The organism is Streptomyces sp. NPDC018693, assembly GCF_044391385.1.
Classification (GTDB): domain Bacteria; phylum Actinomycetota; class Actinomycetes; order Streptomycetales; family Streptomycetaceae; genus Streptomyces.
This window is the reverse complement of record NZ_JBIRZZ010000014.1, coordinates 113,372-169,199: the sequence shown is the minus strand read 5'-3', so window position 1 is coordinate 169,199 and position 55,828 is coordinate 113,372. Positions and strand designations below refer to the sequence as shown.

At 70.5% G+C, this 55,828-nt stretch carries 56 protein-coding genes and 4 tRNA genes (2 of these 60 cut by a window edge); 26 read left to right on the top strand and 34 right to left on the bottom strand.

The features are described from left to right. From ACH5AC_RS30275 to ACH5AC_RS30210, 14 genes are all read left to right on the top strand, one after another. Positions 1–352: the end of a tape-measure protein gene (locus ACH5AC_RS30275; protein ID WP_398865392.1), read on the top strand. The gene continues 911 nt to the left of window position 1, outside the view; 352 of the gene's 1,263 nt are visible here — the last part of the coding sequence; its start codon lies beyond the left edge, outside the window; the stop codon is at positions 350–352. A gap of 45 nt (positions 353–397) precedes the next feature. Next, the gene (locus ACH5AC_RS30270; protein ID WP_398865391.1) at positions 398–1,318 is read left to right on the top strand and encodes a phage distal tail protein; all 921 of its coding nucleotides are present in this window, start codon (positions 398–400) and stop codon (positions 1,316–1,318) included. A 43-nt stretch (positions 1,319–1,361) separates the two neighbouring features. Beyond that, positions 1,362–2,558, top strand: a complete 1,197-nt coding sequence (locus ACH5AC_RS30265) for a hypothetical protein (RefSeq protein WP_398865390.1) — start codon at positions 1,362–1,364, stop codon at positions 2,556–2,558. Positions 2,559–2,636: 78 nt separating this feature from the next. Beyond that, positions 2,637–3,854, top strand: a complete 1,218-nt coding sequence (locus ACH5AC_RS30260) for a hypothetical protein (protein ID WP_398865389.1) — start codon at positions 2,637–2,639, stop codon at positions 3,852–3,854. Between the two features lie 22 nt (positions 3,855–3,876). After that, the gene (locus tag ACH5AC_RS30255) at positions 3,877–5,061 is read left to right on the top strand and encodes a hypothetical protein (RefSeq protein WP_398865388.1); all 1,185 of its coding nucleotides are present in this window, start codon (positions 3,877–3,879) and stop codon (positions 5,059–5,061) included. A 33-nt stretch (positions 5,062–5,094) separates the two neighbouring features. Further along, entirely contained in the window at positions 5,095–6,198 is a 1,104-nt protein-coding gene (locus tag ACH5AC_RS30250; protein ID WP_398865387.1) for a hypothetical protein, read from the top strand. Continuing rightward, on the top strand, positions 6,195–7,328 hold the full coding sequence (locus ACH5AC_RS30245; protein WP_398865386.1) for a hypothetical protein: 1,134 nt from the start codon (positions 6,195–6,197) through the stop codon (positions 7,326–7,328). Before ACH5AC_RS30250 ends, ACH5AC_RS30245 begins: the two co-directional genes overlap by 4 nt. Next, the gene (locus tag ACH5AC_RS30240; protein ID WP_398865385.1) at positions 7,328–8,044 is read left to right on the top strand and encodes a hypothetical protein; all 717 of its coding nucleotides are present in this window, start codon (positions 7,328–7,330) and stop codon (positions 8,042–8,044) included. Before ACH5AC_RS30245 ends, ACH5AC_RS30240 begins: the two co-directional genes overlap by 1 nt. Positions 8,045–8,072: 28 nt before the next feature. Further along, positions 8,073–8,495 carry an ATP-binding protein gene (locus tag ACH5AC_RS30235; protein ID WP_398865384.1) on the top strand — a complete coding sequence of 141 codons (423 nt, stop codon included), beginning with the start codon at positions 8,073–8,075 and terminating at the stop codon, positions 8,493–8,495. 238 nt (positions 8,496–8,733) lie between these two features. Next, positions 8,734–9,621 (top strand): peptidoglycan-binding protein, encoded by an 888-nt coding sequence (locus ACH5AC_RS30230; RefSeq protein ID WP_398865383.1) that lies wholly within the window; start codon positions 8,734–8,736, stop codon positions 9,619–9,621. A 27-nt stretch (positions 9,622–9,648) separates the two neighbouring features. Continuing rightward, positions 9,649–9,930 carry a hypothetical protein gene (locus ACH5AC_RS30225; RefSeq protein ID WP_398865382.1) on the top strand — a complete coding sequence of 94 codons (282 nt, stop codon included), beginning with the start codon at positions 9,649–9,651 and terminating at the stop codon, positions 9,928–9,930. Beyond that, the gene (locus ACH5AC_RS30220; protein WP_398865381.1) at positions 9,927–10,193 is read left to right on the top strand and encodes a hypothetical protein; all 267 of its coding nucleotides are present in this window, start codon (positions 9,927–9,929) and stop codon (positions 10,191–10,193) included. Before ACH5AC_RS30225 ends, ACH5AC_RS30220 begins: the two co-directional genes overlap by 4 nt. A 154-nt stretch (positions 10,194–10,347) precedes the next feature. After that, on the top strand, positions 10,348–10,614 hold the full coding sequence (locus ACH5AC_RS30215) for a hypothetical protein (protein WP_398865380.1): 267 nt from the start codon (positions 10,348–10,350) through the stop codon (positions 10,612–10,614). Positions 10,615–10,681: 67 nt separating this feature from the next. After that, positions 10,682–11,668 (top strand): hypothetical protein, encoded by a 987-nt coding sequence (locus ACH5AC_RS30210; RefSeq protein ID WP_398865379.1) that lies wholly within the window; start codon positions 10,682–10,684, stop codon positions 11,666–11,668. A gap of 84 nt (positions 11,669–11,752) precedes the next feature. On the opposite strand, the gene ACH5AC_RS30205 is transcribed toward ACH5AC_RS30210, so the two are convergent. From ACH5AC_RS30205 to ACH5AC_RS30155, 11 genes are all read right to left on the bottom strand, one after another. Further along, positions 11,753–15,652, bottom strand: a complete 3,900-nt coding sequence (locus ACH5AC_RS30205) for a DNA-directed RNA polymerase subunit beta' (RefSeq protein WP_398865378.1) — start codon at positions 15,650–15,652, stop codon at positions 11,753–11,755. 94 nt (positions 15,653–15,746) lie between these two features. Then, a complete protein-coding gene (gene rpoB / locus ACH5AC_RS30200) occupies positions 15,747–19,235 on the bottom strand; it encodes a DNA-directed RNA polymerase subunit beta (RefSeq protein ID WP_398865377.1) in 3,489 nt (1,162 codons plus the stop codon). A 560-nt stretch (positions 19,236–19,795) separates the two neighbouring features. Next, entirely contained in the window at positions 19,796–20,179 is a 384-nt protein-coding gene (gene rplL, locus ACH5AC_RS30195; protein ID WP_398865376.1) for a 50S ribosomal protein L7/L12, read from the bottom strand. Between the two features lie 110 nt (positions 20,180–20,289). Beyond that, entirely contained in the window at positions 20,290–20,820 is a 531-nt protein-coding gene (rplJ, locus tag ACH5AC_RS30190) for a 50S ribosomal protein L10 (protein WP_086734025.1), read from the bottom strand. A 246-nt stretch (positions 20,821–21,066) separates the two neighbouring features. Further along, a complete protein-coding gene (locus ACH5AC_RS30185; RefSeq protein ID WP_398865374.1) occupies positions 21,067–22,026 on the bottom strand; it encodes a hypothetical protein in 960 nt (319 codons plus the stop codon). A gap of 41 nt (positions 22,027–22,067) precedes the next feature. Then, the gene (locus ACH5AC_RS30180) at positions 22,068–22,904 is read right to left on the bottom strand and encodes a hypothetical protein (RefSeq protein ID WP_398865373.1); all 837 of its coding nucleotides are present in this window, start codon (positions 22,902–22,904) and stop codon (positions 22,068–22,070) included. Between the two features lie 120 nt (positions 22,905–23,024). Beyond that, entirely contained in the window at positions 23,025–23,750 is a 726-nt protein-coding gene (gene rplA / locus ACH5AC_RS30175; RefSeq protein WP_398865372.1) for a 50S ribosomal protein L1, read from the bottom strand. A gap of 76 nt (positions 23,751–23,826) precedes the next feature. After that, positions 23,827–24,261 carry a 50S ribosomal protein L11 gene (rplK, locus tag ACH5AC_RS30170; protein ID WP_028805116.1) on the bottom strand — a complete coding sequence of 145 codons (435 nt, stop codon included), beginning with the start codon at positions 24,259–24,261 and terminating at the stop codon, positions 23,827–23,829. Between the two features lie 151 nt (positions 24,262–24,412). Further along, entirely contained in the window at positions 24,413–25,258 is an 846-nt protein-coding gene (nusG, locus tag ACH5AC_RS30165) for a transcription termination/antitermination protein NusG (protein WP_398865371.1), read from the bottom strand. 80 nt (positions 25,259–25,338) lie between these two features. Next, the gene (secE, locus tag ACH5AC_RS30160) at positions 25,339–25,623 is read right to left on the bottom strand and encodes a preprotein translocase subunit SecE (protein WP_398865370.1); all 285 of its coding nucleotides are present in this window, start codon (positions 25,621–25,623) and stop codon (positions 25,339–25,341) included. 109 nt (positions 25,624–25,732) lie between these two features. After that, positions 25,733–25,805 (bottom strand) — tRNA-Trp (locus tag ACH5AC_RS30155). Between the two features lie 240 nt (positions 25,806–26,045). Between ACH5AC_RS30155 and ACH5AC_RS30150 the strand changes: the two genes are divergently transcribed. Next, positions 26,046–27,272, top strand: coding sequence for a pyridoxal phosphate-dependent aminotransferase (locus tag ACH5AC_RS30150; RefSeq protein WP_398865369.1), 1,227 nt, complete (start codon positions 26,046–26,048; stop codon positions 27,270–27,272). 120 nt (positions 27,273–27,392) lie between these two features. Next, complete coding sequence (locus tag ACH5AC_RS30145; RefSeq protein ID WP_398865368.1) at positions 27,393–28,424, top strand: adenosine deaminase; 1,032 nt, start codon at positions 27,393–27,395, stop codon at positions 28,422–28,424. Between the two features lie 4 nt (positions 28,425–28,428). On the opposite strand, the gene ACH5AC_RS30140 is transcribed toward ACH5AC_RS30145, so the two are convergent. The 6 genes from ACH5AC_RS30140 to ACH5AC_RS30115 form a co-directional block, all read right to left on the bottom strand. Beyond that, a complete protein-coding gene (locus tag ACH5AC_RS30140; RefSeq protein WP_398865367.1) occupies positions 28,429–29,484 on the bottom strand; it encodes a UDP-N-acetylmuramate dehydrogenase in 1,056 nt (351 codons plus the stop codon). A gap of 44 nt (positions 29,485–29,528) precedes the next feature. Next, positions 29,529–29,957, bottom strand: coding sequence for a MaoC family dehydratase (locus ACH5AC_RS30135; RefSeq protein WP_398865366.1), 429 nt, complete (start codon positions 29,955–29,957; stop codon positions 29,529–29,531). A 5-nt stretch (positions 29,958–29,962) separates the two neighbouring features. After that, entirely contained in the window at positions 29,963–30,415 is a 453-nt protein-coding gene (locus tag ACH5AC_RS30130; RefSeq protein ID WP_398865365.1) for a MaoC family dehydratase N-terminal domain-containing protein, read from the bottom strand. 119 nt (positions 30,416–30,534) lie between these two features. Further along, complete coding sequence (gene rpmG, locus ACH5AC_RS30125; RefSeq protein WP_003948671.1) at positions 30,535–30,699, bottom strand: 50S ribosomal protein L33; 165 nt, start codon at positions 30,697–30,699, stop codon at positions 30,535–30,537. 94 nt (positions 30,700–30,793) lie between these two features. Beyond that, positions 30,794–30,866: transfer RNA gene (locus ACH5AC_RS30120), tRNA-Met, on the bottom strand. A 46-nt stretch (positions 30,867–30,912) separates the two neighbouring features. Then, positions 30,913–30,985, bottom strand: a tRNA-Thr gene (locus ACH5AC_RS30115). A 269-nt stretch (positions 30,986–31,254) separates the two neighbouring features. On the opposite strand from ACH5AC_RS30115, the gene ACH5AC_RS30110 reads away from it, so the two are divergent. Next, on the top strand, positions 31,255–32,514 hold the full coding sequence (locus ACH5AC_RS30110) for an amidohydrolase family protein (protein ID WP_398865364.1): 1,260 nt from the start codon (positions 31,255–31,257) through the stop codon (positions 32,512–32,514). A 76-nt stretch (positions 32,515–32,590) separates the two neighbouring features. Then, entirely contained in the window at positions 32,591–33,247 is a 657-nt protein-coding gene (locus tag ACH5AC_RS30105; protein WP_398865363.1) for an NAD(P)H-binding protein, read from the top strand. A 13-nt stretch (positions 33,248–33,260) separates the two neighbouring features. On the opposite strand, the gene ACH5AC_RS30100 is transcribed toward ACH5AC_RS30105, so the two are convergent. Together ACH5AC_RS30100 and ACH5AC_RS30095 are read right to left on the bottom strand one after the other, a co-directional pair. After that, the gene (locus ACH5AC_RS30100; RefSeq protein ID WP_398865361.1) at positions 33,261–33,473 is read right to left on the bottom strand and encodes a hypothetical protein; all 213 of its coding nucleotides are present in this window, start codon (positions 33,471–33,473) and stop codon (positions 33,261–33,263) included. Between the two features lie 72 nt (positions 33,474–33,545). Further along, positions 33,546–33,627 (bottom strand) — tRNA-Tyr (locus ACH5AC_RS30095). A gap of 225 nt (positions 33,628–33,852) precedes the next feature. Here ACH5AC_RS30095 and ACH5AC_RS30090 point away from each other — a divergent pair. Then, on the top strand, positions 33,853–34,341 hold the full coding sequence (locus tag ACH5AC_RS30090; protein WP_398865360.1) for a YajQ family cyclic di-GMP-binding protein: 489 nt from the start codon (positions 33,853–33,855) through the stop codon (positions 34,339–34,341). A 62-nt stretch (positions 34,342–34,403) separates the two neighbouring features. On the opposite strand, the gene ACH5AC_RS30085 is transcribed toward ACH5AC_RS30090, so the two are convergent. Beyond that, positions 34,404–34,670: a GlsB/YeaQ/YmgE family stress response membrane protein gene (locus ACH5AC_RS30085; protein ID WP_398865358.1), complete on the bottom strand. Its 267-nt coding sequence runs from the start codon at positions 34,668–34,670 to the stop codon at positions 34,404–34,406. Between the two features lie 154 nt (positions 34,671–34,824). Here ACH5AC_RS30085 and ACH5AC_RS30080 point away from each other — a divergent pair, with 154 nt between their 5' ends. Then, positions 34,825–36,078 carry an APC family permease gene (locus tag ACH5AC_RS30080; protein WP_398865357.1) on the top strand — a complete coding sequence of 418 codons (1,254 nt, stop codon included), beginning with the start codon at positions 34,825–34,827 and terminating at the stop codon, positions 36,076–36,078. A 27-nt stretch (positions 36,079–36,105) separates the two neighbouring features. Here the strand turns inward: ACH5AC_RS30080 and ACH5AC_RS30075 are convergent, their stop codons facing one another. The 13 genes from ACH5AC_RS30075 to ACH5AC_RS30015 all read right to left on the bottom strand — a co-directional run bounded on the left by ACH5AC_RS30075 (position 36,106) and on the right by ACH5AC_RS30015 (position 48,366). Beyond that, positions 36,106–36,663: an SMI1/KNR4 family protein gene (locus ACH5AC_RS30075; protein WP_398865355.1), complete on the bottom strand. Its 558-nt coding sequence runs from the start codon at positions 36,661–36,663 to the stop codon at positions 36,106–36,108. Positions 36,664–36,751: 88 nt separating this feature from the next. Continuing rightward, entirely contained in the window at positions 36,752–37,144 is a 393-nt protein-coding gene (locus ACH5AC_RS30070; protein ID WP_398865354.1) for a YccF domain-containing protein, read from the bottom strand. Next, a complete protein-coding gene (htpX, locus tag ACH5AC_RS30065) occupies positions 37,141–38,004 on the bottom strand; it encodes a zinc metalloprotease HtpX (protein ID WP_398865353.1) in 864 nt (287 codons plus the stop codon). The genes ACH5AC_RS30070 and htpX overlap by 4 nt, the downstream gene beginning before the upstream one ends. Positions 38,005–38,189: 185 nt before the next feature. Next, complete coding sequence (locus tag ACH5AC_RS30060; RefSeq protein ID WP_398865352.1) at positions 38,190–39,713, bottom strand: NADH-quinone oxidoreductase subunit N; 1,524 nt, start codon at positions 39,711–39,713, stop codon at positions 38,190–38,192. Continuing rightward, positions 39,710–41,284 (bottom strand): NADH-quinone oxidoreductase subunit M, encoded by a 1,575-nt coding sequence (locus ACH5AC_RS30055; protein WP_398865351.1) that lies wholly within the window; start codon positions 41,282–41,284, stop codon positions 39,710–39,712. The genes ACH5AC_RS30060 and ACH5AC_RS30055 overlap by 4 nt, the downstream gene beginning before the upstream one ends. A 6-nt stretch (positions 41,285–41,290) precedes the next feature. Continuing rightward, positions 41,291–43,285 carry an NADH-quinone oxidoreductase subunit L gene (locus ACH5AC_RS30050; protein WP_398865349.1) on the bottom strand — a complete coding sequence of 665 codons (1,995 nt, stop codon included), beginning with the start codon at positions 43,283–43,285 and terminating at the stop codon, positions 41,291–41,293. After that, positions 43,282–43,659, bottom strand: a complete 378-nt coding sequence (nuoK, locus tag ACH5AC_RS30045; RefSeq protein ID WP_398865348.1) for an NADH-quinone oxidoreductase subunit NuoK — start codon at positions 43,657–43,659, stop codon at positions 43,282–43,284. Before nuoK ends, ACH5AC_RS30050 begins: the two co-directional genes overlap by 4 nt. After that, the gene (locus tag ACH5AC_RS30040) at positions 43,659–44,243 is read right to left on the bottom strand and encodes an NADH-quinone oxidoreductase subunit J (RefSeq protein ID WP_398865347.1); all 585 of its coding nucleotides are present in this window, start codon (positions 44,241–44,243) and stop codon (positions 43,659–43,661) included. Before ACH5AC_RS30040 ends, nuoK begins: the two co-directional genes overlap by 1 nt. After that, positions 44,240–44,785, bottom strand: coding sequence for a NuoI/complex I 23 kDa subunit family protein (locus ACH5AC_RS30035; protein WP_398865346.1), 546 nt, complete (start codon positions 44,783–44,785; stop codon positions 44,240–44,242). Before ACH5AC_RS30035 ends, ACH5AC_RS30040 begins: the two co-directional genes overlap by 4 nt. 2 nt (positions 44,786–44,787) lie before the next feature. After that, positions 44,788–45,756 carry an NADH-quinone oxidoreductase subunit H gene (locus tag ACH5AC_RS30030; protein ID WP_398865345.1) on the bottom strand — a complete coding sequence of 323 codons (969 nt, stop codon included), beginning with the start codon at positions 45,754–45,756 and terminating at the stop codon, positions 44,788–44,790. Then, positions 45,753–47,363 (bottom strand): NADH-quinone oxidoreductase subunit C, encoded by a 1,611-nt coding sequence (locus ACH5AC_RS30025; RefSeq protein ID WP_398865344.1) that lies wholly within the window; start codon positions 47,361–47,363, stop codon positions 45,753–45,755. The genes ACH5AC_RS30030 and ACH5AC_RS30025 overlap by 4 nt, the downstream gene beginning before the upstream one ends. Beyond that, a complete protein-coding gene (locus tag ACH5AC_RS30020; RefSeq protein WP_398865343.1) occupies positions 47,360–47,971 on the bottom strand; it encodes an NADH-quinone oxidoreductase subunit B in 612 nt (203 codons plus the stop codon). The genes ACH5AC_RS30025 and ACH5AC_RS30020 overlap by 4 nt, the downstream gene beginning before the upstream one ends. Next, positions 47,962–48,366, bottom strand: a complete 405-nt coding sequence (locus ACH5AC_RS30015; protein ID WP_398865341.1) for an NADH-quinone oxidoreductase subunit A — start codon at positions 48,364–48,366, stop codon at positions 47,962–47,964. The genes ACH5AC_RS30020 and ACH5AC_RS30015 overlap by 10 nt, the downstream gene beginning before the upstream one ends. 230 nt (positions 48,367–48,596) lie before the next feature. Between ACH5AC_RS30015 and ACH5AC_RS30010 the strand changes: the two genes are divergently transcribed. The 5 genes from ACH5AC_RS30010 to ACH5AC_RS29990 all read left to right on the top strand — a co-directional run bounded on the left by ACH5AC_RS30010 (position 48,597) and on the right by ACH5AC_RS29990 (position 55,275). Next, positions 48,597–49,799 carry a sensor histidine kinase gene (locus ACH5AC_RS30010; protein ID WP_398865340.1) on the top strand — a complete coding sequence of 401 codons (1,203 nt, stop codon included), beginning with the start codon at positions 48,597–48,599 and terminating at the stop codon, positions 49,797–49,799. Positions 49,800–49,941: 142 nt separating this feature from the next. Further along, on the top strand, positions 49,942–51,285 hold the full coding sequence (locus tag ACH5AC_RS30005) for a sensor histidine kinase (RefSeq protein WP_398865339.1): 1,344 nt from the start codon (positions 49,942–49,944) through the stop codon (positions 51,283–51,285). A gap of 210 nt (positions 51,286–51,495) precedes the next feature. Continuing rightward, complete coding sequence (locus ACH5AC_RS30000; protein ID WP_398865411.1) at positions 51,496–52,155, top strand: LuxR C-terminal-related transcriptional regulator; 660 nt, start codon at positions 51,496–51,498, stop codon at positions 52,153–52,155. A gap of 149 nt (positions 52,156–52,304) precedes the next feature. Then, a complete protein-coding gene (locus ACH5AC_RS29995) occupies positions 52,305–54,233 on the top strand; it encodes a 2-oxoacid:acceptor oxidoreductase subunit alpha (protein WP_398865338.1) in 1,929 nt (642 codons plus the stop codon). Continuing rightward, entirely contained in the window at positions 54,226–55,275 is a 1,050-nt protein-coding gene (locus ACH5AC_RS29990; protein WP_398865337.1) for a 2-oxoacid:ferredoxin oxidoreductase subunit beta, read from the top strand. The genes ACH5AC_RS29995 and ACH5AC_RS29990 overlap by 8 nt, the downstream gene beginning before the upstream one ends. Before the next feature lie 27 nt (positions 55,276–55,302). On the opposite strand, the gene ACH5AC_RS29985 is transcribed toward ACH5AC_RS29990, so the two are convergent. Continuing rightward, on the bottom strand, positions 55,303–55,707 hold the full coding sequence (locus ACH5AC_RS29985) for a winged helix-turn-helix transcriptional regulator (protein ID WP_398865336.1): 405 nt from the start codon (positions 55,705–55,707) through the stop codon (positions 55,303–55,305). An 89-nt stretch (positions 55,708–55,796) separates the two neighbouring features. On the opposite strand from ACH5AC_RS29985, the gene ACH5AC_RS29980 reads away from it, so the two are divergent. Continuing rightward, on the top strand, positions 55,797–55,828 hold the beginning of the coding sequence (locus ACH5AC_RS29980) for an SDR family oxidoreductase (RefSeq protein WP_398865335.1). The gene runs 823 nt beyond the window's last position; the window shows 32 of its 855 coding nt (coding positions 1–32); it begins with the start codon at positions 55,797–55,799; the stop codon falls past the right edge of the window.

The window sequence follows — 55,828 nt, the reverse complement described above, 5'->3', positions numbered from 1 at the left end:
GGGCGTCATCAAGGGCCCCATCAACGGCCTGATCGCGTTCGCCAACTGGGTCATCGACGGGCTCAACAGCCTCAGCGTCAACATCCTCGGCAAGAAGTTCGGCGTGGACCTCGACAAGATCCCGATGCTCGCCGAGGGCGGCGTCGTGGTCCCCGGCGCGTCCCCCCGGGCCGGCCGGGTACTGCCGCTGACCGCCCTGCACCGGCGGCAGCGGGCGCTCGACCGCCGGCACCGGGCGACGGCGGCCCGGCGCCCGCACCACATCAAGGAGTTCCACGAGAGCCGGACCGCCGGCGTCCACGGCAACGCCGAAGACCTCCTCTTCCTGGCAGCCGCCCACGCCTGCCCATGACCGACCTGACAGCCATGACAGCCATGACAGTGAGGTGACGGCCCGATGGCCGAGATGACCACAACCGCATACACCGACGACGTACCCCCCGGCTCACTCATCACCCGCGACGGGCAGATGCAGTGGGCCGGACTGCTGCTGGGCCCCGGCACCCCCTACGAGATCGACCGCGGCGGCCTCACCGGCTGGGAGGACCTGCCCGAGTACGACTCCTCCGACGCCGACCACCCCACCGCGCACGGCGCCTGGCCCGGCGCCCGCTACGCCCGCCCCCGCCGGATCGGCGGCACGGTGTGGACCGTACCGGCGCAGGACGACTCCGCCACCTCCCTGGAGGCGATGCGCGCACTGCGCCAGGCGCTGCTGCTCGGCGACAGCGAGCGCTGGCTGGCGGTGCGGCTGCACGGCGAGACGCTGGCCGTACGGGCCCGGGTCAGCCAGCGCGTACTGGCCGCCGACCGGACGTACACCACGCAGGGCGTGTCCCGGGCGACCGTGCAGTGGCACGCCACCGACCCGCGCCGCTACGCCGTCACCGAGCAGACCGCCGTCACCGGAGCCCCGCAGCCGGAGAGCGGCCTGACCTGGCCGCTGACCTGGCCGCTGTACTGGGGGCAGGCGACCTCGACCGGTGACGTCACCGTCGACAACGGCGGCTCCGCGCCCACCCACCCGGTGCTCACCTTCACCGGTCCGTGCGTCAACCCGACCGTCATGGACCGCACTTCGGGCCGCCGGCTGCGCTACACGATCGGCCTGGCCGCCGGCGACGAGCTCGTCGTCGACACCGCGGCCGGCACGGTCACCCTCAACGGCACCGCCTCCCGCCGCCACACGGCGGCCGCCGACAGCAGCCCCGAGGAACTGTTCGCCTTCGAACCGGGCCGCGCCCAGCTGGCGTTCCGCCCGGACACCTACGACTCCGGCGCCCGTATGTCGGTCCGCTGGCGCTCCGCGGAGTGGTGACCCGCATGACCTGTCGCATGTCCCCACGAGGAGTGGCGATCACATGACCGTACGATCCGCCTGGCTCACCGAGTTCGGCCAGACCCGCGAGGACACCCGCGTCACCCTCTCCGGCCTGCTCACCCCGAACGCCTTCGCCCCGGAGAACATCCCGCTGAAGGCCCGCGGCGGCCTCGTCCCCGGCGGGTTCGCACTCACCGGCACCGCCGGCAGCATGACCTTCACCGTCGGCCCGGGCCGCGCCTTCATCCAGGGCGGCCGGACCGCCCAGGGCACCTACCCGGTGGCGGTGACCGAGCCGGAGTCCCTCACCGTCGCCGACGGCGACGCCCAGTACGACCGCGTCGACCTGGTCGAACTGGTCGTCCAGGACAGCGTCTACGACGGCACCGCCGAGACCCGGGCCTTCGTCCGCCTGGTCCGGGGCACCCCGGCCGCCACGCCCGTCGTCCCGAACACGCCCGACGGCAGCGCCCTGCCGCTGTACCGGATCCTGGTGCCCGCCCGCGTGTCGGCCGGGACCGGCGGACTGAACTGGTCCGAAGTGGTCACCAACCTGCGCTATCCGACCGTCGCCCTCGGCGGCATCGTCCCCGCCTCCGGCTTCACCGGCGCGTACGCCGGCCAGTACCGGGACACTCCGGGCGTCCTGGAGCGCTGGGACGGCACCGCCTGGGTCGCCTACCCGAAGGCGGTCGGCGGCATCGCCCCGGCCGGCGCGCTGACCACCGGCTCCTACGTCGGCCAGCACCGGGAGGACGGCGCCGGCCGGCTGCAGCGCTGGGACGGCTCCGCCTGGCAGTTCGTCCAGGGCCGGGCGTCGATCCTGCTCAGCGTCTCGCAGGGCACCCGGCAGTCGGTGCCGCACAACACCTGGACGCAGATGACCATGGGGACCGTCGACGTGGACGACGCCTCCGGCTGGGACGGCTCCGGCACCTACGCCGTGCCGCGGGCCGGCTGGTGGCGGGTCGACGGCAACATCACCTGGTTCACCGAGGCCGTCTCGGACGGTTCGCGCGGCGCCCGGATCCTGGTCAACGGCAACGGTGTCCCGCGCGGGACCTGGCTGGTCGGCGCAGGCCCGGCCTCCACCAGCGTCGGCGGCAGCTGCCTGGTGCGCCTCGCGGCCGGCGACCGGCTCACCCTGCACGGCCTGCAGAACTCGGGCGTCACCGTCAGCACCCTCGGCGGCTCCGGCTACGCCACCTGCCTCAGCGCCGAGTGGATCAAGTCCTGACGCACCATCAACACCCTTTGCCACCACACCTTTGCCACCACACCTTTGCCACCACCGTAGACCACAGGAGACCAGCAGATGAACCTGCGCAGCTCATGGGTGGCCGAGACCGGCCAGACCCGCGAGGACACCCGGCTGACCCAGCTCGGCGCGACCACCCCGACCGACCCGCTCCAGGTCCGCTCCGGCATCCTGCCCGGCTCCTACGACGGCCTGTACCGCCTGTCCGGCTTCTGGATGGAGGGCGGCGCGGGCACCATGACCGCCACCGTCCACGAGGGCCGGGCCGTCGTCCAGGCCGAGCCCGGCCAGGGCGCCTATCCGGTCACCCTGCCCGAGCAGACCACCCTCACCTTCGCCGACGGCGACGCCCAGTTCGACCGCGTCGACCTGGTCGTCCTGCGGATCTACGACAACGTCTACGACGCCTCCGGCCGCACCGAGGCCGTCCTGGAGATCGTGCGCGGCGAGCCGAACGCCGTTCCGCAGCCGCCCGCGGTGCCGCCCATCGCGCTGCCGATCTACCGGGTCACCGTCCGCTCCGGGGCCGGCGCGGGCAACGGCGGCGTCAACTGGGCCGCCGACGCCGTGGATCTGCGCACCCCGACCGTCGCGATCGGCGGCATCCTGCCGGTCGTCGGCGACACCGGCGACGGCGCCTACCCCGGCCAGTACCGCGATTCCGGCGGCGCGCTGCAGCGCTGGGACGGCTCGGCCTGGGTGTCGTACCCGAGCGCGCTGGGCGGCATCGCCCCGGCCGGCACGGTGGGCACGGCCAGCTACACCGGCCAGTACCGCGACAGTTCCTCCGGCGTGCTCCAGCGCTGGAACGGCTCCTCCTGGGTGTCGTACCAGCCGGTGCCGACCTGGACCGACTACACCCCGGTGTGGGGCGCCGAGAACGGCACCGCCCCCAGCATCGGCAACGGCGTCCTCGCGGGGTCGTACGCCAAGCTGGGCACGGTCGTGCACGTCCGGATCTATCTGAGGATCGGCTCCACGACCAACCTCGCCGCGCAGGCCGCCAACGGCAACTGGACGTTCAAGCTGCCGGTGCCGCCGGTGTCGACGACATGGAAGCTGGACGGCCGGGTGCTGACCGCCCTCGCCTTCGACTCCTCCGAGACGCTGATGTGGCAGGGCAGCGGACTGCTCTCCACCAACAGCGGCGGCATCGTCCGCTCGCTCCGCGACGGCCTGCACAACTCCGTCGCCATCTGGGACAAGAGCTACCCCCTCACCTGGGCCGTCGGCGACGTCCTGTCGATCTACGGCACCTACGAGTCCGCCTCCTGACCCGCCCGCGAAAGGACCCACCATGAACGCCCGTTCCGCATGGCTGTCGCCGAACGGCCAGACCCGCGAGGACAGCCGGGTCGCCCCGCTCGGCGCCCACACCCCCGTCTCCCCCGTCGGCACCCGCTCGGGCGTCCTGCCGGGCTCCTACAGCGGCGAGCACCGCGTCTCCGGCTTCTGGCTGGCCGGCACCGCCGGGTCGATGACCGCCGAGGTCAGCACCGGCCGGGCGGTGATCCAGGCCGAGGAGACACGCGGCGCCTACCCGGTGGCCGTCACCGAGGGCATCCTGCTCACGTTCGCCGACGGCGACGCCCAGTACGACCGCGTCGACCTGGTCGTCCTGCGGATCTACGACGACGCCTACGACGCCTCCGGGCGCACCGAGGCCGCCGTCGAGGTCGTCCCGGGCACCCCGGCCGCCGTCCCGGCCGCGCCCGCCGCGCCGGGCCTGTCGCTGCCGTTGTTCGAGGTCACCGTGAAGACCGGCCGCAGCACCGGCAACGGCGGCATCGACTGGAGCACGTCCCTGAAGGACCTGCGTCCCACCACCGTCGCCATCGGCGGCATCCTGCCGACCGCCGCCGGCGATGGCGTGAACGGCGCCTACCCGGGCCAGTACCGGGACGTCAACAGCGCGCTCCAGCGCTGGAACGGCACCGCCTGGCTGCCGTACCCGCGCGACATCGGCGGCATCGTCCCGGCCGGCACGCTGACCACCGGCGGCTACCCGGGCCAGTACCGCGACTCCTCGCTGGGCCAGTTGCAGCGCTGGAACGGCACGGCCTGGCTGCCGGCCGTGCCGGGGCCGGTGTTCGCGTCGAGCCTGGACGGCGGATACACCGCCTCGACCACGTACACGGCCGCCCTCGACGAGACCGCCGTCTCCGCGCTGACCCTCACCTTCACCGCCCCGCCCTCGGGAGCGGTGATCATCAGCCTGGGCTGCCGCATGCGGTCCAGCGACACCACGTCCGCCTACATGTGCCCGAAGGTCACCCGGGGCGGCACCGTGGTCTGGGACGTGAACGACGAGCGCGCCGCCATCTGCTCGGGCGCCCGGACCACCTCCGTCTCCGCGCAGCTGCGACTCGGCTCGCTGACCCCCGGCGAGAGCCACACGGTCACCGCCATGCACCGGTCCAGCGACGCCACCGTCCGATGCTGGTTCGACAGCATGTACCTGCGCGTCGACCCCCTCGCCTGACCTCACCCCCGTCTTCACCCCAAGGAGTCGACCATGCCCGTACGCTCCGGCTGGCTGTCCCCCGACGGACAGTCCCGTGAGGACACCCGGCTCGGCGCGCTCGGCGCGCTCACCCCGACCTCGCCCGTCACCACCCGCTCCGGTGTCCTGCCGGGCTCCGCCGACGGCCAGTGGCGGATCTCCGGCTTCACCGTGACCGGCGTCGACGGCACCATGACCGCCGACGTCCACCCGGGCCGCGCCCTCGTCCAGGGCACCGACGCCCAGGGCGCCTACCCGGTCGCGCTGACCGAGCCCCTCCCGCTCACCTTCGCCGACGGCGACCCGCAGTACGACCGGATCGACCTGGTCGTCCTGCGGGTGTACGACGACGTCTACGACGGCTCCGGCCGCCACGAGGCCGCCGTCGAGGTCGTCCCGGGCACCCCGGCCGCCGTGCCGGCCGCACCGGACACACCCCCGCTGTCCCTCCCGCTCTACCGGGTCACCGTCGCCAAGGGTTCGAGCACGGGCGGCGGAGGGCTCGCCTGGGACTCGGCGCTCACCGGTGTCCGTACCGCCACGGTCGCGGTCGGCGGCATCCTGCCGGTCACCAGCGACACCTCGATCGGCGCCTACCCCGGCCAGTACCGCGACGCGGGCGGCCGCCTCCAGCGCTGGACCGGCTCGGCCTGGACCGACTACCCGGTGCTGCCGACCTGGCAGAGCTGGACCCCGGCCTGGACGACCGGCTCCGGCAGCGCCACCCCGTCGTACGGCAACGCCACGCTGAACTGCCGGTACGTCAAGTCCGGTACGACCGTGCACCTCAACTTCTCGATCCAGTTCGGCACCACCACCAACTTCGGCGCCAACCCCGCCACCGGGGACAACTGGCGGTTCTCGCTGCCGGTGCCGGCGTCCGCCGCCCACCCCGTGATCGGCTTCGCCGAGCTGTCCGCCAGCAACAGCGCCCGCGCCATGGGCCGGATCTACCTCGCCACCACCAGCACCTTCGAACTGAACATCGGCACGGGCCGGGTCGACGCCACCGCGATCACCTCTCCCACGTACGGCACCGTGGACTCCCTGTCGCCCTGGACCTGGTCCTCCCCGCACGCCATCCGTGGCTCCGCCACCTACGAGGCCGCCTCATGACGACCACCACCCCGTACCGCGCGATCTTCTGCGACCTGCGCGACGACACCACCATCGACATCCTGCCGCTGCGGGACGTCACCGTCGACGACTACATCGGCAAGGCCGGCTCGCTCTCCGGCACCGTCCCCGTGCCCGACGCGGAGATGGCCGCCCGGGTCCGCCGCATCGAGGAGGGCCGCACCGCGGTCTACCTCCAGCGCGGCAACGACCTGTGGTGGGGCGGCATCATCTGGACGGCCACCCTGCAGAGCGACGACCGGGGCGTGCTCACCCTCGGCATCCAGGCGGCCACCTTCGAGTCGTACGCCGGGCGCCGCCGTATCCGCGCCGACCTCTCCTTCACCGACGAGGACCAGCTGGTCGTGGCCCGCAAGCTGTGGGAGCACCTCCAGCTCGGCCGGTTCGCCGACGAGGCGGACAGGCCCACGCGGATCGGCGGGAACATCGGCGTCTCCTACGGCTACGAGACCTCCGGCCAGCGGCGCACCGCCCTGTACCGGGACGGCGACGAGACCGTCTACCTGGAGGCGATCGACGCGCTCGCGGCCCAGGACAACGGCTTCGAGCACCACATCTCCGTCTACCGCGACCCGGGCACCGGCACGCGGGTACGACGGCTGCGGCTCGGCAGCCCGAAGATCCGCACCGGCACCACCGACCTGGTGATGGACCGCCCGGGCACCATCCTGTCGTACTCCTTCCCGCGCGACGCCACCCGCGGCGGCACCACCGCCCGGGCCCGTGGCGGCAGCGACAACACCAACCAGGCCGCCGAGTCCCGCCCGGTGTTCGCCGACGCCGACGAGGCGAGCGAACTGATCGCGGCCGGCTATCCGCGCATCGACCTGTCCTCGGACCACAACGAGACGACCAGCAAGGCCGTCCTGAAGTCCCTGGCCACCGCCGAACTCGCCCAGGCCACCGGCGCGGTGGTGATCCCCGCGATCAGCATCCGCCTCGACGACCTGGTGCCGCCCGCGCTGCTCGGGCGGACCGTGCGGATCCGGATCACCGACGAGTGGTGGACCGAGGGCCTCGACGCGCGCTTCCGGATCATCGGCGTCAAGGTCAGCCCGGCGCAGCGCGGCCGCCCCGACACCGCCGAGCTCTACCTGGAGGAGGTCTGATGCCCCAGCTGCCCGAAGACATCATCGACCGGCTGACCCAGATGGAACGCCGCATCCAGCAGCTGTCCACCGCCGTCAACAGCCGGCCGGCGCTCAACCGGATCTCCGGCGGCGCGGTCGAGATCACCGACGGCGGCTCCCTGCTGGTGCGCACGCCCTCCAACACGCCGATGTTCCGGGTCGGCAAGTGGAGCGGCGACGAGTACGGCATGGAGATCCACCGGCAGAGCGGCAGCCTCGCCCTCAGCCTCTACAACGGCGACGCGTCCAGCACCTCGCTGCAGCCGCTGCGGATCTACGACTCCGCCAACCGGGAGATCATCTCCGACGACATCGTCACCGGGGGTCTCGCCCGGCCGTGGCTGGCGCTGCTGCCGCCGCAGGACACGTCGACCGCGCGCTGGCCGCAGACCACCACCACCTCCTGGACGACGGTCGCGATGTCCTACAACGTCGTCTGGCAGCCGGTGCTGCGCCTCCTGGTGAACACCAGGGTCAGCTCGGGCGCCTCCGGCCAGGTCCGGGTCCTCGTCAACGGCGCGCAGTGGGGCAGTACCACCAGCGCGCCGGCCGACTTCGACAACACCGGCCAGATCGCGGCCGACTTCGGCGCGGTCTTCGGCAAGCAGGTCAAGGTCGAGATCCAGGCCATGGTCACGAGCGCCTCCGGCACGGTCTACGCGAACCCGGTCCTGATGCACACCCGCCAGACGTGACACCAGACGCGACAAGGGAGCTTTCCTCATGGACATAGACCCCACCCAGCCCTGGGGCCTGGCCATCGACTACGCCGGCCGCGCCACCCTCGTCGAGGCCGGCCACACCATCCACATCAACGTCTCCGACTCCGGCTTCAGCAGCGTCATCGGCCCCGACTCGATCACCGGCACCTACCTCCCGGTCAACATCAGCGCCGAGTTCACGGAAACAGGCCCCCGAGGCGTGACCCTCCGCGGCTACGGCCGCGTCACGGTCCACCCGGTCGGCACCGCCCCGGTCGTCCCCGACCAGTCCGCCATCCAACGCGCCGTAACCGAAGCCCTGACCGACTTCAACTCCAACACCGCGGCCTACCTGACCCTCTGCACCACCTGGACCCCGAACCCGGGCGACGACGAACCCCCGACCGACCCGAGCCCCAACGAACCGGACCCCGAAGGCCCATAGCCACATCCTCGCCGTAGCTGCGGGCAGTCGTGCCTCCCCCAGTGCCTTAAGGGCCTGGGAGGTGCCCCCAGGCGGCACGGGTGGGCTGGGGGTCCCCCCTCTGGGGGAGGCACCTCGCCAGCGCCGAGCCGCGCACCCCACCCCCACCCGCCACAGCGCAGCCGCACCAACACACCCCGAGCCGCTCCAACACCGGCCGGGGTTTTCTCGTACCCGCTCAACACTCAGGGAGGCACCCATGGCCACCCCCCTCTCCGCCGACGCCCTCACATCCGCTCTGCGCGCCGAGGGCGTCACCGTCGTCGAACACCCCGGCTGGCGCACGCACAACCGCAACCACAGAGGCACCTGGGGCCCAGTCAACGGCGTGATCATCCACCACACAGTCACCTCAGGCACCACCCCCAGCGTCGAACTCTGCTTCAACGGCCACTCCACCCTCCCCGGCCCCCTCTGCCACGGCGTGATCGCCAAGGACGGCACCGTCCACCTGGTCGGCCACGGCCGCACCAACCACGCCGGCACCGGCGACGCCGACGTCCTCAACGCGGTCATCACCGAGCGCACCCCCCTCCCCCCACCGAACCAGAACAACACGGACGGCAACGCCCGCTTCTACGGCTTCGAGTGCGTCAACCTCGGCGACGGCAAGGACCCCTGGCCCGAGCCCCAACTGGACGCGATAGTGCGGACCTCCGCCGCCATCTGCCGAGCCCACGGCTGGAGCGCCCGCTCTGTCATCGGCCACAAGGAGTGGACCAACACCAAGATCGACCCGCGCGGCTTCGCGATGACGGACCTGCGCGACCGCATCGCCGCCCGTCTGACCAAGCGTCCCGCCACAGGGCCGAGTCCACAGCCCACCCCGGCCGCGAAGTACCAGCCCTACCCCGGCGCCGCCTGGTTCAAGAAGAACCCGCGCTCCCCCATCGTCACCGCGATGGGCAAGCGCCTGGTCGCCGTCGGCTGCTCGGCCTACACCAAAGGCCCCGGCCCCCAGTGGACCGACGCCGACCGCCGCTCGTACGCCAAGTGGCAACGCAAGCTCGGCTACACCGGCCTCGACGCCGACGGCTGGCCCGGCGCCAGGTCCTGGGCGGCCCTGAAAGTCCCGTACAGCTCCTGAAGAAGCGAGTGAAGAAGCGAGGTCCCCGTGTCCGAGGCCGCCAAGCGAACCCTCCGCACCGTAGTCCAGACCGCTGTCGGCCTGTGCGTCCTGCTGCCGACGGTCGTCGACGCCGCCGGCATCCCCGAGACGCTCCCCTGGGCGGCCGCCGCCCTGGCCGCCGCCGCGGCCGTCACCCGGGTGATGGCCGTCCCCGGCGTCCAGGCGCTGCTCCCTTCCTGGCTGCGCACCGAGAACACCGAGAGCACCGAAATCCCCACAAGCACCCGCAGCACCGATACGACACCCCCGGAACGGAGGGCCGCGTGAACGAACCCCACCCGCTCTCCGACCCCACCGCCGTCGCCGTGGAACTGGAGCGTCTGCGCGGCACGGTGGAGGCCGGCTTCGCCCGCGTCGACGGCTCCCTCGCCCTGCTGGTGCAGCGCAGCGACCAGACCGACAAACAGCTCGCCGACCACGAGCAGCGCCTGGACGCCCTGGAACGCTCCCGCTGGCCCCTCGCCAGCATCGCCGCCCTGGCCGCGGTGTCCACGGCGGCGGTCGCCGTCTGGGAACTGGCGGTCCGCTGACTCAAAAACTGCCGGACCCCGGCAAGTTCCACCCCCGGGAAACAGCCGACAGCAGCCCCTGTCCGCCCACCCCCCGGTCCCGCACCATGGCTCCTGACGGCCGGTCACCGGCCGTACGTACGGGGATTCAAGGACGAGGACCGGGGGGCCCGCCATGTCACACGACCCGAACACACTGACCGGACGCCTGGACCCGCTCGGCGTCGACGTCCGCCTGGCCGTCATCGAGTACGACGACTGCCTCACCGAGTACGGCCCGCGCGCCGACGACCCGGACGTCCCGCGCCACGCCCTCGACGACTACGCGCTCGCCCTCGACATCCTGGCCCTGGCCCGCCGGGCCCCCGTCGAGGACGTGCCCGCGCTGCTCACCGTGGGCACCAAGGCCCTGCTCCGCTTCCACGGCGCCGCGCGCGGCTGACCGGCTCCGGCACGATCATGCTGCCGGAACCCGGCAGCGAACCGCACCACCGAACGGGGGTGGCTCCATGCGGCACACACTCACACCACGCCGACCGAAGGCCCTGCTGCACGGCTGGCTCATCGGCAACATCGGCTTCCTCGCCCTGATCGCCGTCGTCGGCGGCCTCTCCCTCGACGGCGGCGCCGTCGGCCTCGCCCTCTACACGGCCCTGGTCCTGCCGCCGATGGCGGCCGGCCTCCGCCTCACCAGAGCGCCACGCGCCGCGGCAGACCCCGCACCGGAACCCCCGCCCGACACCGAGACCGAGCGGGCCATCACCCACTACGGCGAACGGCTGCGCACCCACCCCTACGTCCCCGGCCCCACCGCCGCCCCGGAGGAGCTCGCGGACTACCGCACCGCACTCGACGCCTACGAGCAGGCCAAGCACAGCTCCCCCACCGAGGTGCCGGCGCTGCTGGCCCGCGGCGGCGCGGCAATGCGACGGCTGGGCGGCGACGACCACCCCACCGCCGGCATCACCTGGAACCACGGCCAGGGCTCGATGAAGATACGCCTGCCCCGCCCCGCCGCGGGCAGCGCCGCCGTGCTGGCGTTCGAGACGGACGAGGCACAACACTTCTTCGTGCACACCCGCACCGGCCACCCCTCCCGCCGCCAGCTGCTGCTCAACGGCGGCCCGGACCCCACCAGCGCCTACGTCACCGTGCCCCCGCAGGACGCCGACACACTGATCGTCGAGGTCACCGCCCAGGGCTCCTGGCGGCTGGCGCTGCGCCCGATCGACCAGGTACGACGGCTGCCGAACGGCGGACGCATCCGCGGCCGCGGCACGGAGACCGTACTGAAGAGCAGCGGCCCGCGCGCACTGGAGTTCGAGCACCACGACGACTCACCGTTCACCGTGCGCCGGCTCACCCGCTCCCTGCGCCCCGCCGAAGTGCTCGCCGAGGGCCGCGGCACGGCCCGGCTGACCGTCGCCGTGACGGACCGCTGCGCCGTCCGCGTCGACAGCGGCGGCACCTGGACCCTGCGGGCGCCGAGGACCTGAGCACCGGACTGAACACCGTTGAACGCCGAAGGGCGGTCACCCCGTGTCGCACGGGGTGACCGCCCTTCAACTCAGTTCAACCACTCACTGGTTGTACGGACCGTAGTCGTAGTCCTCCAGCGGAACGGCCTGGCCGGAGCCGGTGCCGAACGGCGAGTAGTCGATGTCGTCGTAGCCGACGGCCGAGTACATCGCGGCCTTCGCCTCCTCGGTCGGCTCGACCCGGATGTTGCGGTAGCGGGACAGACCCGTACCGGCCGGGATGAGCTTACCGATGATGACGTTCTCCTTGAGGCCGATCAGGGAATCGGACTTGGCGTTGATCGCCGCGTCCGTGAGGACCCTGGTCGTCTCCTGGAAGGAGGCCGCCGACAGCCAGGACTCGGTGGCCAGCGACGCCTTGGTGATACCCATGAGCTGCGGACGACCGGAGGCCGGGTGACCGCCCTCCTGGACCACACGACGGTTCTCCTGCTCGAAGCGGGAGCGCTCGACCAGCTCACCGGGCAGCAGCTCGGCGTCACCGGACTCGATGATCGTCACACGGCGCAGCATCTGCCGGATGATGATCTCGATGTGCTTGTCGTGGATCGACACACCCTGCGAGTTGTACACCTTCTGGACCTCGCCGACCAGGTGGACCTGGACGGCACGCTGACCCAGGATGCGCAGCACGTCGTGCGGGTTGGTGGCACCCACGGTGAGCTTCTGGCCCACCTCGACGTGCTCGCCCTCGCTGACTAGGAGACGGGCGCGCTTCGAGATCGGGTACGCGCTCTCGTCGCTGCCGTCGTCCGGCGTGATGACGATCTTCTTGGTCTTCTCGGTCTCCTCGATGCGAACACGGCCGCTCGCCTCGGAGATCGGTGCGACACCCTTCGGGGTACGGGCCTCGAAGAGCTCGACGACACGCGGCAGACCCTGGGTGATGTCGTCACCGGCCACACCACCGGTGTGGAAGGTACGCATCGTCAGCTGGGTACCGGGCTCACCGATGGACTGGGCGGCGATGATGCCGACCGCCTCACCGATGTCGACCAGCTTGCCGGTGGCCAGCGAACGGCCGTAGCACATGGCGCAGGTGCCGACGGCGGACTCACAGGTCAGGACCGAGCGGGTCTTGACCTCCGAGACGCCGTGCTTGACCAGCTCGTCGATGAGCACGTCACCGAGGTCGGTACCGGCCGGGGCCAGCACCCTGCCGTCGACGACGATGTCCTCGGCGAGGCAGCGCGCGTACACGGACGTCTCCACGTCGTCCGCCTTGCGCAGGACGCCGTCGGCGCCGCGCTCGGCGATGACCAGACGCAGACCGCGGTCGGTGCCGCAGTCCTCCTCGCGGATGATGACGTCCTGGGAGACGTCGACCAGACGACGGGTGAGGTAACCCGAGTCGGCGGTACGCAGAGCGGTGTCCGCCAGACCCTTACGGGCACCGTGCGTGGAGATGAAGTACTCCAGCACGGACAGACCCTCACGGAACGACGCCTTGATCGGACGCGGGATCGTCTCGTTCTTCGCGTTCGACACCAGACCACGCATACCGGCGATCTGACGCATCTGCATCATGTTGCCTCGTGCACCCGAGTTCACCATCATGAAGATCGGGTTGGTCTTCGGGAAGTTGTCGTTCATCGCCTCGGCGACCTCGTTGGTCGCCTTGGTCCAGATCGCGATGAGCTCCTGCGTGCGCTCGTCCTTGGTGATCAGACCGCGCTCGTACTGCTTCTGGACCTTCTCGTCCTGCGCCTCGTAGCCGCGGACGATCTCCTTCTTCGCCTCGGGGACGACGACGTCGGAGATGGCGACGGTCACGCCGGAACGGGTGGCCCAGTAGAAGCCGGCCGCCTTCAGGTTGTCGAGCGTCGCCGCCACGATGACCTTCGGGTAGCGCTCGGCGAGGTCGTTGACGATCTCGGAGAGCTGCTTCTTGCCGACCTCGTAGTCGACGAACGGGTAGTCCTCGGGCAGCAGCTCGTTGAAGAGCGCACGGCCCAGGGTCGTCCGCAGCCGGAACGAGTCACCCTGCTGCCACTCCGGCTCGCCCTCCTCCTGCACAGGCGGCGTCCACCCACGCGGCGGGATGGTGCCCACCGGGAAGCGGATGTCGACCGGCGACTGCAGGGAGAGCTCACCCGCGTCGAACGCCATGATCGCCTCGGCGACGGACGCGAAGGAGCGCTCCGCACCCTTGACGTCCCGCATCTCACCGTCGGTGGTGAGGAAGAACAGACCGAGGACCATGTCCTGGGTCGGCATCGTCACCGGACGGCCGTCGGCGGGCTTGAGGATGTTGTTCGAGGACAGCATCAGGATGCGGGCCTCGGCCTGCGCCTCCGCGGACAGCGGCAGGTGCACGGCCATCTGGTCACCGTCGAAGTCCGCGTTGAACGCGGTGCAGACGAGCGGGTGGATCTGGATGGCCTTGCCCTCGACCAGCTGCGGCTCGAACGCCTGGATACCGAGGCGGTGCAGGGTGGGCGCGCGGTTCAGCAGCACCGGGTGCTCGGCGATGACCTCTTCGAGGACGTCGTACACGACCGTACGGCCGCGCTCGACCATCCTCTTCGCGCTCTTGATGTTCTGGGCGTGGTTGAGGTCGACGAGCCGCTTCATCACGAACGGCTTGAACAGCTCCAGCGCCATGGCCTTCGGCAGACCGCACTGGTGCAGCTTCAGCTGCGGACCGACGACGATCACGGAACGCGCGGAGTAGTCCACACGCTTGCCGAGCAGGTTCTGACGGAAGCGACCCTGCTTGCCCTTCAGCATGTCGCTGAGGGACTTCAGCGGGCGGTTGCCCGGACCGGTCACCGGACGGCCACGGCGGCCGTTGTCGAACAGCGCGTCGACGGCCTCCTGGAGCATGCGCTTCTCGTTGTTCACGATGATCTCGGGCGCGCCGAGGTCGAGAAGCCGCTTCAGACGGTTGTTGCGGTTGATGACACGGCGGTACAGGTCGTTCAGGTCGGAGGTCGCGAAGCGGCCACCGTCCAGCTGCACCATGGGACGCAGGTCCGGCGGGATGACCGGCACGCAGTCCAGCACCATGCCCTTGGGGCTGTTGCTGGTCTGCAGGAACGCGGAGACGACCTTCAGGCGCTTGAGCGCACGGGTCTTCTTCTGGCCCTTGCCGGTGCGGATGATCTCGCGGAGCTTCTCGGCCTCCTCGTCGAGGTCGAAGGACTCCAGGCGCTTCTGCAGCGCCGCGGCACCCATCGAACCGTCGAAGTACGTGCCGAAGCGGTCCCGCAGCTCGCGGTAGAGGAGCTCGTCGCCCTCCAGGTCCTGGACCTTGAGGTTCTTGAAGCGGGTCCACACCTCGTCGAGACGGTCGATCTCGCGCTGCGCACGGTCACGCAGCTGCTTCATCTCACGCTCGGCACCCTCGCGGACCTTGCGGCGCACGTCGGCCTTGGCGCCCTCGGCCTCCAGCTCGGCCAGGTCGGTCTCGAGCTTCTTGGCGCGGGCCTCCAGGTCGGCGTCCCGGCGGTTCTCGATCTGCTGCCGCTCGACGGAGACATGCGCCTCCAGGGAGGGCAGGTCGCGGGTGCGGCGCTCCTCGTCGACGTACGTGATCATGTACGCCGCGAAGTAGATGACCTTCTCCAGGTCCTTCGGGGCGAGGTCGAGCAGATAGCCCAGACGGCTCGGGACGCCCTTGAAGTACCAGATGTGCGTGACGGGCGCGGCCAGCTCGATGTGGCCCATCCGCTCACGGCGCACCTTGGCGCGGGTGACCTCGACGCCACAGCGCTCACAGATGATGCCCTTGAAGCGGACGCGCTTGTACTTGCCGCAGTAGCACTCCCAGTCCCGGGTCGGACCGAAGATCTTCTCGCAGAAGAGTCCGTCCTTCTCGGGCTTGAGGGTGCGGTAGTTGATGGTCTCGGGCTTCTTGACCTCACCGTGGCTCCACTGACGGATGTCGTCAGCGGTGGCCAGGCCGATCCGGAGCTCGTCGAAGAAGTTGACGTCGAGCACTATGCGTCAATCCCTCTCAGGGTCGTAAGTCTTGGGGTCTGAAACGGGGGTCCTGGGGCCGGCGGCCTTCTGGATGAAGGCCGCCGGACTCCCGTCAGACCTCTTCGACGCTGCTCGGCTCACGCCGGGACAGGTCGATGCCGAGCTCCTCCGCAGCGCGGAAGACGTCCTCGTCGGTGTCACGCATCTCGATGGACATACCGTCGCTGGACAGCACCTCCACATTCAGGCAGAGCGACTGCATCTCCTTGATGAGCACCTTGAAGGACTCGGGGATGCCGGGCTCGGGGATGTTCTCGCCCTTGACGATGGCCTCGTAGACCTTCACGCGGCCGGTGACGTCGTCGGACTTGATGGTCAGCAGCTCCTGGAGGGCGTACGCGGCGCCGTACGCCTCCAGCGCCCACACCTCCATCTCACCGAAGCGCTGGCCACCGAACTGGGCCTTACCACCCAGCGGCTGCTGGGTGATCATCGAGTACGGGCCGGTCGAACGGGCGTGCAGCTTGTCGTCGACCAGGTGGTGCAGCTTCAGGATGTACATGTAGCCGACCGAGATCGGGTCCGGGAACGGCTCACCGCTACGGCCGTCGAACAGCCGCGCCTTGCCGGACGGGAGCACCATGCGCTCGCCGTCGCGGTTCGGGATGGTGTGCTGCAGCAGACCCGCGAGCTCGTCCTCACGCGCACCGTCGAAGACCGGGGTGGCGACGTTGGTGCCCGGCTGGACCGAGTCGGCGCCGATGGCCTGCAGGCGCTGCGCCCAGTCGTCCGCGAGGCCGGAGACGTCCCAGCCGCGGCTGGCGAGCCAGCCGAGGTGGATCTCCAGGACCTGTCCCGGGTTCATTCGGGACGGCACACCCAGCGGGTTGAGGATGATGTCGACCGGGGTCCCGTCCTCGAGGAACGGCATGTCCTCGATGGGCAGGATCTTGGAGATGACACCCTTGTTGCCGTGACGGCCGGCGAGCTTGTCACCGTCGGTGATCTTGCGCTTCTGCGCGACGTAGACGCGCACCAGCTGGTTGACACCGGGGGGAAGCTCGTCGCCCTCCTCGCGGTCGAAGACGCGGACGCCGATGACCTTGCCGGTCTCACCGTGCGGCACCTTCAGCGAGGTGTCACGGACCTCACGGGCCTTCTCACCGAAGATCGCGCGGAGCAGGCGCTCCTCGGGGGTCAGCTCGGTCTCACCCTTCGGGGTGACCTTGCCGACGAGGATGTCACCGGCGATGACCTCGGCACCGATGCGGATGATGCCGCGCTCGTCGAGGTCGGCGAGGACCTCCTCGGAGACGTTCGGGATGTCCCGGGTGATCTCCTCGGGGCCGAGCTTGGTGTCACGGGCGTCGACCTCGTGCTCCTCGATGTGGATCGAGGAGAGGACGTCGTCCTGCACGAGGCGCTGCGACAGGATGATCGCGTCCTCGTAGTTGTGACCCTCCCACGGCATGAACGCCACGAGCAGGTTCTTGCCGAGGGCCATCTCGCCGTTCTGGGTGGCCGGACCGTCGGCGAGGACCTGGCCCTCGATGATCCGGTCGCCCTCGTTGACGATGACCTTCTGGTTGACCGAGGTGCCCTGGTTGGAGCGGGCGAACTTGGCCAGGCGGTACGTGATGTACGTGCCGTCGTCGTTGGCGGTGGTGATGTAGTCCGCGGAGACCTCCTGGACCACACCGGCCTTCTCGGCCTTGACGACGTCGCCGGCGTCGACGGCGGAGCGGTACTCCATGCCGGTGCCGACGAGCGGGGACTCGGACTTGATCAGGGGCACGGCCTGACGCATCATGTTCGCGCCCATGAGGGCACGGTTGGCGTCGTCGTGCTCCAGGAAGGGGATCATGGCGGTCGCGACCGACACCATCTGGCGCGGCGAGACGTCCATGTAGTCCACGTCCTCGGGGGCGACGTAGTCGACCTCGCCGCCACGGCGGCGGACCAGGACGCGGGCCTCCTCGAAGCGGAGGTCGTCCGTCAGCGGCGCGTTGGCCTGCGCGATGACGAAGCGGTCCTCTTCGTCGGCGGTCAGGTAGTGCACCTCTTCGGTGACGACACCGTTCTCGTCGACCTTGCGGTACGGGGTCTCGACGAAACCGAACGCGTTGACCCGGCCGTAGGTGGCGAGCGAGCCGATCAGACCGATGTTCGGGCCTTCGGGGGTCTCGATCGGGCACATGCGGCCGTAGTGCGAGGGGTGCACGTCACGGACCTCGAAGCCGGCCCGCTCACGGGACAGACCACCCGGGCCGAGCGCGGACAGACGACGCTTGTGCGTCAGCCCGGACAGCGGGTTGTTCTGGTCCATGAACTGGGACAGCTGGCTGGTGCCGAAGAACTCCTTGATGGAGGCGACGACCGGCCGGATGTTGATCAGGGTCTGCGGCGTGATCGCCTCGACGTCCTGGGTCGTCATCCGCTCGCGGACGACACGCTCCATACGCGCCAGACCCGTACGGACCTGGTTCTGGATGAGCTCGCCGACGCTGCGCAGACGACGGTTGCCGAAGTGGTCGATGTCGTCGGTCTCGACCACGATCGAGGTGCCGTTGTCGCCGACCGTCTCGGTCTCGCCCGCGTGCAGCTTCACCAGGTACTTGATCGTCGAGATGATGTCCTCGACGGTCAGGATGCCGGCGTCCAGCGGCGCGTCCGCGCCCAGCTTCTTGTTGACCTTGTAGCGGCCGACCTTGGCGAGGTCGTAGCGCTTGGGGTTGAAGTACAGGTTCTCCAGCAGCGTCTGCGCGGCCTCACGCGTGGGGGGCTCGCCCGGACGCAGCTTGCGGTAGATGTCGAGCAGCGCGTCGTCCTGGCCCTGGGTGTGGTCCTTCTCCAGGGTGGCGCGCATGGACTCGTACTCGCCGAACTCCTCGAGGATCTGCTCGGTCGTCCAGCCGAGCGCCTTCAGCAGGACGGTGACGGACTGCTTGCGCTTGCGGTCGATACGGACACCGACCATGTCGCGCTTGTCGATCTCCATCTCCAGCCAGGCACCCCGGGACGGGATGATCTTGGCGGAGAAGATGTCCTTGTCCGACGTCTTGTCGATGCTGGAGTCGAAGTAGACACCGGGCGAGCGGACCAGCTGCGACACCACGACACGCTCGGTGCCGTTGATGACGAAGGTGCCCTTGTTGGTCATGAGCGGGAAGTCGCCCATGAAGACCGTCTGGGACTTGATCTCGCCGGTCTCGTTGTTGGTGAACTCGGCCGTGACGAAGAGCGGCGCGGCGTACGTGAAGTCGCGCTCCTTGCACTCGTCGATCGAGTTCTTCGGGGGCTCGAAGCGGTGGTCGCGGAATGTCAGCGACATCGACCCGGAGAAGTCCTCGATCGGGGAGATCTCCTCGAAGATCTCCTCGAGGCCGGACTTGGTGGGGACGTCCTGACCGGACTCCAGAGCCGCCTCGACCCGACTCTGCCAGGCGGTGTTGCCGAGCAGCCAGTCGAAGCTCTCGGTCTGCAGCGCGAGCAGGTTCGGAACCTCAAGGGGCTCCTTGATCTTTGCAAAGGAGATGCGCAGCGGGGCGGTGCTGGCGCCGTTGTTCATATTCGCGTTCGAGGCAGTGCGCGAGGCGGCCAAGAGGGGGTCCTTCCGAGGGCTCGGACTCACTACGCGCTCCCCGGCCCCTCACCCACCAATAGCGACAGAAATCCCAGGTCAGGATTGTTTCCATCGTCGATGCTGAGGCGAGGGCAGACCCCTGGTGACGGGCAGGGGACAGCTAACAGGCAGCGCAAAGGGTCAGTGTAGCCACTTGGCACACTGATGTCCAGTGCGGGTTTTCGAGACCCTCATCGGCCCTCGTGTTCTCAACATCTGCGACAAGGCACTGCCCTCAACGCACGTTGATACTGCCCTCTTCGCCGTCGATCCATGCCTCGGATTCGGACCGTTGTGACGACGCGTCCTGAGAATTGCGCGCTGCGTGCGGTTCGTCAAGGCCCCCCGGCCCCGACCAGGGAGATCCGGGGACACCCGGAGACACGACGAAGATCACCATACCCCCCGGGAACCGGGGCGCAAGGCAACCGTGGCCGCGCCCCCAGGAACGCCGAAGAGCGACCACCCAGATGGATGATCGCTCTTCGGTGCGTTCGCGTTACAGCCCTACGGGGCCGTCACAGGCGGTCGCGAAGGTCTTACTTGACCTCGACGGACGCGCCGGCGCCCTTGAGGGCCTCGGCGGCCTTGTCCGCGGCCTCCTTGTTGACCTTCTCCAGAACCGGCTTCGGCGTACCGTCGACCAGGTCCTTGGCCTCCTTCAGGCCGAGGGAGGTCAGCTCACGGACGACCTTGATGACCTGGATCTTCTTCTCGCCGGCACCGGTGAGGATGACGTCGAACTCGTCCTTCTCCTCGACGGCCTCGGCGGCCGGGGCGCCCGGGGCGCCGGCCATCATGACCGGGGCGGCAGCGGCGGCGGTGACGTCGAACTTCTCCTCGAACGCCTTCACGAACTCGGAAAGCTGGATGAGGGTCATGTTCTCGAACTCGGCGAGCAGTTCTTCCTGGGTGAGAGCCACGGTGGCTTTCCTTCCACTAATTCGGCTGGTGCCGGATGTACATGACTGGCGGGCGTACGTTGGCCCGCTACGACCGCCACCCGAGGGCAGCGATCATGATGCGAGCCGAATTACTCGGCACCGCCCTGCTCGTCCTGCTTGGCGCGCAGCGCGTCCACGGTGCGGACGAGCTTCGACGGCAGCGCCTGGAAGACGGAGGCAGCCTGGGACTGCTTCCCCTTGAGGGCACCGGCCAGCTTGGACAGCAGAACCTCGCGGGACTCGAGGTCCGCAAGCTTCTTGATCTCGTCGGCGGACAGCGCCTTGCCGTCAAGGACACCGCCCTTGATGACGAGATTCGGGTTTTCCTTGGCGAAGTCACGGAGACCCTTCGCCGACTCCACCGGGTCACCGGTGACGAAGGCGACGGCCGTCGGACCAGCGAAGAGCTGGTCGTCCAGCGTGATCCCGGCCTCGTTGGCCGCAATCTTGGTCAGCGTGTTCTTCACCACGGCGTACTGGGCGTTCTCACCGAGCGACCGGCGCAGCGTCTTGAGCTGCGCCACGGTGAGACCGCGGTACTCGGTCAGCACGGCGGCGTTGGAGCTACGGAACTTGTCCGTCAGCTCGGCAACCGCGGCAGCCTTGTCGGGCCTCGCCATAGAGCCTCGGCCTCCTTCCGGGTGATTCGGACCGCGCGGACCCGAAGGAGGACTGGGGAAAACGAAACGCCCCGGCGCAGGCGCACGGGGCGGACTCGACCGGCCGTACACACGCCAGGGCGTGCACTCCGGGAGCTCTTCCACTGTCACCTGCGCGGGTCGCCCACTTTTCAGCGGATCCTTCGGCCACCGCGCACCCATCCGAGCACGCGGCAACGACCAGCGGTCTTTGGCTTCTGTAGGAGATTAAAGGACAGGCTCGCCGTCAAGCAAATCGGCGTCCTCGCCGAGGTCCTCCTCGCTGAACTCCTCCTCGCCCATGGCCTCCCCCATCTCCTTCATCATGTCCATGAAGTCGACGGTCTCCTCAGTCGGCGGGACGTAGACCTCTGCCTTCGTCCCGTAGTCGGAGAACTTCATGCTCGCCGTGATGGTGCCCTCGGGGGTTTCCATACCGACGTCCATCCGCACCGGCAGATCGTCCTTGTTGACCCAGACCTCGGTGTCGTAGCCCTTGATGCCGGACTTCTCGATGGTGTCGAGGAGATCCTTGCGGTCGTCGGCGTCGAGCACGTCGAGGGACTTGTTGGCCGCCATCATCTCCTTGACGGAGAGCGTGCCCTTGTAGTGGTCGGCCTCCACGCCGTCGATCTTCTCGCTGCCGACGTGCTTGAGGTTGGGCGACTCCAGCAGCAGGGCGAGCTGCTTGGCGGGGTCCTGGTTCATGTCGGTCAGGCCACCGCTCATCGCCTTGGCGAGGTCCGCGTCGCCGGCCTCCTTCGCCATGGCGCCGAAGTCCATCTTCAGCCAGTGCTTGCCGTCCATGTCCAGTTCCTTGGCGGCGGCCTCGCCCATGTCCATGTACATCACGTTGTCGCGCATGATCATGCGCATCTTCTCCGGGCCGCCCGGCTCGCTCGCCAGGGCGGAGCCCTCCATCGTGACGTCCATGACCGACGGGTCCCACCCCATCACGCCGGTCATGGTCATGTCGCCGCCGTCCTCCATGCCGGCCGGCATGGACACCGTCATGGAGATCTTGGCGGACTTGGCGTCGCTGGTCTTCTCGAAGGCCGCCGTCAGCGCCTGCGCGGCGGTCCGCTGTACGGGCTTGACCCCGCCGGCGTTCTCGCTGCCGCACGCCACCGCGCCGGTGAGCAGCAGTACCGTTCCTGCCGCCGCGCCGATCCTGGTTCCTCTGTTCATGTGGGTTCCCCCCGCTGTGTCCGTGTGTCCGGCCCCAGGTTTCACGCCTTCGGCGTCAGCTGCGTGAAGTCCGCCGTCTCCCCCGACGGCGGCGCAGCGACGACCACGTCGGTTCCGTAGTCGCTGTAGGACGCGGTCTGGGTGTACGCGCCCGTAGCAGTGTGGCCTCTTTCCACCTTCTTGACCACCAGATTCTGCTCGTCAAGCCAGATATCGATGGTCCCGCCGGTCATCCCGGCCCGCTGCAGCTGGCCTCGGAGTTCCGCGTCGGAGACATCCGTCACATCGACCGTGCCGGTGTAGTGCGTCGTGCGCCGCCCGTCGACCGTCTCCTGCCCGGCGCCGCGCAGATCGTCCGCGTCCAGCAGCAGCCGCACCGACTGGCTGGGCGTGGTGTTGCGCATCTGGTCGTCGAAGTCGGTGCCGCCACCGAGTGCGTCGAGGTCGTCGTAGGCGTAGCGGATCCAGGGCTTGCCGCCGGCCTTCCGGGCGAACTCCTCGCCCATGTGCGCGTAGTAGGCGTCGGGCAGGTACCGCGCCTCCATCGAGGTGACGCCGAGCCCGCGCATCGTCTCGGCGGTCCTGCCGCCGGTGTACGTGATGGTGAGCGTCCCGGTGAGGCCGTCGCGCCAGCGCAGCGCGCCGTCGGCGGTCAGGGCCAGCTCGCCGCCCATGACGGTCGTGGAGCGCACCTTGGCCGAGGCGGCCCGCTCGGTGGCCTGCTCGGCGGCCCTCAGCCGGGCGAGGGTGGCCGGCGCCGGCGAGTGCGTGGGCTCGGGCGCCCCCTCGTCGGAGGTGCACCCGGTGGTCACCGTGGTCACCGCCACCGCCGTCAGCACGATCGATACGGCCGTACGGCGCGCCCTCGCCCCCCGCATACGTCCACCCCCATACGTCGGTTCCTGGACGCACGCTAACCCAGGACGGCCGCCCGGCCGGGAAAACGGAACGGGCCCCGCACCTCGAAAGGTGCGGGGCCCGTCCTACCGGCCGGGGTCTCAGACCGCCGCCGGGTCCTCCTCGACGAGGAGGTTACGGGTGCGGTTGGGGTCCAGCTGGATGCCGGGGCCCATGGTGGTGGAGATGGCGGCCTTCTTGATGTAGCGGCCCTTGGCGGCGGACGGCTTCAGACGGAGGATCTCCTCCAGCGCGGCGCCGTAGTTCTCCACCAGCTTGGTGTCGTCGAAGGACACCTTGCCGATGATGAAGTGCAGGTTCGAGTGCTTGTCGACGCGGAACTCGATCTTGCCGCCCTTGATGTCGGTGACGGCCTTGGCGACGTCGGGGGTGACGGTGCCGGTCTTCGGGTTCGGCATCAGACCACGCGGGCCGAGGACGCGGCCGAGGCGGCCGACCTTGCCCATGAGGTCCGGGGTGGCGACGACGGCGTCGAAGTCCAGACGGCCCTTCGACACCTCGTCGATCAGTTCGTCGGCGCCGACGATGTCGGCGCCCGCGGCACGCGCGGCCTCGGCACGGTCACCGGTCGCGAAGACCAGGACCCGGGCGGTCTTACCGGTGCCGTGCGGAAGGTTCACGGTGCCACGGACCATCTGGTCGGCCTTGCGCGGGTCGACACCCAGGCGGAAGGCGACCTCGACGGTGCCGTCGAACTTGGTCGTGGAGGTCTCCTTGGCGAGACGGACGGCCTCGAGCGGGGCGTAGAGCTTGTCCCGGTCGACCTTGGCGTCCGCAGCGCGGAGAGACTTGCTGCGCTTGCTCACTACTGCTCCTGTGTGTTCTAGGAGTCGTGGTCCGGGCCGAGCAGGCCCTGCCACTTCTGCTGCTGGAAAGGTGGGGTCAGCCCTCGACCGTGATGCCCATGGAACGGGCGGTGCCGGCGATGATCTTCGCGGCGGCGTCCAGGTCGTTGGCGTTGAGGTCGGGCATCTTGGTGGTGGCGATCTCGCGGACCTGCGCCTCGGTGATCTTGGCGACCTTGGTCTTGTGCGGCTCGCCGGAGCCCTTCTCCACGCCCGCGGCCTTGAGGATCATCTTGGCGGCCGGCGGCGTCTTGGTGATGAAGGTGAAGGAGCGGTCCTCGTAGACCGTGATCTCCACCGGGATGACCCACCCACGCTGCGACTCGGTCGCGGCGTTGTAAGCCTTGCAGAACTCCATGATGTTCACGCCGTGCTGACCCAGCGCGGGGCCGACCGGCGGGGCCGGGTTGGCGGCACCGGCCTGGATCTGGAGCTTGATGAGCCCCGTGACCTTCTTCTTCTTGGGAGGCATTTCGGGTCCTCTCCCGTTTCTCTGTCGATTTCGTAGTGCCCGAAGGCAACCGCACAACCTTAACGGGTAGGTCTGCGCGGCCAAAAACCGAGCAGGTCAGACAGGCTGTGAGCCCGTCTGACCCGTCCGGTGGCTTCAGTCGCCGAAGGCGTCAGTTCTTCTGGATCTGATCGAACGACAGCTCGACCGGCGTCTCACGCCCGAAGATCTCCACCAGACCCTTGACCTTCTTCGAGTCGGCGTTGATCTCGTTGATCGTGGCCTGCAGCGTGGCGAACGGACCGTCCGTGACGGTGACCGAGTCGCCGACCTCGAAGTCCAGCACCTGGACCTCGACCTTGCGCTGCGGAGCCGGCTTGCCCTCGGCCTCGGCCGCCTCGCGGGCCGCCTTCTCCTCGGCCTCCGGGGCGAGCATCTTGACGATCTCGTCCAGGGTCAGCGGGTACGGGTCGTAGGCGTTGCCCACGAAGCCGGTGACGCCGGGCGTGTTGCGGACGACACCCCAGGACTCGTTCGTCAGGTCCATGCGGACGAGGACGTAGCCGGGCAGCTTGTTCTGCTTGATCGTCTTGCGGTCGCCGTTCTTGATCTGGACGACCTCTTCCTGCGGCACCTCGGCCTGGAAGATGTAGTCCTCGACGTTCAGCGAGACGGCGCGCTGCTCCAGGTTGGTCTTCACGCGGTTCTCGTAGCCGGCGTAGGTGTGGATGACGTACCACTCGCCGGGCAGGGTGCGCAGTTCCTCACGCAGGGCCGCGACGGGGTCGACCGGCTCGGCAGGCTCGGCGGCCTCGGCCTCGGTCTCTTCCTCGCCGTCCTCGGCTTCTTCCTCGTCGGCGGCGGACTCGTCCTCGGCGGCTTCCTCGGTGGGCTCGTCCGCGTCGGCGTCGGCAGCCTCGAACTCGTCCAGGTCCTCGTCCGCGCCCTCGACGATGTCGAGCTCGTCGTCCACCGACTCTTCCGGCTCGATGGCGTCGTTCAGGTTCTGGTCAGACACGGTGGCTGCTTCTTCCTGGATACATAGGGGTGGAACACGCGAAACGGGCGCCGGATACCTCGGCGCCCTTCGCTCTCGACTCAGCCGAAGACGTACTTCGCTGCGTTGCTGAGCCCATAGTCAATCACGGTCACCAGGCCGATCATGATCACGACGAAGATGATGACCACTGTGGTGTATGTCGTCAGCTGGTTGCGCGACGGCCAGACGACCTTGCGGAGTTCCGCGACGATCTGGCGGTAGAAGAGAGCGAGACGCTTCAGCGGGCCCTTCTTGGCACGCTTGCCACCCTTACGGGTCTTCTTGCTCTCGGGCGCCTCGTCCTGGGCGTCAGGCATGTCGAGCGAGCCCACGGCGTCCGCCATTCATCCTCACCTGAATCCCGGGTCGTGGCCGTGCCGCGCCCGGTCTGAGCCGCACGGCGGTGCATTGCTGTACGTACATGCGCACACATCCTGGCGAAGGTGTGTGTAGCAGGGCCGGAGGGACTTGAACCCCCAACCGCCGGTTTTGGAGACCGGTGCTCTACCAATTGAGCTACGACCCTTTGTGTCTCCCCCAACTTACCGCATCCGCCCGGATGCTCGGTGTGCACCGGAGGCGGATCGGCTGCTGAAGGCCAACGACGTGTGAGTGTACGTGGTCCTGGGCGCCTCGTCGAACGGAAACTGGCCGCGGGCCGAATCCGTCCGATGTTCAGCCCCGCGTCAGCCCATGTGTCCACGGCGTTGCCCAGTCCGTGAAACCGGCGTGCCGGGCGCGTTTCCGGTCTGAAACCATGGGCCTCATGAGCGCTGCACACCCTCCCACCGAGCGCCGGGTCTCGGCCCGCATCGGCGCGATCTCCGAGTCCGCCACCCTCGCCGTGGACGCCAAGGCCAAGGCCCTGAAGGCCGCCGGACGTCCGGTGATCGGCTTCGGCGCCGGTGAGCCCGACTTCCCGACGCCGGACTACATCGTCGAGGCGGCCGTCGATGCCTGCAGGAACCCGAAGTACCACCGCTACACGCCGGCCGGCGGCCTGCCCGAGCTGAAGGCCGCGATCGCCGCGAAGACGCTGCGCGACTCCGGCTACGAGGTCGACCCGTCGCAGATCCTCGTCACCAACGGCGGCAAGCAGGCCATCTACGAGGCGTTCGCCGCGATCCTCGACCCGGGCGACGAGGTCATCGTCCCGGCCCCGTACTGGACGACGTACCCGGAGTCGATCCGGCTGGCCGGCGGCGTCCCGGTGGAGGTCGTGGCCGACGAGACCACCGGCTACCGCGTCACCGTCGAGCAGCTGGAGGCGGCCCGCACGAAGAAGACGAAGGTCGTCCTCTTCGTCTCCCCGTCCAACCCGACCGGCGCGGTGTACTCCGAGGCCGAGACCGAGGCCATCGGCCGCTGGGCCGTCGAGCACGGCCTGTGGGTGCTCACCGACGAGATCTACGAGCACCTGGTCTACGGCGACGCCACGTCCGTCTCCCTGCCGGCGATCCTGCCGGAGCTGCGCGACAAGTGCGTCGTGGTCAACGGTGTCGCCAAGACGTATGCGATGACCGGCTGGCGCGTGGGCTGGATCATCGGCCCGAAGGACGTCGTCAAGGCCGCGACCAACCTGCAGTCGCACGCCACGTCGAACGTCTCCAACGTCGCCCAGGTGGCCGCCCTGGCCGCCGTCTCCGGCGACCTGGACGCGGTCGCGAAGATGCGCGAGGCGTTCGACCGCCGCCGCCGCACGATCGTGCGGATGCTGAACGAGATCGAGGGCGTGTACTGCCCCGAGCCCGAGGGCGCCTTCTACGCCTACCCCTCGGTGAAGGCCCTGATCGGCAAGGAGATCCGCGGCAAGCGCCCGCAGGACACCGTCGAGCTGGCCGCGCTGATCCTGGAGGAGGCCGAGGTCGCGGTCGTCCCGGGCGAGGCGTTCGGCACGCCGGGCTATCTGCGCCTGTCGTACGCGCTGGGTGACGAGGACCTCGTCGAGGGTGTCTCGCGGATCCAGAAGCTGCTGGCGGAGGCCCGCGACTGACGTCCACGCGCGTGTACGGGCCGTCTTCCTGCGGGGAGGCGGCCCGTTTCTTCGTGCGAGCAAGACCACGTTCGGGGAATCCGCTACCGGGGCGCCGGAGCCGTACGGCAGGATCGGCGAATGGAGCGTGTACGTGATGTCTCTGAACTGCCGAAAGCCCATCTGCACCTGCACTTCACCGGCTCGATGCGGCCGACGACCGTCCTCGAGCTGGCCGACAAGTACGGCGTGCGCCTGCCGGAGGCGCTGACCGAGGCCCTGACCAGCGGGGAGCCACCGCAGCTGCGGGCCACGGACGAGCGCGGCTGGTTCCGCTTCCAGCGCCTGTACGACGCGGCGCGCTCATGCCTGCGGGAGCCGGAGGACATCCAGCGGCTGGTGCGGGAGGCGGCGGAGGAGGACGTCAGGGACGGCTCCGGCTGGCTGGAGATCCAGGTCGACCCGACGTCGTACGCCCCTCGCCTGGGCGGTCTGATCCCGGCGCTGGAGATCATCCTGGACGCGGTGGAGACGGCGTCCCGGGACACCGGTCTGGGCATGCGGGTGCTGGTGGCCGCGAACCGGATGAAGCACCCGCTGGACGCGCGCACCCTGGCCCGCCTGGCGGTGCGCTACGCCGACCGTGGCGTGGTGGGCTTCGGCCTGTCGAACGACGAGCGGCGGGGCATGGCGCGCGACTTCGACCGCGCCTTCCACATCGCCCGGGAGGGCGGCCTGCTGTCGGCCCCGCACGGCGGCGAGCTGACCGGCCCGGCCTCGGTGCGCGACTGCCTGGACGACCTGCACGCGAGCCGGATCGGGCACGGGGTGCGCGCGGCGGAGGACCCGCGTCTGCTGCGGCGGCTGGCCGACCGGGGGGTGACCTGCGAGGTGTGCCCCGCGTCGAACGTGGCCCTGGGCGTGTACGAGAAGCCGGAGGACGTCCCCCTGCGCACCCTGTACGAGGCGGGCGTACCGCTGGCCCTCGGCGCGGACGATCCGCTGCTGTTCGGCTCCCGGCTCGCCGCTCAGTACGAGATCGCCCGCCGCCACCACGGCTTCACGGACGAGGAGCTGGCCGAGCTGGCCCGTCAGTCGGTGCGGGGCTCGGCGGCCCCGCGGGACGTGAAGGCCAAGCTGCTGTCGGGCGTGGACGACTGGCTGGCCGACTGAGGGCCTACAGCTCCACCCCGACCGTCACCGGCTCGTTGACCAGCGTGATCCCGAACGCCTCACGCACCCCGGCGACGACCTCGCGGGCCAGGGCCAGCAGGTCCTCCGTGGTGGCCTCGCCCCGGTTGGTGAGGGCGAGGGTGTGCTTGGTGGAGATGCGGGCGGGTCCGCTGCCGTAGCCCTTGGTGAAGCCGGCCCGGTCGATCAGCCAGGCCGCGGACGTCTTGGTGTGGCCCTTCCCCGCCGGGTAAGCGGGCGGCTCCACGCCCTCGCCGAGCCGCTCCCTCACGCGCGCGTGGAACGCGGCGAAGTCGGCGTCGGTGAGGATCGGGTTGGTGAAGAAGGAGCCGGCGGACCAGGTGTCGTGGTCCTCGGGGTCGAGCACCATGCCCTTCCCGGAGCGCAGCTTGAGCACGGTGTCGCGCGCGTGGTCGAGTGCGACCCGCTCGCCCTGTTCGACGCCGAGCGCCCGCGCGGTCTCGGCGTACTTGACGGGCGCCGACAGCCCGCCCGCGTCCTCCAGCTCGAAGCGGACGCGCAGGACGACATACCGGTCGGGGTCGGCCTTGAAGCGGCTGTGCCGGTAGGAGAAGGCGCACTCGGCGTTGGTGAGGGTGACCGTCTCGCCCGCGCGGCGGTCGTAGGCGATGACCTCCGTGATGGTGGCGGAGACCTCCTGGCCGTACGCCCCCACGTTCTGGATCGGGGTCGCGCCCGCCGAGCCGGGGATGCCGGCCAGGCACTCGATGCCGGCGAGCCCCGCCTCGACCGTGCGGGCGACGGCGTCGCTCCAGACCTCACCGGCGGCCAGCTCCAGCGTCGTACCGCTCAGCTCGAAGCCGCGGGTGGCGATCCGCAGGGCGGTGCCTGCGAAGCCCTTGTCGCCGATGACCAGGTTCGATCCGCCGCCGATGACCAGCAGCGGGGTGCCGGTGGCGTCGGCTTCGCGCACGACGTCGATCACCTCGGCGTCGGTGGTCGCGGTCACCAGCCGGGTCGCGGGACCGCCCAGCCGGAAGGTGGTCAGCGGGGCGAGGGGGGCGTCGTGAAGTACCTGCACGGGGGCAAGCCTACGAGACCCCACTGACAGCCCCGCCCGTCCGCTCAGGCCAGTCGTACGACCGCGCGGGACATGCCGAGCACCTTCTGCCCGCCGCTCGTCGCGGTCAGGTCCACACGGACGGTGTTGTCGTCGAGCTTGGCCGCGACCTTGCCGCCGACCTCGATGACCGCACCCTGGTCGTCGTTCGGCACGACGACCGGCTTGGTGAAGCGGACCCCGTACTCCACGACCGCGCCCGGATCCCCGGCCCAGTCCGTCACCACACGGATCGCCTCGGCCATCGTGAACATGCCGTGCGCGATGACGTCCGGCAGCCCGACCTCCTTGGCGAACTTCTCGTTCCAGTGGATGGGGTTGAAGTCCCCGGAGGCCCCCGCGTACCGCACGAGCGTGGCGCGTGTCACGGGGAAGGTCTGGGCGGGCAGCTCGGTGCCGACCTCGACGTCGTCGTAAGCGATCTTGGCCGTCATGTCCGTCAGCCCTCCTCGGCCGCGCGGGCGACGAGCTTGGTCCACGCGGTCACGACGTGCTCGCCGGCCTCGTCGTGGACCTCGCCGCGGATGTCCAGGATGTCGTTGCCGGCCATCGACTTGACGGCCTCGATGGTCGAGGTCACGGTCAGCCGGTCACCGGCGCGCACGGGGCGCGCGTAGGCGAACTTCTGGTCGCCGTGCACCACCCGGCTGTAGTCCAGGCCCAGCTGCGGATCCTGCACGACCTGGCCCGCGGCCTTGAAGGTGATCGCGAACACGAACGTCGGCGGAGCGATCACATCGGGGTGCCCGAGTGCCTTCGCCGCCTCCGGGTCCGTGTAGACCGGGTTCGGGTCCCCCACCGCCTCCGCGAACTCACGGATCTTCTCCCGGCCCACCTCGTAGGGCTCGGTGGGCGGATAGCTCCGCCCCACGAAGGACTGGTCGAGCGCCATGGCCCGGCACCTCCTGCTGTCTGTTGCGATCTGACCGACGGTGACCGACGGGTAACAGCCGTCGAAACGACATGAGGCCGCCCCCCGACTGCGGGGGCGGCCTCATGTACGAGCCTGATTTATCGCGTCTCGCGGTGCGCGGTGTGCGCGTTGCAACGCGGGCAGTGCTTCTTCATCTCAAGACGGTCCGGGTTGTTACGCCGGTTCTTCTTGGTGATGTAGTTCCGCTCCTTGCACTCCACGCAGGCCAGCGTGATCTTCGGGCGGACGTCGGTGGCAGCCACGTGAGTGCTCCTAAGACGAACGGGTGGAATAACTAATTCAACGCAAGAAAGAGTAGCCGATCGAAGGACCGACCCCGCAATCGGCTACTGTGAGTAGCGGTGACCGGACTTGAACCGGTGACACAGCGATTATGAGCCGCTTGCTCTACCGACTGAGCTACACCGCTGCGGTGCGATCGGTTCCCACCTCGCGGCGGGAACCTCTCTCACCAGAGCCCCAAAACGGAATCGAACCGTTGACCTTCTCCTTACCATGGAGACGCTCTGCCGACTGAGCTATTGGGGCGAGCGATGAAGACATTACACGGTCCGCGGCCGTTCGCCCAAATCCGTTTGGCGCCCGCCACCGGAGACCGTTTCCCGCCCGCCCCGGCGCCCTCCTGAGCCCCTCCGGGCGACCGGACCACACCGGTACGACTATTGCGCTCCTCCCCGACGGGGCCGTACCGCCGCCCTAGGCTCGACTCACTCTGCGTGATCTTGCCCCGAGCCCTTGCCAACCCCTCGTCCCCCAGCCGAACGCCTTCTCGAGTCCTGCCGAGCCTCTGGAGCGCGATGCCCGACAGCCAGCCGCAGCCGCCCCCTCCGCCGCCCTCCCCCGGCCCCTCCGGGCGGTCCGAGCAGAGCGCCCTGCTGCTGTGCGGGGCCCGGCTCACCGACGGCCGCACCGTGGACGTACGGCTGGGCGGCGGGCGCATCGAGGCGGTCGGCACCACCGGCAGCCTGGCGCCCGGCCCGGCCCCCGGCACCCGCCTGGACCTCAGCGGCTACGTCCTGCTGCCCGCCCCCGCCGAACCCCACGCGCACGCCGACACCGCCCTGTCCGCCGACGCCGACGGCCCGGTCTCCCACGCGCCCCAGGACGTCCAGCGCCGCGCCACCGAGGCGGCACTGCTCCAGCTCGGCCACGGCGCGACCGCGCTGCGCGCACACGTACGCGTGGGCGACGTCCAGGGACTCGGCGCCCTGACCGCCGTACTGCGGACGCGGCGCTCGCTGCACGGCCTCACCGAGCTGACGACGGTCGCGGTGCCCCGGCTGCTGACCGGCGCCGCCGGGGCGGACGGGCTCGCGATGCTGCGGGACGCGCTGAAGATGGGCGCCTCGGTGGTGGGCGGCTGTCCGGACCTCGACCCCGACCCCACCGGCTACGTCGAGACCGTCCTGGAGGTCGCCTCCGAGCACGGCTGCCCCGTCGACCTGCACACCGACGCCGCCGACCCGGCGCGCCTGGCCCGTCTCGCGGCGATGGCCGGCGGGCTGCGCCCCGGCGTCACCCTCAGCCCCTGCGGCGGCCTCGACCGCCTGCCCGCCGACGCCGCCGCACGCACCGCCGACCAGCTCGCCGCGGCCGGCGTGACGGTGGTGTGCCTGCCGCAGGGCGGTTGCGGGGGCGTGGAGGGGCGCGGCACGACGCCCGTACGACTGCTGCGCGCGGCCGGGGTGCGGGTGGCGGCCGGCAGCGGCGCTCTGCGGGACGTGTCGAACCCGGTCGGCCGGGGCGACCCCCTGGAGGCCGCCTACCTGCTGGCGTCCCGGCACGGGCTGCGCCCCGAGGACGCCTACGACGCCGTCAGCGCCTCCGCCCGGGCCGCCCTGGGCCTGCCCGAGGTGCGCGTGGAGGCGGGCTTCCCGGCCGACCTGCTGGCGGTGCGCGGCGACCGCCTGGCGGGGGCGCTGTCCCTGGCGTACAGCAGGATCGTGATCCACCGGGGCTGCGTGGTGGCCCGGACCAGCGCGGTCCGCGAGTACTGCAACTCGGCGGCGGCAGCGGAGTTGGGGCTGCCGCGGCAGGGACGCAAGGACCTGTCGTAGCGGGCCTCGGCACGGTTCGCGAGGCCCTGCGGCGGTCATGCGGCGCGGGCGGCCGTCCGGGCGTACGGTCGGAAACATGCGCATTGTCATCGCTGGTGGTCATGGTCGGATCGCGTTGCGGCTGGAGCGGCTGCTCGCCGCGCGCGGGGACGAGGTCGCGGGGATCATCCGCAACGCGAAACAGGGCGACGACCTGCGGGAGGCGGGCGCCGAACCGGTGCTGCTGGACCTGGAGTCGGCCTCGGTGGAGGAGGTCGCGGCGCATCTGCAGGGAGCGGACGCGGCGGTGTTCGCGGCGGGCGCCGGCCCGGGCAGCGGCGCGGCCCGCAAGCACACGGTCGACAAGGGCGCGGCGGTCCTCTTCGCCGACGCGGCGGTCCGCGCGGGCGTACGCCGCCTCCTGGTCGTGTCGTCGATGGGCGCGAACCCCGAGCACCAGGGCGACGAGGTCTTCGACGTCTACCTGCGCGCCAAGGGCGAGGCCGACGCCTATGTGCGGGGCCTGGACGCGCTCGACTGGACGATCCTGCGCCCCGGTTCGCTCACGGACGACGCCGGCAAGGGCCTGGTCCGGCTGGAGGCGCACACCGGACGGGGCCCGGTCCCGCGCGACGACGTGGCCGCCGTCCTCGCCGAACTCATCGACACCTCGGCGACCGCGGGCCTCACCCTGGAGCTGGTCAGCGGCTCGACGCCGGTGTCCGTGGCGGTGAAGTCGGTGGCCGGGGAATGAGCCTGAGGGCCGGTCAGAACAGCGGCAGCTGACCGGGGATCTCGGGGACGACGTAGCCGTCCAGGGAGGGCTGGACCGTGCCGAGTTGGGCGGTGCGGCGCGATCCGGGGCAGGAGGTCAGCCCGCCGCTTTCCCGCGCGCCCGGTGGGTCGTGGCGGGCGAACCGTCCGGCGACGACGGCGATCTCACGACGGCACTCGGGGCAGGTTCTGCGACGGCTGGACATGAGCTGCGACCTTACATACCGAAAAGCCCCTCCGCTCTGCGTTTCCGCAGCTCGGAGGGGCTCTCGTCCGTGTGGCGGCGCCAGGATTCGAACCTGGGTAGGCTAAGCCGACGGATTTACAGTCCGCTCCCATTGGCCACTCGGGCACACCGCCTGGGATTGCCGCCCTTCGAACCGCTTTTCGGCGGTGCTCCGTGGCGACGACGTAAACGATACCCGATGTGGAGGGGTGCTTCGCCACTCGATTGATCAGCACCCGGAGGCAGCGGGGTGGCTAGGCTTGTCCGGATGCGGCCCGGACCCCCCGCGGGGCCCGGCGGCAGCCCCCGCGGACGCCGACGCGCACCGATACGCACCCCGAACCAAGGAGCCACAGGACATGGCCGACTCCAGTTTCGACATCGTCTCGAAGGTCGAGCGGCAGGAGGTCGACAACGCCCTCAACCAGGCCGCCAAGGAGATCTCGCAGCGCTACGACTTCAAGGGCGTGGGCGCCTCCATCTCGTGGTCCGGCGAGAAGATCCTCATGGAGGCGAACTCCGAGGACCGGGTGCTGGCGGTGCTCGACGTCTTCCAGTCCAAGCTCATCAAGCGCGGTATCTCGCTGAAGGCGCTGGATGCGGGCGAGCCCCAGCTCTCCGGCAAGGAGTACAAGCTCTTCGCGTCGATCAAGGAGGGCATCTCCCAGGAGAACGCCAAGAAGGTCGCCAAGCTCATCCGCGACGAGGGCCCCAAGGGCGTGAAGGCGCAGGTCCAGGGCGACGAACTGCGCGTCAGCTCCAAGAGCCGCGACGACCTGCAGACCGTCATCGCCCTGCTGAAGGGCCAGGACTTCGACTTCGCGCTGCAGTTCGTGAACTACCGGTAGTGGTCGATGAGGGGCGGGCGCCGTCGGCGTCCGCCCCCGCGTGTGTTCCGTCGCGTGGGTGCTCAGTCGCGGGAGTGCCCGAACAGGATCCGGTAGGCGATCAGCAGGACGAGGGAGCCGCCGATCGCCGAGGCCCAGGTGGCGCCGTCGTAGAAGTCCTTGCTGATCGGGTGGTCCAGCCAGCGGGCCGATATCCAGCCGCCGACGAAGGCCCCCGCGATGCCGATGAGGGTCGTGCCGACGAGCCCGCCGGGGTCACGGCCCGGCAGCAGGATCTTGGCGATGACGCCGGCCAACAGTCCGAGGATGATCCACGCGAGGATTCCCATGCCCTGAACCTGCCCTTCCGCTCTGTGTCCGTGCTGTCCGCGCACTGTGATCTTGCTCATTCCGTCCGCCAGACAGGCTTCTGTTCGTTTTCCGTTGAAGGAAACGACGGACCGGCGGCAATCGCCGGTTCCCCGGCTGAGTAGGGTGCGGCCCATGACACAGTCCGGTCCCACCGCCGAGCTCCGGCGCACCCTGGGCGTCCCCGACGCCGTCGTCATCGGGCTCGGCTCCATGGTCGGTGCCGGGATCTTCGCCGCCCTGGCGCCCGCCGCCCGCGCGGCCGGCTCCGGGCTGCTGCTCGGCCTCGCCGTCGCCGCGGTCGTCGCCTACTGCAACGCCATCTCGTCGGCCCGGCTGGCCGCCGTGTACCCGGCGTCCGGCGGCACCTACGTCTACGGCCGCGAGCGGCTCGGCGAGTTCTGGGGCTACCTCGCGGGCTGGTCCTTCGTGGTCGGCAAGACCGCCTCCTGCGCGGCGATGGCGCTGACCGTGGGCGCCTACGTCTGGCCGGACCAGGCGCACGCGGTGGCGGTCGCGGCCGTGGTGGCGCTGACGGCCGTGAACTACGGCGGCGTCCAGAAGTCGGCCTGGCTGACGCGGGCGATCGTGACGGTCGTCCTGGCGGTCCTCGCTTCCGTCGTGGTCGTGTGCCTGGGCTCCGGGGACTCCGACGCCGGGCGGCTGGACATAGGCGCGTCCGGGGGCGCCTGGGGCATCCTGCAGGCGGCCGGGCTGCTGTTCTTCGCCTTCGCGGGGTACGCGCGCATCGCCACCCTCGGCGAGGAGGTACGGGATCCGGCGCGCACCATCCCCCGCGCGATCCCGCTGGCCCTGGGCATCGCGCTGGCCGTGTACGCGTGCGTGGCCGTCGCGGTGCTCTCCGTGCTGGGGGACGGGGGCCTCGGTCGCGCGGACGCGCCGCTGGCGGACGCGGTGCGCGCCGCGGGCGTGCCGGGGCTGGTGCCGGTGGTGCGGGTCGGGGCCGCCGTGGCCGCGCTCGGTTCGCTGCTCGCCCTGATCCTGGGCGTGTCCCGGACCACCCTCGCCATGGCCCGCGACCGGCATCTGCCCCAAGCACTGTCCGCCGTGCATCCCCGCTTCCAGGTGCCGCACCGGGCGGAACTGGCCGTGGGCGCGGTCGTCGCCGTCCTCGCCGCCACCGTCGACGTACGAGGCGCGATCGGCTTCTCCTCCTTCGGCGTGCTGACGTACTACGCGGTGGCCAACGCCTCCGCCTGGACCCTGAACCCGGCCCCGCGCGCCCGCGCCCTGCCCGCCCTGGGCCTCGTCGGTTGCGTGGTCGTGGCGTTCGCCCTGCCGGCGACATCGGTGATCGCGGGCACGAGCGTGCTGGCGGTGGGGGTACTGGCGTACGGCGTCCGGCGCTGGTCGGCCACCCGCCGCTAGCACGGACCGACTGCGCCCCTTCCTCTCTCAGGCGGCCCGTGTGCGTATGCGGAACTCCTCCCAGTGGGGCATGTCCATCGCCTCGTCCGGGTCGTCGTACCAGCCTGTGCCGTCCAGCCAGGCTTGCAGCCAGGTCGTGAGGGTGGGGGCATCCACGTACCAGGCGTGGTCCGCGTCGTGGGCGTTCGGTTCGAAGAGGAGGACGGGGGCCTGTGGGGTGCGGCAGTCGACGCAGGCGTACATGGCGCAGCCCCAGTGGGATATCGGCAGCACGCCCTCGGGCCATGGCCAGTCGGGATCCTTGCGGCCGCCCTGACGGTTGGCGAGGTACTGCGGGACGGCGGCGGGCTCGCCGGCCGGCAGGTTGTCGAGCAGGGGCAGCAGGCCGTACTCCGGGCCGAATCCGCCGTCCCCTATGCGCAGATACAGGTCGGCGAGCAGCGGCGGCAGGGGGAAGCCCAGGGCGGCCTCGGCGCGGGCCAGGGTGTCCGCGTCGACGGGCTCGGGCAGGGAACTCCAGCCCCAGGGGCGGGTGGTGCGCGCCTTGGCCGCCACCCGTGCCAGCAACTGCTCGATCTCGGTCATGCGTTCATGATGCAAGCCGCCACTGACAACCGGGCCGGCCTGTGGACAACCGGCCGGCTGTGGACAACTCGGCACCCCCGCCGGGGGATCAGCGACCCGCGAACGGCTGGTCGGTGCGGACGATGTCGCGGCCCAGCGGGAGCAGCGAGACCGGGATCATCTTGAAGTTGGCGATGCCGAACGGGATCCCGATGATCGTCAGGCAGAGGGCGACGCCCGTGACGATGTGGCCGAGCGCCAGCCACCAGCCCGCGAGGACCAGCCACAGCACATTGCCGAGGCAGGAAGGCGCGCCGGCGTCGCGTCGCTCGACCGTCGTGTAGCCGAAGGGCCAGAGCGCGTAGATCCCGATACGGAAAGCGGCGATGCCGAACGGGATGCCGATGATCGTGATGCACAGCAGCAGGCCCGCCAGGACGTAGCCGAGGAACAGCCAGAAGCCGCTCAGGACGAGCCATATGACGTTCAGGACGGTCTTCACTGGTGGTGACCTGCCATCTTCTCGAGGCGGGCGATGCGCTCCGCCATCGGCGGGTGGGTGGAGAACATCTTGGACATGCCCTGGCCGGCGCGGAACGGGTTCGCGATCATCATGTGGCTCGCGGACTCGATGCGCGGCTCGGGCGGCAGCGGCAGCTGCTTGGTGCCCGCGTCGAGCTTGCGCAGGGCGGCGGCGAGGGCCAGGGGGTCGCCGGTGAGCCGGGCGCCGGAGGCGTCCGCCTCGTACTCTCTGGAGCGGCTGATGGCGAGCTGGATGAGGCCGGCCGCGAGGGGGCCGAGGATCATGATCAGGAGCATGCCGAGCAGGCCGGGGCCGTCATCGTCGTCGGAGCGGCCGATGGGGATCAGCCAGGCGAAGTTCACCAGGAACATGATCACGGAGGCGAGGGCGCCGGCGACCGAGGAGATCAGGATGTCGCGGTTGTAGACGTGGCTGAGTTCATGGCCGATGACGCCGCGCAGTTCGCGCTCGTCGAGGAGGCGCAGGATGCCCTCGGTGCAGCACACGGCGGCGTTGCGCGGGTTGCGGCCGGTCGCGAAGGCGTTGGGTGCCTCGGTCGGGGAGATGTACAGGCGGGGCATCGGCTGGCGGGCCTGGGTGGAGAGCTCGCGGACCATGCGGTAGAGGCCCGGGGCCTCGAACTCGCTGACGGGGCGGGCGCGCATCGCGCGGAGGGCCAGTTTGTCGCTGTTCCAGTACGCGTACGCGTTGGTTCCGACGGCGATCAGGACGGCGACGATCAGGCCCGTGCGGCCGAAGAGGCTGCCGATGACGATGATGAGGGCGGACAGCCCTCCGAGGAGTACTGCGGTCCTGAGCCCGTTGTGCCGGCGGTGCACGGTACGCCCTCCAAGTCGTGCGGCAGGGGAACCCTTTGCTTGCTGGTCTCCGGTCCGACCGGTGTCTTCTCCAGTGGACCCTCCCGTCATGGTCAACGCCAGGCGGGAGTCGCGGGTTCCCTGGCGCGTCCGGCGCCGGGCATGGGCCGTCCGGGTGACGGACGGCCCATGGGATCGCGCGTCGCTCAGAAGAGGGCCGTGTCGGTGTAGCGCAGGATCAGCTGGGGCGCTCCCGACAGGGCGATGCCGAGGACGGCGGTGAGGGTGATCGCGGCCGTGAGGGGGGCGGGGACACGGTGCCGGACGGGCTCGCCCTCGGGCGCGCGGAACAGCAGGGCCGTCCACTGGAGGTAGTAGACCAGCGCGATCACCACGTTGGCGGCCATGACGACGGCCAGCCAGCCGAGGCCCGCGTCGACGGCGGCGGAGAAGACGGTGACCTTCGCGAAGAGGCCGATGATGCCCGGGGGCAGCCCGGCGAGGCAGAGCAGGAAGAAGGCCAGGAGGAGCGCGGCGAGCGGGTTGGTGGCGTAGAGGCCGCGGTAGTCGGTGATCCGGTTGGTCGTCCTCGTACGGCCGACGAGGGCGGCCACCGCGAAGGCGCCGAGGTTCACGGCGCCGTACATGAGGGCGTAGGCGATGGTGGAGCCGATGGCGTGCTCGGCGTCGTCGGTGTAGGCGGCCGCGGCGATCGGGACGAGGAGGTAGCCGGCCTGGCCGACGGACGACCAGGCGAGCAGGCGTACGGCGCTGTACGCGCGTGTGGCCTGCTGGCGCAGCGCGCCGACGTTGCCGATGGTCATGGTGAGCGCGGCGAGGGCGGCGAGGGCGGGGCCCCAGACGTCGGCGTAGGAGGGGAAGCCGATGACGGTGACGAGGATGAGGCCGGAGAAGCCCACGGCCTTGCCGACGACCGACAGGTAGGCGGCGACGGGCAGGGGGGCTCCGACGTAGGTGTCGGGGACCCAGAAGTGGAAGGGGACGGCCGCGGTCTTGAAGGCGAAGCCGACCAGGGTGAGGGCGACGCCGGTCTGGGTGAGGGTGTGGAGCTGTCCGTCGACGTTCTGGAGGCGGTCGGCGATCTGGGTGAGGTAGAGGGTGCCGGTCGACGCGTAGACGAAGCTGATGCCCAGGAGGCTGACGGTGGTCGCGGTGACGGACGACAGGAAGAACTTCAGGGCCGCTTCGGAGGACCTGCGGTCGCCGTGGCGAAGGCCGACGAGGGCGAAGGCGGGCAGGGAGGCGACCTCCAGGGCGACGACGAGGGTGGCGAGGTCGCGGGAGGCGGGCAGGAGGGCGGCGCCGGCGGCGGAGGACGACAGCAGGAACCAGAACTCCCCTTCGGGGAGTTTCCCTCGTTCGTCCTTGAGGGCGGTGACGGACAGCAGGGAGGCCAGCAGGGCGCCGCCCAGGACGAGGAACTGGATGACGAGGGTGAAGCGGTCGGCGGTGTAGCTGCACACGTCCGGCTCGCCGACGACGCAGAAGGTGGAGCGGTCGCCGTCCAGAAGGGGCAGCAGCAGGGCGGTGGAGACGGCGAGGCCGGCGACCGAGAGCCAGCCGAGGACGGCCTTCTTCGCGTCGGGCACGAACAGGTCGGCGACCAGGACGGCCAGGCCGACGACCGCCGCCAGGGTGGGCGGGGCGATCGCGAGCCAGTCGACGGACTGGACCAGGTTCTGGGCCTGCGGCTGAGCCAGGGCGCTCATCGGGTGCCTCCTGCGAGGAGCTGCTGCACGGCCGGGTCGGTGAGGCCGAGGAGGGCCCTGGGCCAGAGGCCGGCGACGACGGTGAGGGCGACGAGCGGGGTCCAGGCCACGAGCTCGTACGTCCGTACGTCGGCGAGCTTCGGGGCGTCCTGCGGTACGGCGCCCATGCACACGCGGCGGACGACGACCAGCAGGTAGGCGGCCGTGAGCAGGGTGCCGAACGCGGCGATCGCGGTGAAGGTGAGGAAGGCGGGGCGGCTGAGGTCCTCGGCGGGCCTGAACGCGCCGAACAGGGCGAGCATCTCGCCCCAGAACCCGGCGAGGCCGGGCAGCCCGAGGGAGGCCACGGCGGCGAAGGCGAGCAGTCCGCCGAACCGCGGGGCCTTGCCGTACAGGCCCGCGCCGGTCCGCTCGGCGAGGGTGTCGAGGTCGGTGGTGCCGGTGCGGTCCTTCAGGGCGCCGACGAGGAAGAAGAGCAGGCCGGTGATGAGGCCGTGGGCGATGTTGGCGAAGAGGGCGCCGTTCACACCGGTCGGGGACATCGTGGCGATGCCGAGGAGGACGAAGCCCATGTGGCCGACGGAGGAGTAGGCGATGAGCCGCTTCAGGTCGCCCTTGGCGCCCCGCTTGGCGAGGGCCAGGCAGGCCAGGGAGCCGTAGATGATGCCGACGACGGCGAAGGCGGCGAGGTAGGGCGCGAAGGTGCGGAAACCGTCCGGTGCGACAGGGAGGAGGATGCGGACGAAACCGTACGTGCCCATCTTCAGCAGGACGCCGGCCAGCAGCACCGAGCCGACGGTCGGGGCGGCGGTGTGGGCGTCGGGCAGCCAGCTGTGCAGGGGCCACATCGGCGTCTTCACCGCAAGCCCGATCCCGACCGCCAGTACGGCGATGACCTGCACGGATGTGGTCAGCGACCGGCCGTTGTCAGTGGCGAGTGCCACCATGTCGAATGTGCCCGCTCGCAGGCCGATCAGGAGCAGGCCGAGCAGCATGACCACCGAGCCGAGCAGCGTGTAGAGGATGAACCTCCAGGCGGCCTCGGCGCGGCCCTCGCCGCCCCAGCGGGCGATGAGGAAGTACATCGGGATCAGGACCATCTCGAAGGCGAGGAAGAACAGCAGCAGGTCGAGGACGGCGAAGGCGGCGAGGGTGCCGGACTCCAGGACGAGCAGCAGGGCGACGAACGCCTTCGGGGCCGGGCCCGCGGGCGGCTTGAAGTACGAGTAGAGCGCGCAGAGGAAGGTCAGCAGCGCGGTCAGGACCAGCAGGGGGAGGGAGATGCCGTCGATGCCGAGGTGGATGCGCACGTCGAGTGCGGGGATCCAGCTGATGTCGGTGCTGGCCTGCATCGTCGACGGATGGTCGTGGTCGAAGCCGAGCGCCAGGACGATCGCGGCGATGAGGACGGCGCCGGTGACGGTCACGCCGTGCCGGAGCACGGCCTGCTCGGGGGACTTCCCCTTCAGCCCGGGCGGGGCAGGCAGGAGAGCGGCGGCGGCGCCGAGGAGCGGGCCGACGACGACGAACGCGAGAAGGAACTGCATCACGGACTCGTTGATATCGATCACGCCTGCTCACGCTCCCGTGGCGACGAGGACGGCGGCGACCGCGAGGACCACGGTGCCGGCGAGCAGCGCGCTCACATAGGTCTGCACATTGCCGGTCTGGGCGCGCCGTACGGCGATGCCGAGCCAGCGGGGTAGGGCGCCCGCGCCGCGTACGTAGGTCTCGACGACCTCGCGGTCGAGGAACCGCACGAGGGTGGCGCCGGCCTGGACCGGGCGAACGAACAGGGCCCGGTAGACGGCGTCCAGGTGGAAGCCGGTGGCCGCGTGGCGGTGGAGGGGGCCGAGCAGCAGCCGTCCTGGGTCGGCGGGGTCCGGCGCGGAGGTCAGGTCGCCGTAGGCGGGGGCGTGGGTGGCGATGGCCTCGGCCTCGACCTGGGCGGCGTCGCCCTCGGGGTGGGCGGCGACCGCGCCCAGCGGGATGTGGGCGGCCGCCGTGGTGAGGTGCCGCCAGGCCGCGTAGGTGACCAGGCCGCCGACCAGGGCGATCCCTGTGCCGAGGACGGAGGTGGTGAGGGTCGGGGCGAGGTCGCCGCCGTCGAACCAGTCGGGCAGCGTGCGGTAGGCGAGCCCGCCGAGGGCAAGGGACGGCACGGCGAGCACCCACAGGACGGCGGTCATGGTCAGCGGCTGCCGCCCGTGGTCAGGGGCCTCGGTGCCCCGGCCGCGGAAGGCCAGCAGCCACAGGCGCGTCGCGTAGGCGGCGGTGAGGAGGGCGGTGAGCAGGGCGGCGACGAGGACGATCCAGCCGGCGGCGCCGGGGGCGTGCTCGGTGTGGCCGCCGGTGACGTGCTCGGCGGCGCCGAGGACGGACTCCTTGGAGAAGAAGCCGCTGAAGGGCGGGATCGCGGCGAGCGCGAGCAGCGCCACGGTCATCGTCCAGTAGGCGTCGGGGACGCGGGCGCGCAGGCCGGTCATGCGGGACATGGCGGCCAGCGAGTTGGTGCCGGCGGCGTGGATGATCACGCCGGCGCCGAGGAACAGCAGGGCCTTGAAGGCGCCGTGGGAGAGGAGGTGGAAGACGGCGGCACCGCGGTCGGCGACGGCGAGGGCGCCGGTCATGTAGCCGAGCTGGCCGATGGTCGAGTAGGCGAGGACGCGTTTGATGTCGTCCTGGGCGAGCGCGGCGAGGCCGGAGCCGATCATCGTCACGGCGGCCATCACGGCGAGCACGACCATCGCGGCCTGCGACGCCTCGAAGACCGGGAGGAGCCGGGCGATGAAGTAGACGCCGGCGGCGACCATCGTCGCGGCGTGGATCAGCGCGGAGACGGGTGTGGGGCCCGCCATCGCGTCGGGGAGCCAGGTGTGCAGCGGGAACTGCGCCGACTTGCCGGCCACGCCCGCGAGGAGCAGCAGGGCGATCAGGGTCGGGTGGTCGAGCCCGCCGTTCGCGACGGCGCCGAGGACCTGGGTGATCCGGAAGGAGCCGGTGTCGGTGGCGAGGGCGAACAGACCGATGAGGAAGGGGACGTCGCCGAGCTTGGTGACGAGGAACGCCTTGAGGGAGGCGGCGCGGGCCTCGGGGGTCTCCCAGTAGTGGCCGACGAGGAAGTACGAGCAGATGCCCATGACTTCCCAGCCGACCAGCAGCACCATCAGGTCGCCGGAGTAGACGACGAGGAGCATCGCGGAGGTGAACAGGGAGACGAGCGCGGCGTACGAGGGGTAGCGGGGGTCCTCGCGGAGGTAGCCCGTGGAGTAGATCTGCACGCAGGAGGCGACCAGGCCGACCAGGACGGCGACCAGGGCGGCGAAGCCGTCGATGTGCAGGGCCAGCTCGATCGGCACGGAGCCGGTCGGGGTGAGTTCGGTGGCGGCGTCGACGGCGGTGTCCCCGCCCTGGCGTACGGCGACGATCGCGGCGAGTACGAGGGAGGTGAGCGTCGGCAGGACGGCGAGCGGGCGGACGAAGCCGGGGGCGGTGCGGCCCAGGAGCAGGCCGGCGGCGGCGCCGAGGAACGGCAGGAGGGGGACGAGGACGGCGAGGGTGGTGGTGGTCACGCGGTGGCCTCGGCCTTCTCGGCGCCCGTCTCGGTCGCGGGGGTGTCGGTCTCGTGGCCCTCGGCGGTGTCGCGGAGCTTGTCGATGTCCGAGGTGCCGCGGTTGCGGTACACGGCGAGGACGATCGCCAGGCCGATGCCGATCTCGGCGGCGGCGATGGCGATGATGAACAGGGTCAGGGCCTGCCCGGAGTGCAGGGTCTCCTCGGCGGCCTTGCTGAGCCAGACGTCGAAGGCGACCAGGTTGAGGTTGACGGCGTTGAGCATCAGCTCGACCGACATCAGGACCAGGATCGCGTTGCGGCGGGCGAGGACGCCGTAGAGGCCGGTGCAGAAGAGGAGGGCGGAGAGGACCGCGGGGTAGGCGAGGTGCATCAGCGGGTCCCCTCCTGCTCGTCCGTCGTGTCGGCCGTCATCCCGTTCGCCTTCGCCTTGCGGGACAGGACGATCGCGCCGACCAGTGCGGCGAGGAGGAGGACGGAGAGGGCCTCGAAGGGGAGGACCCAGTTCTGGAAGAGGCTTGCGCCGGTGACCCTGGTGGAGCCGGCGGCGGGGCCGTCCAGGTCGATCCAGGTGGTGCGGAAGGCGTCGACGACCACCCAGATCAGCGCGGCCGCGGCGGCGACGGCGACCGTGAGGGCGGCCCAGCGGTTGCCGGAGTCCGCGTCCGGGGAGCGGCCGATGGGGGCCCTGGTGAGCATCAGACCGAAGAGGAGGAGGACGACCACTGAGCCGACGTAGATGAGGACCTGCACCCAGGCGATGAACTCGGCCGTCAGCAGGAGGTACTCGACGGCGAGGCCGCCGAGGGCCACCACCAGCCACAGGGCGGCGTGCACCAGCTGCTTGGTGGTGACGGTGACGAGGGCGGCGCCGAAGGTGAGCAGGCCGACGAGGAGGAAGGCGATCTCGACGCCGGTCGGGGAGAGGAAGCCGTGGGTTTCGGCAGCGAGGCTCATGCGTCTCCCTCCCGCGGCTCGGCCTGCGCGGCCAGCTTCTCGGCGGTCTTGCGGGCGGCGGCGACCTCCTTGGGCTCCTCGGCGCCGGGGTCGAGGGCGGGCGGGGCCGGGACGGTCCACATCCACTCGCGGAGCTTGTCGCGCTCGTGGGTGAGGTCGCGGATGTCGGTCTCGGCGTACTCGAACTCGGGCGACCAGAAGAGGGCGTCGAAGGGGCAGACCTCGATGCAGATACCGCAGTACATGCACAGGGAGAAGTCGATGGCGAAGCGGTCGAGGACGTTGCGGCTGCGTTCGCGGCCGCCGGGGGTCGCCGCCGGGACCGTCTCCTTGTGGGAGTCGATGTAGATGCACCAGTCGGGGCACTCACGGGCGCAGAGCATGCAGACCGTGCAGTTCTCCTCGAACAGGCCGATCACTCCGCGGGTGCGGGGCGGGAGTTCGGGCTGGGCGTCGGGATACTGCTCGGTGACCGACTTGCGCGTCATCGTGCGGAGGGTGACGGCCAGGCCCTTGGCGAGGCCGCTGCCGGGGATGGCCATAGCTACTGGATCACCACCTTGACGATGCCGGTGAGGGCGATCTGGGCGAGGGAGAGGGGGACGAGGAGGGTCCAGGACAGCTTCTGGAGCTGGTCCTCACGCAGCCGGGGGTAGGTCACGCGCAGCCAGATGACGATGAAGGCGAGGACGGCCGCCTTCAGCAGGGTCCAGACCCAGCCGAGGCCGTCGGCGCCCCAAGGGCCGTGCCAGCCGCCCAGGAAGAGGACGGTGGTCAGGCCGCACAGGACGACGATCCCGGCGTACTCGGCGAGGAGGAAGAGGGCGAAGCGCAGGCCGGTGTACTCGGTGTAGGCGCCGAAGATGATCTCCGAGTCGGCGACCGGCATGTCGAAGGGGGGTCGCTGGAGTTCGGCGAGGCCGGCGACGAAGAAGACGATCGCGCCGGTGATCTGCCAGGGCAGCCACCACCACTCGAAGGCGTGCAGGATGCCGGGGAGGGAGACCGTGCCGGCGGCCATCGCCACCGAGGCGGCGGCGAGCAGCATGGGGAGTTCGTAGGCGAGGAGCTGGGCGGCGGTGCGCAGGCCGCCGAGGAGGGAGAACTTGTTGGCGCTGGCCCAGCCGGCCATGAGGGAGCCGAGCACGCCGACGCCCATCACCGCGAGTACGAAGAACACGCCGGCGTCCACGACCTGGCCGACGGCGCCCTCGCTCGGGCCGATGGGGATGGCGAGGATGACCAGGAGGTACGGGAGGAGGGCCACGGCCGGGGCGAGCTGGAAGATACGGCGGTCCGCGCCCGTGGGGACGACGTCCTCCTTCTGCGCGAACTTCACGCCGTCCGCGATGAGCTGGGCCCAGCCGTGGAAGCCGCCGGCGTACATGGGGCCGAGGCGGCCCTGCATATGGGCCATCACCTTGTGCTCGGTCTGACCGATGATCAGGGGGAAGGTGAGGAAGACCCCGAAGACGATCAGGAGTCGCAGGGCGACGTCGAGAGCGTCGTTCACGGCGTGCCTCCTGCGGGGTTCTCGGGGGTGGTGCCGGGATCTTCGGTGGCTGGGGTCGCCTCGGGGTCTTCGGTGCGTTCGGGCGCCGTGCTCGGCTCGTCCTCCTGCTCCGGCGACTCCTTGGACTGCGACACGGACTTCGACTGACTCGGCTCGCTCGTCGCGCTCGGCTCACTCCGCGGGCTCGGTTCGCCGGACCGGCTCGGCTCGCTCGGCTCCTTCGGCTCCGGCTCGTCGAACGCCGGGCGGGCGTGGTGCCAGGGCGCGTCCGAGCTGCGGGGCGCGGCCGCCGGGCGGCGGGGCGCGGCTGTCGGCTCGGGCGCGCCGGCCGTCCTGGCCGCGCTGGTCCTCTCAGCGGGTCCAGCCGACTCGCCAGCCCCGGTCGACTCGGCCGCCCTACTGGTCTCGGAGGCCCCAATCGACTCGACGCCCCCAGTTGTCTCGACAGGCCCAGTTGTCTCGGCAGGCCCACTGGTCTCGGACCCACTGGTCTCGGCAGGCCCATTGGTCTCGGCGGGCCCACTGGTCTCGGCAGGCCCGTTTGTCTCGGCAGGCCCGTTGGTCTCGAACGGCCCAGGGGTCCCGGGGAGCCCAGTTGTCTCGCCGCCCCCAGTCGACTCGGCCCCCCGGGCCCCCTCGGCGCGCTGAGAGGCCGAGCCCCCGCTGGCGCTCCGGGTGCGGCGGGGCCCGGCCGGTACGGCAGGGGTGGTTCCGGTGCCGGGCGCGGCGGTGCCCTCGGCGCGCTGGCTCGCGGAGCCTCCGGCCGCGCTGCGCGCGCGGCGCGGCCCGGCCGGGGCGGCTGGCGCCTCGGTGGCCGTTCCCTCCGGAGCCGAAGCTGAAGCCGACGCCGGAGCCGAAGCCGATGCCGGAGCCGAAGTCGGACCCGCGCCCGTCGTGGCCGCCCCCTGGCTGGCCGAGCCCTCCGCGGCCGTACGAGACCGCCGTACCGGCCGCTCCCCCGCGGCCCGCGGCCCCGCCGCGCCCGCACCGCGCGCCGCCGCCCCCGCACCGCGTGCCGGACGGGCAGGCGCAGGCGGGAGCTGGCCCTTCAGTGGGCCCCACTCGTTCGGGTCGGGGACGCCCGGGGGCAGCATCTGGCGGCGCTTGGGGCCGCCGTGCTCGGATTCGCCGGGTTCCTTGGCACCGGGCCACGCCTTGGCCACGCGGGCCGCGAGGACGAAGTCCTTGCGCAGGGGATGGCCCTCGAAGGTGTCCGGGAGGAGGAGGTGGTCCAGGGACGGGTGGCCTTCGAAGGTCACGCCGAACATCTCGTGGGTCTCGCGTTCGTGCCAGGTCGCGCCCGCGTACACGTCGACGGCCGACGCCAGCGCGGGCGCCTCGTGCGGGACGGTCGTACGGAGCAGGAGTCGCCGGACCGGGGTCAGCGCGACCACGTGGGCCGCGATCCGGAAGCCCGTGCCCGGTTCGTCGACCGCGCTCAGCCAGTCGAAGTAGGTGCAGTGCAGCTCGTCGCGGGCGGTGCGCAGGGCGGTCGTCCACGAGGCCGGCGGGACGTCGACCGTGAGGACGTCGTAGGACTCCTCGGCGGTGGCGTCGGGGCCGAACAGTTCCTCGGCGGGAGCGGGCAGCCAGCCGACCGCAGTCATCGGTCACCTCCGTCAGCGGACGGCGGCTTCACCAGCCCGCTCCGCAGCGCGCCCACCGACGGCCGCCCGGCGCCGGGGCCGTTGCCGTACCGCTCCCCCAGCGACTCCCGGGCGATCTTCTCCTGGAGCTTCAGGATCCCCTGGAGCAGCGCCTCGGGCCGGGGCGGGCAGCCGGGCACGTACACGTCGACCGGGATGATCTGGTCGACGCCCTTGGTGACGGAGTACGAGTCCCAGTAGGGGCCGCCGCAGTTGGAGCAGGCGCCGAAGGAGATGACGTACTTCGGCTCGGGCATCTGCTCGTACAGCCGCTTCACGGCCGGCGCCATCTTGTCCGTGACCGTGCCGGAGACGACCATCAGGTCGGCCTGGCGCGGGCCCGGCGCGAAGGGGATCACGCCGAGGCGGATGAAGTCGTGGCGGGCCATCGACGCGGCGATGAACTCGATCGCGCAGCAGGCGAGGCCGAAGTTGAACACCCAGAGCGAGTAGCGCCGACCCCAGTTCAGGACGACCTTCATCGGCTCCGGGGCCAGGCGGGAGAGCACGCCGAGCCTCTTCGGCTCGGGCAGCGGCACCGGCGCGGGGGTCGAGGGGTTCACGTCCATGTCAGGACGCCCTTCTTGTAGGCGTACAGCAGGCCCACGGCGAGGAAGCCGAGGAAGACGAACATCTCCACGAGCGTGGTCGCGCCGTAGCCGGGGGCGGCGAAGATCGTCGCCCAGGGGAAGAGGAAGATCGAGTCGACTGCGAAGATCACGTAGAGGAACGCGTAGACGTAGTAGCGGACCTGGGTGTGCGCCCAGCCCTCGCCGACGGGGTCGACGCCGCACTCGTAGGTCAGGAGTTTCTCGGGGGTGGGGACGACCGGGCGCAGCAGGCGGCCCGCGCCGAAGGCGACGGCGACGAAGAGCACGCCGACCACGGCGAGCAGTCCCACCACCGAGTACGACTGGAAGTAGTCCGCCGCGACGACGACCGGTTCGACGGTCGGTTCCCGCACGTCCGTCCCTCGCTCCCTGAAATCGACGGCATTGACGACATCGACGACATTGACGCTGTTCTCGATCGATCGACACTGTTCGACGATCTGTACGCACGGGAGTCTAGGCCCTGTTAAAGGCACGGTAAGCAGTCCGTCGCACGCTGAACCGCCGGGGTGGGGTTTTCCCCCGTCGCGGGCGGGCGCCGGCCTCATGGCGGAGCGGCCCGCCGCACGGCACGCTAGCCCATATGACCGCTTCCCCTCCCACCCCGCGCGGCGGCGCGACGCGGGGCGCCGACCGGCCGCTGCCCCCGCCCCGCCCGGCCTACGAACCGCAGACCTGGAAGGAGATCGTGCATCTCCTGGCGAACCTGCCGATGGCGCTGGCCGGGTTCACGTACGTCATGACGGTGATGTTCACCGGTGCCGCGCTGTCCCTGACCGTGATCGGCCTGCCGCTGCTGGCGCTGGGTCTGATGGGCGCGCGGCTGCTGGGCCGGGCCGAGCGGGCGCGGGCGCGGGCGCTTCTGGGGATGCGGATCGACGAGCCGAGCCCGTTGCCGCTGCGCCGGGCGGGCGGGCTTCAGTGGCTGTGGCTGGTGCTGAAGGACTCGGTGGGCTGGCGGACGATCCTGTACGACTTCATGCGGCTGCCCTGGGGGATCCTCACCTTCACGATCACCCTGACCTCGCTGTTCGTGCTGTGGCCGGTGCTGCCGTATGTGGCGCGCGGGCTGGCCAACGCGGACCGGGCGATGGTGCGGGGGCTGCTGTCGCCCTCGGACGAGCTGGAACGCCGTATCGCCGAACTGGAGTCCGATCGCGGGGTCGTGGTGGACACGGCGGCGGCCGATCTGCGGCGCATCGAGCGGGATCTGCACGACGGGGCGCAGGCCCGGCTGGTGAACCTGGCGATGGGGTTGGGGCTGGCGAAGGAGAAGCTGCTGGAGGGGCAGGCCGACGACGCGGTGGCGGCGATGGTCGAGGAGGCGCACGGCGAGGTGAAGCTCGCGTTGCAGGAGCTGCGCGACCTGGCCCGGGGCATCCACCCGGCGGTGCTGACCGACCGGGGCCTGGACGCGGCACTGTCGTCGGTCGCCTCGCGGTGCACGGTGCCCGTGAAGGTGACCGTCGACCTGGAGGCGAGACCGGCGGCGGCGATCGAGGGCATCGCCTACTTCACCGTCTCGGAGCTGCTGCAGAACATCAGCAAGCACAGCGGGGCACGGACGGCGTCCGTGGACGTGTGGCGGTCGGAGGACCGGCTGCTGATCCAGGTCGGGGACGACGGCCGGGGCGGGGCCAGCCTGTCCGGCGGCACCGGCATGCGCGGCCTCGCGGACCGCCTCGACGCCGTCGACGGCCTGTTCGTCGTGGACTCCCCGCCCGGCGGCCCTACGACGGTGACGGCGGAGCTTCCCTGGCGGGGCCGCGAGCGGCAGCCCCGGTAGCCCTCGACGGTGAGCCCTCGACGGGGGTGGGGAAAACCCCCGCCTCAAGACGCCGACGGACCGCATGTTCCGCGCGGGCGCCGACGAGGAGGGTGGGGGCAGGACAGCGGGGCCGCCCCACGAGCAGAAACGGACGACGGCGATGACCACGGAGACGGAGTACGGACACCACCCCTACCGGCCGGTCCGGGAACGCCGGTACCGGCTGCCCACCGCGCTGCGGGCGCCGGTCGAGGGGCGGGCCTGGCGGGAGCTGACGTATGTGCTGCTCAGCCTGCCGATCAGCATCGTGCTGTTCACCTTCGCGGTGACGATGACGGCGATGGGCGCGGGCCTGCTGGTGACGTTCCTCGGGGTGCCGGTGCTGGCGGCGGCGCTGGCCGGGTGCCGGGGCTTCGGGGCGCTGGAGCGGACCCGGGCGCGCGGGCTGCTGGATCTGGAGGTGGCCGCCCCGGAGGTGCTGCGCCCGCGCAGGAACAGCCCGATGGGGTGGATCGGGGCGGTCCTGCGCAGCGGCGCGTCCTGGCGGAGCCTGCTGTACGCGGTGCTGCACCTGCCGTGGGCGGTGTTCTCGTTCGGGGTGGCGGTGGCCTTCTGGACGGCCGGCTGGGGGCTTCTGACGTATCCGCTGTGGTTCTGGGTGCTTCCGATGCACGCAGGTCAGGACGGCATTCAGCTGTACGGCGACGAGCAGCACAGCGTCTATCTGGACAACCCGTTCGAGATCTCGGTGACCGCCGGGGTGGGGCTGCTGTTCACGCTGGCCACGCCGTGGATCGTACGGGCGCTGACGATGGTCGACCGGCTGCTGGTGCACGGGCTGCTCGGTCCGTCGCGGCTGGCGTCGCGGGTGGTGGAGCTGGAGTCGGACCGGGGGGTCGTGGTGGACACGGCGGCGGCCGATCTGCGGCGCATCGAGCGGGATCTGCACGACGGGGCACAGGCCCGGCTGGTGGCGCTGGCGATGGATCTGGGGCTGGCGAAGGAGAAGCTGCGGGAGGACCCGAAGGCGGCGGCGCGGATGGTGGACGAGGCGCACGGTGAGGTGAAGACGGCGCTGCAGGAGCTGCGTGACCTGGCGCGCGGCATCCATCCGGCGGTGCTGACCGACCGTGGCCTGGACGCTGCCCTGTCGTCGGTGGCCTCCCGCTGCACGGTGCCGGTGCGGGTCGACGTGGACCTGGTGGAGCGGCCTGCGCCGGCGATCGAGGGGATCGCGTACTTCACCGTCTCGGAGCTGCTGCAGAACATCAGCAAGCACAGCGGGGCACGGACGGCGTCGGTGGATGTCTGGCGGTCGGAGGACCGGCTGTTGCTGCAGGTCGTGGACGACGGGGTGGGCGGCGCGGACACCGCGGCCGGCTCGGGCCTGTCCGGTCTCGCGGGCCGGCTGGACGCGGTCGACGGCATCCTCCTGGTCGACTCCCCCGCGGGCGGCCCCACCCGGGTGACGGCGGAGCTGCCGTGGCGGGCCGTGGGCGTCTGACACCCCTGCCCGCTCTCGCACCCCTGCCCCCTCTCGCACCCACTGCCCGCCCTCGCCCCCGCTTCGCGCAGCCGGAAATAGGGGTTTCCCGGGTCTCGTTGACTTAGGTGCCCCTATTCCCGTTGTGCCGGCCCACCAAGGTCCTCAATGCTGGAATGCTGGACTTTGTCGAGCGTCGGGGCGGGGAGCCGGAAGATCGTGGAGGACAGGGTGCGGGTGGTCATCGCCGAGGACTCGGTGCTGCTGAGGGAGGGCCTGACCCGGTTGCTGACCGACCGCGGGCATGATGTCGTCGCCGGGGTCGGTGACGCGGAGGCCCTGGTCAAGACGGTCACCGAGCTGCACGCGGAGGGCTCGCTGCCGGATGTGGTGGTGGCGGACGTACGGATGCCGCCGACGCACACCGACGAGGGCGTGCGGGCCGCCGTACAACTGCGCAAGGCACATCCCGGTCTGGGGGTACTCGTACTCTCGCAGTACGTGGAGGAGCGGTACGCCACCGAACTGCTGGCGGGTTCCAGCCACGGTGTCGGCTACCTGCTGAAGGACCGGGTGGCCGAGGTGCGGGAGTTCGTGGACGCGGTGGTCCGGGTGGCCGAGGGGGGTACGGCGCTCGACCCGGAGGTGGTCGCACAGTTGCTCGGGCGCAGCCGTAAGCAGGACGTGCTCGCCGGGCTCACCCCGCGGGAGCGGGAGGTGCTGGGCCTGATGGCCGAGGGGCGCACCAACTCGGCGATCGCCAAGCAGCTCGTGGTGAGCGACGGCGCGGTCGAGAAGCACGTCAGCAACATCTTCCTCAAGCTGGGGCTCTCCCCGAGCGAGGGAGACCACCGACGGGTGCTGGCCGTACTCACCTATTTGAACTCATGAACCAGCCATTACGTGAATTCATGAACCAACCGTCCAGACTCATGAACCGGCGCGAAATCGTGCATGCCCTTACCGGACGTAGGGTGGATTTTGGGAGGGTCTGTGACAGACCCCTCCCCGACAGCCGCCTCTGAGGGAGGTCCAGTTCAGTGACCAGTCAGGTCAGCAGCCCAGCGGAGCAGACCGACGGAACCGTCGTGGGAGAGCAGCGCAGACCGGCCGCGGCGAAGGACGTACGCCGCCTCGACCGGGTGATCATCAGGTTCGCGGGTGACTCCGGTGACGGTATGCAGCTCACCGGTGACCGCTTCACCTCGGAAACGGCGTCGTTCGGCAACGACCTGTCGACGCTGCCGAACTTCCCGGCCGAGATCCGCGCCCCCGCCGGCACCCTCCCCGGCGTCTCCTCGTTCCAGCTCCACTTCGCCGACCACGACATCCTCACCCCGGGCGACGCTCCCAACGTCCTGGTCGCGATGAACCCGGCCGCGCTGAAAGCGAACATCGCCGACGTGCCGCGCGGCGCGGAGATCATCGTCAACACCGACGAGTTCACCAAACGGGCGATGCAGAAGGTCGGCTACGCCACCTCGCCCCTGGAGGACGGCTCACTGGACGGCTACCACCTGCACCCGGTTCCGCTGACCACACTGACCGTGCAGGCCCTGAAGGACTTCGCCCTCAGCCGCAAGGAGGCCGAGCGCAGCAAGAACATGTTCGCGCTGGGCCTGCTGTCCTGGATGTACCACCGTCCCACCGAGGGCACCGAGAAGTTCCTGCGCACCAAGTTCGCCCGCAAGCCGGACATCGCGGCCGCGAACATCGCCGCTTTCCGCGCGGGCTGGAACTTCGGCGAGACCACCGAGGACTTCGCCGTCTCCTACGAGGTCGCGCCCGCCGCGAAGGCGTTCCCGGTCGGCACCTACCGCAACATCTCCGGGAACCTGGCCCTGGCCTACGGCCTGGTCACGGCCTCCCGTCAGGCGGATCTGCCACTGTTCCTGGGCTCGTACCCGATCACCCCGGCCTCCGACATCCTCCACGAGCTGTCCAAGCACAAGAACTTCGGTGTGCGCACCTTCCAGGCCGAGGACGAGATCGCCGGCATCGGCGCCGCGCTCGGCGCGGCCTTCGGCGGAAGCCTCGCGGTCACCACGACATCCGGCCCGGGAGTGGCACTGAAGTCGGAGACCATCGGGCTGGCGGTGTCGCTGGAGCTGCCGCTGCTGGTCGTCGACATCCAGCGCGGCGGCCCCTCGACCGGTCTGCCGACCAAGACCGAGCAGGCCGACCTGCTGCAGGCCATGTACGGGCGCAACGGCGAGGCACCGGTCCCGGTGATCGCCCCGCGCACCCCGGCCGACTGCTTCGACGCGGCGCTGGAGGCCGCCCGGATCGCCCTGACCTACCGCACCCCGGTCATGCTGCTGTCCGACGGCTACCTGGCCAACGGCTCCGAGCCCTGGCGGATCCCGGAGCTGGACGAGCTGCCGGACCTCACCGTGCAGTTCGCGCAGGGCCCCAACCACACACTGGAGGACGGCTCCGAGGTCTTCTGGCCCTACCAGCGCGACCCGCACACCCTCGCCCGCCCGTGGGCGGTCCCGGGCACACCGGGTTTGGAGCACCGCATCGGCGGCATCGAGAAGGAGGACGGCAGCGGCAACATCTCCTACGCCCCGGCCAACCACGACTTCATGGTGCGCATCCGGCAGGCCAAGATCGACGGCATCGACGTACCCGACATCGAGGTCGACGACCCGGACGGGGCGAGCACCCTGGTCCTGGGCTGGGGCTCCACCTACGGGCCGATCACCGCCGCGGTGCGGCGGCTGCGCCGCGCCGGGCAGGGCATCGCGCAGGCGCATCTGCGGCACCTCAACCCGTTCCCGCGCAACCTGGGCGAGGTGGTGAAGCGGTACGACAAGGTGGTGATCCCCGAGATGAACCTCGGCCAGCTCGCCCTGCTGATCCGGGCGAAGTACCTGGTCGACGCCCACTCGTACAACCAGGTCAACGGCATGCCGTTCAAGGCGGAACAGCTCGCCACCGCGCTGAAGGAGGCCATCGATGACTGAGGCACTGAAGCTGGTCCCCAAGGCCGAGGCCAAGCAGTCCATGAAGGACTTCAAGTCCGACCAGGAAGTGCGCTGGTGCCCCGGCTGCGGCGACTACGCCATCCTCGCCGCCGTGCAGGGCTTCATGCCGGAGCTGGGCCTGGCCCGCGAGAACATCGTCTTCGTCTCCGGCATCGGCTGCTCGTCCCGCTTCCCGTACTACATGAACACGTACGGCATGCACTCCATCCACGGCCGCGCCCCGGCCATCGCCACCGGCCTCGCCTCCAGCAGGCGGGACCTGAGCGTATGGGTGGTGACCGGCGACGGCGACGCCCTTTCCATCGGCGGCAACCACCTGATCCACGCCCTGCGCCGCAACGTCAACCTGAAGATCCTGCTCTTCAACAACCGGATCTACGGCCTGACCAAGGGGCAGTACAGCCCCACCTCCGAAGTCGGCAAGATCACCAAGTCGACCCCGATGGGCTCCCTGGACGCGCCGTTCAACCCGGTCTCCCTCGCCCTGGGCGCCGAGGCGTCCTTCGTGGCCCGCACGGTCGACTCCGACCGCAAGCACCTCACCGAGGTCCTGCGCCAGGCGGCCGCCCACCCGGGCACGGCTCTGATCGAGATCTACCAGAACTGCAACATCTTCAACGACGGCGCCTTCGAGGTGCTCAAGGACCAGCAGCAAGCACAGGAAGCCGTGATCCGCCTCGAACACGGGCAGCCGATCCGCTTCGGCACCGACGGGGCGCGGGGCGTCGTACGGGACCAGCGGACCGGGGACCTCCAGGTGGTCACCGTCACCCCGGAGAACGAGGCGGACATCCTGGTCCACGACGCCCACGCCGCCTCGCCCACCACCGCCTTCGCCCTCTCCCGGCTCGCCGACCCCGACACCCTTCACCACACACCCATCGGTGTCTTCCGCAGCGTCGAACGCCCGGTGTACGACACACAGATGGCCGACCAGCTCGACACGGCCGTCGAGCAGCGCGGCAAGGGCGATCTGGCGGCGCTGCTGGCCGGCGGGGACACCTGGACGGTCGTCGGCTGAATCCGACCGTTCGACGAGGCGACAGTTCTACGAGGCCCGGGACCGCGCGTCCCGGGCCTCGTCGTACGCCTGGCGGGCCTTCTCGACCGCGTCCATGCGCACCTCGGTCCAGCGGGCCAGGGCGCGCACCTGCTCCGCGGCCTCGCGGCCGAGGTCGGTGAGGGAGTAGTCGACGCGGGGCGGGATGACCGGCTTGGCGTCGCGGTGGACCAGGCCGTCGCGTTCCAGGGTCTGGAGTGTCTGAGTGAGCATCTTCTCGCTGACGCCGCGGCCGCTCCCCCGGTTGATCGCCCGGCGCAGCTCGCTGAAGCGGTGGGGGCGGTCGAGCAGCGTGATGAGGACGAGGACGCCCCAGCGGCTGGTGAGGTGCTCCAGAACCAGGCGGTACGGGCACATGGCCTCAGCGGAGGAACCCTGCTTGCTTACTGCCATACCAGTACCTTACTTCAAAGTGGGTACTTTCGCTTAGTTAGCGCCTCTCCTAGGGTTAGTGGCCGAGCCACCCCACAAGGAGTTGTGAAATGAGCATCGTCGTCACCGGAGCCACCGGAAA

Coding starts and splice junctions, on each gene's coding strand:
- rplK (WP_028805116.1), bottom strand. CDS start 24,261: ATGCCTCCCAAGAAGAAGAAGGTCACGGGGCTCATCAAGCTCCAGATC.
- ACH5AC_RS30010 (WP_398865340.1), top strand. CDS start 48,597: ATGACCGCTTCCCCTCCCACCCCGCGCGGCGGCGCGACGCGGGGCGCC.
- ACH5AC_RS30100 (WP_398865361.1), bottom strand. CDS start 33,473: ATGTCCAGCCGTCGCAGAACCTGCCCCGAGTGCCGTCGTGAGATCGCC.
- ACH5AC_RS30215 (WP_398865380.1), top strand. CDS start 10,348: ATGTCACACGACCCGAACACACTGACCGGACGCCTGGACCCGCTCGGC.
- ACH5AC_RS30135 (WP_398865366.1), bottom strand. CDS start 29,957: ATGACGGCCAAGATCGCTTACGACGACGTCGAGGTCGGCACCGAGCTG.
- ACH5AC_RS29985 (WP_398865336.1), bottom strand. CDS start 55,707: ATGGCAGTAAGCAAGCAGGGTTCCTCCGCTGAGGCCATGTGCCCGTAC.
- ACH5AC_RS30005 (WP_398865339.1), top strand. CDS start 49,942: ATGACCACGGAGACGGAGTACGGACACCACCCCTACCGGCCGGTCCGG.
- secE (WP_398865370.1), bottom strand. CDS start 25,623: ATGGCGGACGCCGTGGGCTCGCTCGACATGCCTGACGCCCAGGACGAG.
- ACH5AC_RS30035 (WP_398865346.1), bottom strand. CDS start 44,785: ATGGCCATCCCCGGCAGCGGCCTCGCCAAGGGCCTGGCCGTCACCCTC.
- ACH5AC_RS30260 (WP_398865389.1), top strand. CDS start 2,637: ATGAACCTGCGCAGCTCATGGGTGGCCGAGACCGGCCAGACCCGCGAG.
- ACH5AC_RS30180 (WP_398865373.1), bottom strand. CDS start 22,904: ATGCGGGGGGCGAGGGCGCGCCGTACGGCCGTATCGATCGTGCTGACG.
- ACH5AC_RS30130 (WP_398865365.1), bottom strand. CDS start 30,415: ATGGCGCTCGACCAGTCCTTCGTGGGGCGGAGCTATCCGCCCACCGAG.
- ACH5AC_RS30110 (WP_398865364.1), top strand. CDS start 31,255: ATGCCCGACAGCCAGCCGCAGCCGCCCCCTCCGCCGCCCTCCCCCGGC.
- ACH5AC_RS30150 (WP_398865369.1), top strand. CDS start 26,046: ATGAGCGCTGCACACCCTCCCACCGAGCGCCGGGTCTCGGCCCGCATC.
- ACH5AC_RS30255 (WP_398865388.1), top strand. CDS start 3,877: ATGAACGCCCGTTCCGCATGGCTGTCGCCGAACGGCCAGACCCGCGAG.
- ACH5AC_RS30240 (WP_398865385.1), top strand. CDS start 7,328: ATGCCCCAGCTGCCCGAAGACATCATCGACCGGCTGACCCAGATGGAA.
- ACH5AC_RS29990 (WP_398865337.1), top strand. CDS start 54,226: ATGACTGAGGCACTGAAGCTGGTCCCCAAGGCCGAGGCCAAGCAGTCC.
- ACH5AC_RS30210 (WP_398865379.1), top strand. CDS start 10,682: ATGCGGCACACACTCACACCACGCCGACCGAAGGCCCTGCTGCACGGC.
- ACH5AC_RS30105 (WP_398865363.1), top strand. CDS start 32,591: ATGCGCATTGTCATCGCTGGTGGTCATGGTCGGATCGCGTTGCGGCTG.
- ACH5AC_RS30040 (WP_398865347.1), bottom strand. CDS start 44,243: ATGAGCCTCGCTGCCGAAACCCACGGCTTCCTCTCCCCGACCGGCGTC.
- ACH5AC_RS30265 (WP_398865390.1), top strand. CDS start 1,362: ATGACCGTACGATCCGCCTGGCTCACCGAGTTCGGCCAGACCCGCGAG.
- ACH5AC_RS30270 (WP_398865391.1), top strand. CDS start 398: ATGGCCGAGATGACCACAACCGCATACACCGACGACGTACCCCCCGGC.
- ACH5AC_RS30075 (WP_398865355.1), bottom strand. CDS start 36,663: ATGACCGAGATCGAGCAGTTGCTGGCACGGGTGGCGGCCAAGGCGCGC.
- ACH5AC_RS30250 (WP_398865387.1), top strand. CDS start 5,095: ATGCCCGTACGCTCCGGCTGGCTGTCCCCCGACGGACAGTCCCGTGAG.
- rplJ (WP_086734025.1), bottom strand. CDS start 20,820: ATGGCGAGGCCCGACAAGGCTGCCGCGGTTGCCGAGCTGACGGACAAG.
- ACH5AC_RS30060 (WP_398865352.1), bottom strand. CDS start 39,713: ATGAGCGCCCTGGCTCAGCCGCAGGCCCAGAACCTGGTCCAGTCCGTC.
- ACH5AC_RS30090 (WP_398865360.1), top strand. CDS start 33,853: ATGGCCGACTCCAGTTTCGACATCGTCTCGAAGGTCGAGCGGCAGGAG.
- ACH5AC_RS30185 (WP_398865374.1), bottom strand. CDS start 22,026: ATGAACAGAGGAACCAGGATCGGCGCGGCGGCAGGAACGGTACTGCTG.
- ACH5AC_RS30245 (WP_398865386.1), top strand. CDS start 6,195: ATGACGACCACCACCCCGTACCGCGCGATCTTCTGCGACCTGCGCGAC.
- ACH5AC_RS30145 (WP_398865368.1), top strand. CDS start 27,393: ATGGAGCGTGTACGTGATGTCTCTGAACTGCCGAAAGCCCATCTGCAC.
- ACH5AC_RS30020 (WP_398865343.1), bottom strand. CDS start 47,971: ATGGACGTGAACCCCTCGACCCCCGCGCCGGTGCCGCTGCCCGAGCCG.
- nuoK (WP_398865348.1), bottom strand. CDS start 43,659: ATGCACCTCGCCTACCCCGCGGTCCTCTCCGCCCTCCTCTTCTGCACC.
- ACH5AC_RS30085 (WP_398865358.1), bottom strand. CDS start 34,670: ATGGGAATCCTCGCGTGGATCATCCTCGGACTGTTGGCCGGCGTCATC.
- ACH5AC_RS30230 (WP_398865383.1), top strand. CDS start 8,734: ATGGCCACCCCCCTCTCCGCCGACGCCCTCACATCCGCTCTGCGCGCC.
- ACH5AC_RS30235 (WP_398865384.1), top strand. CDS start 8,073: ATGGACATAGACCCCACCCAGCCCTGGGGCCTGGCCATCGACTACGCC.
- ACH5AC_RS30080 (WP_398865357.1), top strand. CDS start 34,825: ATGACACAGTCCGGTCCCACCGCCGAGCTCCGGCGCACCCTGGGCGTC.
- ACH5AC_RS30025 (WP_398865344.1), bottom strand. CDS start 47,363: ATGACTGCGGTCGGCTGGCTGCCCGCTCCCGCCGAGGAACTGTTCGGC.